Genomic DNA, 57671 nt, shown 5'->3' on the forward strand with positions numbered 1-57671 from the left:
ACCCACAACTAATATAAATTTCTTTGTTATTAACCAAACACAGTTTAAAAAGATCGCGCTGACCATGCGCTTTCACCAACATAAATCGAGCTTGCTTAATAATGGCTTGAATGATTTGCCGATTAATCATATCGCTTTCCATTTTTAGCATAATGATTAGATTTAATTATTAAGTTTAGATTAGACCGGTTGCTTAACAATCAGTAATAACTTCAAAGGCAGTAGAAAATAGCATATTCAAGTTTGCGACATTGCCCATATCAATTTAAGACTTTTCTGAACACCTGTGCAGTTATTGGATATTTGTTGATATTCATCATAAATAAACCCAAGTCAGTTTTTATTTGATAAACGTTATTTGGCTACTTAGAATGCGTTCAACATTAAATAGCTCCAGAAACGGATTTATTATCTAGAGTTGAGGTTAAATAGGATTTGTTTATGTCCGAACTTAAACGCTTAAATAAATATATCAGTGAAACGGGCTTTTGTTCACGTCGCGATGCCGACAGACTAATTGAACAAGGGCAAGTAAAAGTGAATGGCCTACAGCCTGAAATGGGTGTTAAAGTCAGTGACAACGACAAAATAGAAATTAACGGGCAACCATTAAAAACTAAACCCAAACCTGTCTATTTAGCCTATAACAAACCGGTTGGCATAACGAGCACCACAGATTCCAGCGACCCAACCAATATTGTTAAAGCTATTGGTTATCACGAACGTATTTTTCCTATTGGTCGTTTGGATAAACCATCTCAGGGACTGATTTTATTAACCAATCAAGGCGATATCGTTAATAAAATACTGCGTGCTGGCAATAACCACGAAAAAGAATACAAAGTCACCGTTAATAAACCCATTACCGATGAATTTATTTATAAAATGGCGAACGGATTGCCGATTTTAGATACGATAACCAAACGTTGTAAAGTGACTAAGATCAGCGCTCGAACATTTACAATAGTATTAACTCAAGGCTTAAACCGCCAAATTCGCCGCATGTGCGAATACTTAGATTACGACGTGACTCGCTTACAAAGACTTAGAATAATGAACATAGAGACTGGTGATTTAAAACCTGGTGAATGGCGTCATCTAACAGAGCAAGAAATCAAAAAAATAGAATCCGCAATAAAAAGTTCTTCAAACAATCAAATTCACTCACTCGACAGTCACAAAAAAGGCAAACGTCAAACTAAGCATGAATCTGTTAGCCGTGCAGCCAAAAAACGAGCTCAACAAAAAGCTCGTTTTCGTAATAATCAAAACTAAAGCTAACATCACAAAATAAGACTCGCTTAAAAGTGAGTCATATTCCCTTCATAAACTTTCTCAATTTTTCTACTAAACTAAAAGAGTTTAAATACGCATTTTTCGATCTAGATCTCTATCCTGTTTTACCAGTTTAGGCCTAGAGTTGAATCGCGTATTGTAGAAAATTTAGTGTATACGTAGACGCAAACATAAAAACTAAAATCTTAACCAGATAGAGTCAAAACGATCAAACTTTGGGACAGGTTTCTAGTTCCAGACGAAACCTAAGTACTTACATCCATGTAAGCACCAAAATTAGGGGCTTGTAAGCCAAGTCGAGTGAAAGCGCTGACAATAAACCTAAAACCTGAGCGAAAAGACTATAACAGTTTCAATTGATAACAAATATAAGGACTTAACAATGAGCCAAAGCAATTTACAGCAAATCGTTTCTATCATTTCTACATTACGTCAAACCCTAAATATGGAAACTGCGATTGTTTCGAAAATAGAATTAAAAGCTGGACGCTATACAATCCAAGCTGTCGAATCAGTGATGAATGTATTTAAACCTAATGATGAATTTGCCCTACAAGATACTTATTGTGCTGCTGTTATGGATTGTGAAGACACCATTACTTATACCAATGTAGGTAAAATAGAAAAAATGCAGCTTCATCCCGTTTATACATTACTGCAACTAGAAAGTTATATTGGTACACCTATTAAAAAAGATGGTCAGGCATACGGTACATTAAATTTTTCTAGTACAGATATTCGTCAGCAGCCATTCAGCGAAATAGAGCTTAATCAAGTAAAAATAGCGGCTAATCAAATCGCTGAATTACTTGATTAAATGAAATATAGTCAAAGCGATCAGGTTTTAGGGGCAGGTTTCTAGTTCCAGACGAAACCTAAGTACTTACATCCATGTAAGCAAAGCCGTCAAGCTTCGAATCCCCATGAGCATATGCTCTATTATGTGATTGGGGTGAGTAAGCGCTGACAATGAACCATAAGGCCTGAGCGAGAAGACTATAGCATGTCTTTTTTATATTAATACGGGCTGATCTAGCACTAAGCTCGTATTAATTATTAATCCTGACTATTTTAGATTATTCAAACTTATTCATTATAGATCACTAACTGATCTAACCTTGATCGTCCCTTGATCAAAACAAATTCACTACCTGATCACAATTTATCCACAAATATGATGCTTTGATCATAACTGTGTGGATAAGATCGCGAATAACACTTGATCAAACTCTGATCAATTCAAGGATAATTTTACGAGTATTTAAGACCTGTGTATAAATGACGATCTATTCCTCAGCTTGATCAAAGTTTGATCAAAGATTGATCACTAGTTATTAAGTTTGTAGATAATTGATCTGTATAATGTTTTTTAGCTTTTCCACAGGATCAGCCGATCCTAATAAAAATAAAAACAAGATCTTTATATAAAGATCTTTATATATATTTATGCGATCAGAATTGATCAAAAATCTTTATACTGATCACCTCTAAACTAATTAAGATATTATTAAATAAACCTTATTTTTTTAGTTTTCATGATCAATAATTGGACATTGATTCAAGAAAAACGATCAAAGTTTGATCAGGAAAAAACCATAAAAATGATGGTTCACTAAAATTAAATTGCGATCTAAGCCAGATCCTGATTCCATTTCATTAACTTTGTCTATAAAATAGCCGCCCTTTTTTCTTCAGCTAGGTGTGTGGAGATCTATGTCAGTATTTGAACAACATTTTGATGTGATTGTCGTTGGTGGCGGTCATGCTGGAACAGAAGCAGCAATGGCAGCTGCGCGTATGAAACAAAGTACATTGTTGCTTACTCATAATGTTGAAACATTAGGTCAAATGTCATGCAATCCGGCAATAGGTGGCATAGGTAAAGGCCATCTAGTGAAAGAAATTGATGCGCTCGGCGGATTAATGGCTAAAGCCACCGACAAAGGCGGTATTCAATTTAGAACCTTAAATATTAGTAAAGGACCAGCCGTTCGCGCCACGCGTGCGCAAGCTGATAGATTGTTATACAAAGCCGCCGTACGAGAAGCACTAGAAAATCAAGAAAACTTATTGATCTTTCAACAAGCGGTTGACGATTTAATTGTTGAAAACGACACAGTAACCGGTGTTGTAACCCAAATGGGTTTAAAGTTTAAAGCTAAATCTGTTGTGCTAACAGTGGGTACTTTTTTAGGTGGCCAAATCCATATTGGCTTAGAAAACTATCGTGGTGGTCGAGCGGGTGATCCACCATCAATAGCATTAGCCAATCGCTTACGTGAACTACCATTTCGCGTTGGTCGTTTAAAAACGGGTACCCCGCCGCGTATTGATGCTCGCAGTGTTGATTTCTCTGTTATGCAAGAGCAACCCGGTGATAATCCGACTCCTGTGTTTTCGTTTATGGGTAAACGTAGCGATCATCCACAGCAAATACCTTGTTATATTACGCATACCAATGAAACCACCCATGACATTATTCGTGGCGGCTTAGATCGCTCACCTATGTATTCTGGTGTTATCGAGGGTATTGGTCCACGTTATTGCCCGTCGATTGAAGATAAAATTATGCGATTTGCCGATAAAAATTCGCATCAAATTTTTATTGAACCCGAAGGTCTAACCACGCACGAGTTATATCCTAATGGTATTTCTACCAGTTTACCGTTTGATGTTCAGCTAAACCTAGTTCGCTCAATTAGTGGTATGGAAAACGCCCATATTACTCGTCCGGGTTATGCGATTGAATATGATTTCTTTGATCCGCGTGATTTAAAACAAACGCTAGAAACAAAATTTATTAATAACCTGTTTTTTGCTGGCCAAATTAACGGCACCACAGGTTATGAAGAAGCAGGTGCTCAAGGTTTGTTAGCCGGTACCAATGCAGCGCTCAGAGCGCAAGAAAAAGACGATTTTATTATCCGTCGTGATCAAGGTTATTTAGGCGTACTAGTCGATGATTTAATCACTATGGGCACTAAAGAACCTTATCGAATGTTTACTAGCCGAGCTGAATATCGATTACTACTGCGTGAAGATAATGCAGATATTCGATTAACAGAAGCAGGACGTCATTTAGGATTAGTTGGTGATGAACAATGGCAAGTTTTTAACGAAAAATTAGAAGCCATTGAACAAGAACGCCAGCGTTTGAAAACGACATGGGTACACAAAGAACATGAGTGTTTATCACAACTCAACCCTATGTTGAAAAACCCGATTAGTCGTGAAGCCTCATTGGAAGATCTTATTCGTCGTCCAGAAGTGACATACGATAAGTTAATGACAATTGAAGGTTTAGGCCCGAAAATTGATAATGAGCAAGCGGCTGAACAAGTTGAAATTCAAATTAAATACGCTGGTTATATAGCACGCCAACAGGATGAGATTGAAAAACAACTTCGCAATGAAAATACCATTTTACCTAGCGAATTTGATTATGCAGGCGTAAAAGGTTTATCGAATGAAGTGATCGCTAAACTTAATGATCATAAACCGCAAACCATTGGCCAAGCGTCACGTATTTCAGGTGTTACCCCTGCTGCTATTTCATTACTCTTGATTAGTTTGAAAAAACAAGGTTTGTTAAAACGTAGCGCTTAAAAGCTAACAGAGTTGAATTCCCATCTAAATAGAGATTGCGTATAATCAAGGCAATCTCTTCTTAACGATTTAGCAAATAACTGTTTGATCGTTTAAATACATTTCTAATTATTCAGGCAAAAATAGCATGTCATTGCGAGAAAACTTTGAACAACTCGTTGCACAAACATCGATTGATGTTTCAGACAAGCAAACAGAACAATTAATAAGATTAGTAGAGCTATTAGACAAATGGAATAAAGCTTACAATCTAACCTCAGTACGTAATCCGCACGATATGCTTGTAAGGCATATCTTGGATTCAATTATTCTGGTAGAACATTTGCCGCAGCAGGCAAATTTAATCGATGTGGGTACAGGCCCTGGTTTACCTGGCTTACCACTGGCTATTATGTTGCCAAATTGCCAATTTACATTGCTAGATAGTCTTGGTAAACGCATTAGATTTATTCGACAAGTCGCTTATGAGTTAGGCCTTACTAACGTGACAGCTGTTCAATCTCGTGTTGAAGAGCATCAACCCGAACAGCTTTATGATGGTGTATTAAGTCGGGCGTTTGCATCACTTGCAGATATGCTCAGTTGGTGTCAACATCTAGTACCTAAAAGTGGAAATTTCTATGCGATGAAAGGTCTGTATCCTGATACAGAAATCGCTAATATGTCAGCTAATTTTAAATTACAGGATGCCAAGCGTTTAAACGTACCAAAACTAGATGAAGAAAGACATTTATTGCATGTAGTTAAGTTGGTGTAGCAGCAAAACGTTTGCGAAAAGAGGACAGTATTGTGGGTAAAGTCATAGCAATAGCAAATCAGAAAGGTGGTGTTGGTAAAACCACAACAGCAGTCAATTTGGCAGCGTCTATGGCGGCTACCAAACGTAAAGTTTTACTGATAGACCTTGATCCACAAGGTAATGCAACTATGGGCAGTGGCGTTGATAAATATGAAGTTCCCGCCACCGCTTATGAATTACTAGTTGAAGAGCAAACTGTAGACTCTGTGGCCGTTAAAGAAACATCCGGTGGTTATCATATAATTGCCGCCAATTCAGATGTGACGGCAGCCGAGATAAAGTTAATGGAAGTTTTTGCTCGTGAAACGCGGCTACGAAAATCGTTAGAAACAGCCCGTAATCAATATGATTTTATTTTTATCGACTGCCCGCCTTCACTCAATATGCTAACGGTTAATGCGATGGCCGCCGCCGATTCCGTGTTAGTACCAATGCAATGCGAATACTATGCGTTAGAAGGTTTAACAGCTTTGATGGACACGATTCAAAAACTGGCCTCTGTCGTTAATCCAGACCTTGCTATTGAAGGGATATTACGTACGATGTACGACCCGCGTAATCGATTGGCTAACGATGTATCAGAACAATTAAAATCCCATTTTGGTGATAAAGTTTATCGTACAGTTATTCCAAGAAATGTGCGTCTTGCTGAAGCGCCAAGTTTTGGCGCACCTGCTATGTACTATGATAAGTCGTCTACTGGGGCAAAGGCGTATTTGGCTTTAGCGGGTGAAATGATCCGCAAAGGTGAAAAAAGCGACCCATCTAAAAATAAACAAGTAGCTTAAAAATAAGAATAACTGGAAATAACTCATGTCTGCAAAAAAACGAGGATTAGGCCGAGGGCTCGACGCATTATTAACCAATAGTGGTGCTTTTGCTCAGCCTCAAGAAGAACAACAAGCTACAGAGCAATCAGATGATGTTCGTGGTGAGTTGCGTAAATTACCTATTGAACAGTTACAGCCAGGTAAGTATCAACCTCGTAAAGACATGTCACCTGAAGCGCTTGAAGAATTATCCAGTTCTATTCGATCTCAGGGAATTATTCAGCCTATTGTTGTTCGTCAAGTGGCTGACAACACATATGAAATTATAGCGGGTGAACGTCGTTGGCGTGCTGCACAATTAGCCGAATTAAGCGTTGTACCCTGTTTAGTCAAAGATGTACCAGATGAAGCCGCTGTTGCGATAGCTCTTATTGAGAATATTCAGCGTGAAGATCTCAATGCTATGGAAGAAGCTATTGCGTTACATAGGTTGATGACCGAATTTGAATTAACCCATCAGCAAACAGCTGACGCAGTCGGTAAATCTCGAACGACAGTCACTAATTTATTACGGTTAAATAATTTAAATACCGATGTAAAAACTTTACTTGAGCATGGCGATATTGAGATGGGGCATGCCCGAGCACTACTAGGGCTTGAAGGTGACTTGCAGTCAACAACCGCAAGAACGGTTGTTGCTAAAGGGTTGACGGTACGCGATACCGAAAAATTAGTGAATAAAGTTCAACAACCAGAAGAAGCTAAACCAGAAAAAAGTGTTGATCCGGATTTAGTCGCATTACAAAACAAACTATCGGAATCTGTCGGTTCAAAGGTAACTATTAATTACAATGCGAAAGGTAAGGGTAAGCTAGTTATCGATTTTAGTAATCTGGATGTATTAGACGGAATCATCGGTAAAATTAGCAATTAATTATTAAGTTTTATAACTTGAAACTATTTTGTAAACAAAACCCGCGATATTCGCGGGTTTTGTTTATGTTATTAACATTAATGTTGACTATAGATGTTGTGTATAGGCTATATCACTATGAGCTAGCGTAATGCGCTACATATTGTTGCAAAACTACGGGAAATCGGTATCATCTCGCCAGTTTTCTACCCTTAAAGTTTGTAAGTTCAGCGCGGGATAAATGTTCGTGGTCAATCGGTTGAATAAGCCATTATTACTTTCTGCGATGAAATTGATTGGACTTCAAGCAGGGTTTGTCGTTATAGCCTCTTTAATTGTTTTGATTTTGTGGGGAGATCAGGCAGGTAAGTCGGCCCTTTATGGCGGAATAATCGCTACCTTGCCAAATGCTGTATTTGCTCTATATTCTTTTCGTTTTGCGGGAGCTCGTCAAATACAGCAAGTATATGCATCGCTAAAAAGAGGCGTTGCATTTAAGTATTTATTAAGCATTTTGCTATTCGCATTAGTATTTAAAACAACAGCGGTTGTTTTGTTACCATTTTTCATCGTCTATCTAATCGCGATTTCAGCAAACTGGTTTGCACCGATTTTTTTTAATTAACTTTTAGGATGAAACATGGCTGAAGAAGTAACGCTTGGCAGTCATATTCAGCACCACTTAACTAACGCAAAAATGTGTTCGACTGATGCCGGTCTCGCATTTAATAAAGCGTGTGTCGATAGTGGTTTCTGGACATGGCACATAGATACGCTTGCATGGTCAATCGGATTAGGATTGGTGTTTTTACTGATCTTCCGCAGTGCAGCTAACAAAGCATCTACAGGTGTACCCGGTAAATTTCAATGCTTTATTGAGATGATCGTTGAATTTGTAGGTAATAACGTTCGAGATACTTATCAAGGACGTAGTGCATTAATTGCACCGTTAGCATTAACAATTTTCGTTTGGGTTTTCTTAATGAACCTAATGGATTTGATACCTGTCGATTTCCTACCTGCCTTAGCTGGTTTTGTTGGTGAAAGCGCATTTGGTGTTGATTCGCATGATGTTTACATGAAAATTGTACCAACAACAGACATTAATATGACAGCGGCATTAGCTTTAGGCGTGTTCTTGTTAATGATTGGTTATTCGATCAAAATCAAAGGTATTAAAGGCTTTATTGCTGAGTTAACCCTTCACCCGTTCAGTACCAAAAATAAAATTGGTATGTTGTTCTTAATTCCATGTAATTTACTCCTTGAAACAATCGCATTAGTTGCTAAACCTTTCTCACTAGCGCTACGTTTGTTCGGTAACTTATATGCGGGTGAATTGATATTTATATTAATCGGTGCCATTGGCTTAATGCAGTTGCCATTGCACTTTATATGGGCGGTATTCCATATCTTAGTCATCGTATTGCAAGCATTCGTATTTATGATGCTGACAATCGTTTACTTGAGTATGGCTAGCTCTGATAATCACTAATTTTTACACTTTACTATTAACTTTAATTTTTTAACTTTAAACAACTCTTTGGAGAATAAAATGGAACTAATGTTAGGTCTTAAGTTTATTGCTGTGGCTTTATTAATCGGTTTTGGTGCTATCGGTACTGCTATCGGCTTCGGTAACATGGGTGGTAAATTCCTAGAAGCTTGTGCTCGTCAACCAGAACTAGCCCCTTCACTTCAAGTAAAAATGTTCATTCTTGCTGGTCTTATCGATGCTGTAGCAATGATCGGTGTTGGTATTGCAATGGTATTGTTGTTCGTACTTTAATTGCGTCTCTTTTGAACAGCTTACTAGTTAAGGAGGAGCGGTCGTGAATTTAACTGCCACTCTAATAGGCGAATTAATTGCATTTACCGTTTTTGTGTTGTTCTGCATGAAATATGTATGGCCACCACTTAACGGCGCAATTGAAGCTCGTCAAAAGAAAATAGCTGATGGTTTAGAAGCCGCAGAGCATGCTGAAAAAGACTTAGAATTAGCTCAAAAACGAGCTACTGAGCAACTTAAAGATGCAAAAGCTCAAGCTGCACAAATCATCGAACAAGCTAAGAATCGTGAAAATCAAATGATTGACGAAGCTGCTGATAAAGCACGTGCCGAAGCTGAGAAAATCTTGGCTGCCGGTCATGCTGAAATTGAAGCTGAGCGCAATCGTGCGAAAGAAGAATTACGTAAGCAAGTTGCTGTGTTAGCAGTAGCTGGTGCTGAAAAAATTCTTGAGCGCTCTATCGATTCGTCAGCTCACGCAGATATTCTTGATAAGCTTGTTGAAGAATTGTAAGGGGTAAAAAGATGTCTGAACTGACAACTATTGCCCGTCCATATGCCACAGCAGCATTTGAATTTGCTGTTGAAGCTAAAGCGATTGATGCCATGCAAGCACAATTGGTGTTTGCGGCGGAAGTTAGCAAAAACGATACAGTTCAAGCTTTACTAACGGGTTCAACTAATGCTGATACATTAGCTGATATCTTCATCAAAGTATGTGATGAACAGTTAGATAAAAATGGCCAAAACCTGATTAAGGTGATGGCAGAGAACAAGCGTTTATTTGCGCTTCCTGAAGTTGTGAAATTATTTGCTGAATTAAAAGCAGAGTATGAGAAAACTGTCGAAGTTGACGTATTCTCTGCTACTGAATTATCAGCAGAGCAACAGGAAAAATTGGTCGCTTCTTTAGAAAAGCGTTTGGCGAAAAAAGTTAAGCTGAACTGTCAAATTGATACCAACCTTATTGGTGGCTTGCGAGTTAAAGCAGGTGATATTGTTATCGATTCGACGGTTCGCGGAAAATTGGATCGACTTGCAACTAGTTTGCAGTCGTAGGGGATTAAGAGCATGCAATTGAACTCAACCGAAATTGCAGAATTGATCAAGAAAAGAATTGAGCAATTCGACGTTGTTAGTGAAGCTCGTAACGAAGGTACTATCGTTTCAGTAACTGATGGTATCATTCGCATCCACGGTCTTGCAGATGTAATGCAAGGTGAGATGATTGAGCTTCCTGGCAGCCGTTATGCAATCGCATTAAACCTTGAGCGTGACTCAGTAGGTGCGGTTGTTATGGGTCCATACGCGGATCTACAAGAAGGCACAAAAGTTAAAGGTACAGGTCGTATCTTACAGGTACCAGTTGGTCGTGGTTTATTAGGCCGTGTGGTTAACACTTTAGGTGAGCCAATCGATGGTAAAGGTCCTGTAGAAAACGATGGTTTTGAACCTGTAGAAAAAATTGCACCAGGTGTTATCGATCGTCAATCAGTTGATGAGCCAGTGCAAACCGGTTATAAAGCAATTGACTCTATGGTTCCAATCGGACGTGGTCAGCGTGAGCTTATTATCGGTGACCGTCAGGTAGGTAAAACAGCATTAGCTATCGATGCTATCATCGCGCAAAAAGACACTGGCATTAAGAGTGTTTATGTTGCGATTGGTCAAAAAGCATCAACTATATCTAACGTTGTACGTAAATTAGAAGAGCATGGCGCTTTAGCTAATACTATCGTCGTTGTTGCTTCTGCTTCTGAATCTGCGGCACTTCAGTACTTATCAGCTTACTCTGGTTGTACTATGGGTGAATACTTCCGTGACCGCGGTGAAGATGCACTAATCGTATACGATGACCTTTCTAAGCAAGCTGTTGCTTACCGTCAGGTTTCATTATTACTTCGTCGTCCACCTGGACGTGAAGCTTATCCTGGTGATGTTTTCTATCTTCATTCACGTCTACTAGAGCGTGCTGCTCGTGTAAATGCTGACTATGTTGAAAACTACACTAAAGGTGCTGTTAAAGGTCAAACCGGTTCATTAACTGCCTTGCCAATCATCGAGACGCAAGCAGGTGACGTATCAGCGTTTGTTCCTACCAACGTTATTTCAATCACTGATGGTCAGATCTTCTTAGAATCATCAATGTTTAACGCGGGTATCCGCCCTGCAATCAACGCTGGTATCTCGGTATCGCGTGTTGGTGGTGCAGCACAAACTAAAGTAATCAAGAAACTAGGTGGTGGTATCCGTCTAGCACTTGCTCAGTATCGTGAATTAGCGGCTTTCGCTCAGTTCGCTTCTGACCTTGATGATGCTACTCGTGCACAGTTAGAGCACGGTGAGCGTGTAACTGAGTTAATGAAGCAGAAACAATATGCTCCATTATCAGTTGGCGAAATGGCATTTTCTTTATTTGCAGCAGATAAAGGCTATTTAGGCGATATCGAAGTTTCTAAAGTATTAGACTTTGAAGCCGCCCTTCACTCATACGCGCATTCTGAATACGCAGAACTAATTAACAAGCTAGATACTACTGGCGCATTCGATAAAGAAATCGAAGCATCATTAGCGGAAGCGATTGATAAGTTCAAATCTACTCAAACTTGGTAAGAGTAGACGATTAATTAACTAATCGGAGTGATTGATTATGGCTGGCGCTAAAGAGATAAAAGGTAAAATTGCGAGTGTTAAAAACACTCAAAAGATTACTAGCGCTATGGAAATGGTTGCCGCGAGTAAAATGCGTAAAGCGCAAGAACGCATGGCAGGCTCACGTCCATACGCTGAAAATATGCGCAAGGTGATTGGTCATATCGCGCAAGGTACATTGGATTATAAACATCCGTACATGGAAGAGCGCGAAGTTAAGCGAGTTGGTTATATTGTTGTATCAAGTGATCGTGGTTTATGTGGTGGCTTAAACATTAATTTGTTTAAGTCAGTGATTAAATCAGTGAAATCTTGGAAAGAACAAGGCGTAGACGTTGATTTCGGTGCAGTGGGCTCTAAAGCCACTGCATTCTTCAATAGCTACGGCGGCAATATTGTTGCACAAGCTGATGGCTTGGGTGATGCTCCAGCAGTAACTGACTTGCTAGGTTCTGTCAAAGTGATGTTAGATGCATACGATAAAGGCGAAATTGATCGCTTGTATGTGGTTTACAACAAGTTTGTAAATACCATGACTCAAGAACCTGTGACTGATCAACTGCTTCCTTTGCCAAAAGCAGAGGATGAAGAACTGAATCATAAATGGGGCTACATTTACGAACCTGATCCAGAGTCAATTTTGGAACAGTTATTAACACGTTATGTAGAGTCTCAAGTTTATCAGGCAGTAGTAGAAAACGTAGCTTGTGAAATGGCTGCGCGAATGGTTGCGATGAAAGCTGCAACCGACAACGCTGGCAACCTGATTGACGAATTGCAATTAGTCTATAACAAAGCGCGTCAAGCAGCGATTACCCAAGAGTTGGGTGAGATTGTTGCTGGTGCTGCCGCTGTTTAGACAAGACAAGGTTAGAGGATCGATATCATGAGTACAGGTAAAGTTGTACAAGTTATCGGCGCGGTTGTAGACGTAGAGTTCGCACAAGATGCAGTTCCACAAGTTTATGACGCGTTAAAAGTTGAAGAAGGCGATCTTGCTGGTTTGACGATTGAAGTTCAGCAGCAATTAGGCGGCGGCGTTGTTCGCGGTATCGCTATGGGTTCTTCTGATGGTCTACGTCGTGGCCTAGAAGTTAAGAACTCAAATGAGCCAGTAATGGTTCCAGTTGGTACAGCTACTCTTGGCCGTATCATGGACGTACTGGGTAACCCAATTGATGAAGCGGGTCCAATCGGTGAAGAAGAGCGTTGGTCTATCCACCGTGAAGCACCTTCATACGAAGAGCAAGCCGCTTCTAACGATCTATTAGAGACTGGTATTAAGGTTATCGACCTTGTATGTCCATTCGCTAAAGGTGGTAAAGTTGGTCTATTCGGTGGTGCCGGTGTTGGTAAAACCGTAAACATGATGGAATTAATCCGTAACATCGCGATTGAGCACAGTGGTTTCTCTGTATTCGCGGGTGTTGGTGAGCGTACTCGTGAGGGTAACGATTTCTATCACGAAATGAATGAATCTAACGTACTTGATAAAGTATCGTTAGTATACGGTCAGATGAACGAGCCACCAGGTAACCGTTTACGTGTTGCTTTAACGGGCTTAACAATGGCAGAAAAATTCCGTGACGAAGGTCGTGACGTATTATTCTTCGTTGATAACATCTACCGTTATACACTAGCCGGTACAGAGGTATCAGCACTTCTAGGTCGTATGCCATCAGCAGTAGGTTATCAGCCTACACTTGCTGAAGAAATGGGTGTACTTCAAGAGCGTATTACATCAACTAAGACGGGTTCAATCACGTCAATCCAAGCGGTATACGTACCTGCGGATGACTTAACTGACCCATCTCCAGCGACTACGTTCTCTCACTTAGATGCAACTGTTGTATTATCTCGTGATATTGCTGCATTAGGTATTTACCCAGCAATCGACCCATTAGATTCAACATCTCGTCAGCTTGACCCATTAGTTATTGGTCAAGAGCACTATGATGTTGCTCGTGGTGTACAAACTGTATTACAACGTTACAAAGAATTAAAAGATATTATCGCCATCTTAGGTATGGACGAATTATCTGAAGAAGATAAGCAAACTGTTGCACGTGCTCGTAAGATCCAACGTTTCTTATCTCAGCCATTCTTCGTAGCTGAAGTATTTAACAGCGTACCTGGTCGTTATGTATCGTTGAAAGACACAATTTCAGGCTTTAAAGCAATTTTAGCTGGTGACTACGATGACCTTCCAGAACAAGCGTTCTACATGGTTGGTTCAATCGAAGAAGCGGTTGAAAAAGCGAAAGACATGTAATTTGGATAGGAGGTAGCTATGGCAGCTATGACCGTGCACCTTGACGTCGTCAGTGCTGAAAAAAAGATGTTTTCAGGACTGGTCGAATCTATCCAGGTTACGGGTATCGAAGGTGAATTAGGTATTATGCCTGGTCACGCACCTTTAATTACTCCATTAAAACCTGGCCACATCAGACTGGTTAAACAGTTTGGTGAGGAAGAAGTTATTTACTTATCTGGCGGCATTTTAGAAGTTCAACCACATAATGTAACTGTGTTAGCAGATACTGCATTACGTGGTGACGACATTGATGAAGCAGCAGCTGAAGCAGCTAAAAAAGCGGCTGAAGAAGCAATTGCTAATCCAAGTGCTGACTTTGATTATGCTGAAGCGGCTAAAGAATTAGCCCAAGCAATCGCGCAATTAAAAGTCATTACAGATATGCGCAACAAAGTAAAATAACAAAAAAACACGTTAAAACAAAAAGGCCGGTTTACCGGCCTTTTTAATTTCTGCTTTATCGTCATTTCGTCATGTAACACATGTATAAAACCTAACCTAGTTCCTATACAATTTAGTTTATTATTGTCTATCACTTCGCTATTCGAAGTCTGCCTAAAAATTTAAATATTAAGTACACGGATATGAGTCAAAACCTTTCAGCAGTCATTCTTGCCGCCGGTAAAGGCACACGAATGAAATCGAACCTTCCTAAAGTTCTGCATAAAATCGGTCATAAACCTATGGTGAAGCATGTTATTGATGCTGCGCAATCATTGGGGTGTCAAAACCTTCAACTAATATACGGCCATGGTGGCGATAAATTGCAAGCGGCGTTAGCTAATGAAGCTGTTAATTGGGTTGAACAAGCAGAACAGTTGGGTACAGGCCATGCTGTACAACAGGTAACCCCATTTTTAAATGACAACGAAGTCGCTTTAATTTTGTATGGCGATGTACCTTTAATCAAGTCTGAAACACTTAAGCAACTGGTAGAAGTGACACCAAACGATGGTATTGGTTTGCTGACTGTGTGTTTAGATAATCCATTTGGCTATGGTCGTATCGTGCGCGATGCTGACAATAAAGTGACAGCTATTGTTGAACAAAAAGACGCCTCAGCAGAACAGCTTGCTATTCAAGAAGTTAATACAGGCATAATGGCTGTACCGGCTAAGCAACTCAAAGCTTGGTTGGCCAACTTAAATAATGACAATGCTCAAGGTGAGTATTACTTAACTGACATTATTGGTATGGCGGCAAGCGAAGGAAAAACTATTGCAACCGTGATAGCTCAAGACCCTAACGAAGTTGAAGGGGTCAATAATCGCATGCAACAAGCCACTTTAGAGCGAGTTTATCAACTTGAACAGGCAAATGCTTTAATGGTTGAAGGGGTTACATTGCGTGATCCATCGCGCTTAGATGTGCGCGGTACGGTTAACGTAGGTAAAGATGTTGTACTTGATGTTAATGTGATTTTAGAAGGTCATGTTGAACTGGCAGACAACGTTATTATTGAAAGTAACTGTGTTCTTCGTAATGTAAAAGTCGGAGCGGGTACGGTTATACATGCCAATAGTCATTTAGAAGATGTTGAATTGGGTGAGCAAAACGACATTGGGCCTTACGCTCGCCTTAGACCCGGTACTAAATTGGCTGATAAATGTAAGGTTGGCAACTTTGTCGAGATTAAAAAATCTACCTTAGGTGTAGGAAGTAAAGCTAACCATCTTACTTATTTAGGTGATGCCACTGTTGGTGACAATACCAATATTGGCGCAGGCACTATTACCTGTAATTATGATGGCGTTAATAAATCACAAACTATTATTGGTAACAATGCATTTATTGGCTCTAATACTGCACTAGTTGCTCCAGTTGAAGTGGGTGACGACGCGACGGTGGGAGCTGGGGCGGTTATTACTAATCGTGTTGCTGAAAGTGAATTAGCAGTAGCCCGAGCAAAACAACGCAATATTAAAGGTTGGCAGCGCCCTACTAAGAAAAGTTAGTTTTTAGTGTTAAGTTTGTCAGCCTAGTTTTTTAGGGTCTGTTTATCTTTCAGGGATGAGCTCAGGAATGACCAAAAAGTCATCAATCAAGGCGCGAGGATTGTGGTTTAGTCGCTCTAAATAAATGACGAGCTACGCAGAGTGAGGGCTTTTTGGCCTTTCCCCGAAGGGCTGTGGCCATTTGAACCTCTAGCTGCGTTATCAGTCGTTCGAATAGAGCAACTATGAGTCACTTCTTCTGCCTTGCTATAGGCCCAAATGGCCTACAGCTGAGTCATTCTCGAAAGATATACAGACCCTAGGTTGACAAAGATTTCCCCGATTAACTTGCAAAACATTCCTCCGCGTCACTTATCATTTTTTATTTACCTGAGTATTTACCTGATTGCTGCGGAATTGCCGAGCACCGCTAGTTAAATTGTTTTTACAGGTTGAATTTAATAGTCACTATCGTAAAATCGCTATTAACTTACGAACCGTAATTAAATAGATGTTGAAACGAAATACGCAGGAAAGACGCAACACCATTTGCCAAATGGTAGCTGAACAAGGACAAGTCAGTGTTGATCAACTCTCTCATCTTTTTTCAACATCAGAAGTCACCATCCGTAAAGATCTCAAGTTACTTGAAACTGAAGGCTTGCTAATTCGCAATTACGGTGGGGCTAAATGTGTACCATCATTAAAAACCAGTTCTCAGCAGGATGTTTCGAATCGAAAGTTGGAAATTGCAAAAAAAGTTATCGAACTCATTCCTGATCAAAGTCGTTTAATTATTGATAGCGGCCAAACCGCCGCTGCTGTGATCCCTTTACTTGAAAATAAACAAGACTTGGTGGTCATGACCAATTCACTGCATGTCGCATCTCAGCTGTCTGAACTGGACAATCAACCTACGTTATTAATGACGGGGGGAACATGGGACCCGCATTCGCATTCTTTTCAAGGTCAGGTAGCAGAGCAAGTGATGCGTTCATATGACTTCGATTATTTACTTATTGGTGCCGATGGTATTGATCCTGAAAGAGGCACAACAACTTTTAATGAGCTGCTCCATTTAAGTCAGGTTATGGCTGATGTGGCTCATAAAGTGATTGTACTGGCAGAATCTAGCAAAATTGGGCGTCGCATGCCTAATCTTGAGCTGCCTTGGCAAAAAATTCATTGTTTAGTGACAGACAGTGCACTAACAACAGCAGATAAACAAAATATTACTCGTTTAGGCGTGCAAGTGATTTGCGCCTAAGCCAGATGAAATTTAAGACATTAGGACATTAATATGTGTGGAATAGTAGGTGGTGTAGCACAGCGTGATATTGCTGATATATTAGTTGCTGGATTACAAAGGCTTGAATATCGCGGCTATGATTCGGCAGGTGTAGCGGTTATTACAAGCGATGGTCAATTAAATCGGTTACGTAAAACCGGTAAAGTGGCAGAGCTTGCTGCTGCTGTTGCGGCTGATTATCCGTCAGGCGGCACTGGTATTGCTCATACTCGCTGGGCCACGCATGGCGAACCTAACGAAGCTAACGCGCACCCTCACCTTTCCAGTGAACGTATTGCTGTCGTGCACAATGGTATTATTGAAAACCACCATGAATTACGAGATAAGTTGCGTGCATCGGGTTACGAGTTTAGTTCGCAAACCGATACCGAGGTATTAGTTCACCAAGTACATGAATTTATCGAGCAAGGTGCCAGTTTATTAGAAGCCGTACAAAAAACGGCACAGGTGGTAAAAGGCGCTTATGGCACGGTTTTAGTGGATAAGCACAATCCCAATGAAATGGTAGTGGCTCGCTCAGGCAGCCCTTTAGTTATTGGCTTGGGTATTGGTGAAAACTTTATTGCATCTGATCAGTTAGCCTTGTTAGAGGTGACACGCAAATTTATCTATTTAGAAGAAGGTGATGTGGCGCATATCACTCGTCACGCAGTGCAAGTATTTGACGTGAATGGTCAACCTGTTGAGCGCCCTGTTAAGGAAGCAACAGGCTCAGTGGATGCTGCGGATAAAGGTGAATATCGCCATTATATGCTGAAGGAAATTTTCGAGCAGCCTACATCAGTTCGTCAAACGTTAGAAGGCCGTATCTCAACCAATGGTTTAGCACCCAATATTTTTGGCCAAGGTTTTACAGAAACTGTTGCTCAACTGAATCATATTCAGATCGTTGCCTGTGGTACGAGTTACCATGCAGCCATGGTAGCGCGTTATTGGTTGGAACAATATGCAGGTGTATCTTGCAACGTCGAAATTGCCTCAGAATTTAGATATCGCAAGTTTCATACCGTACCGGGTAGCATGATAGTCACTATTTCTCAGTCGGGCGAAACGGCGGATACGCTAGCAGCATTAAGACTGGCGAAAGAACATAACTACCTGTCTTCACTGGCTATTTGTAATGTTGATGGTTCTTCGTTAGTACGAGAGTCTGATTTTGCCTTTATGACACGGGCGGGTGCTGAAATTGGAGTGGCATCGACAAAAGCCTTTACGACACAGCTAGTCAGTTTGTTAATGCTGACATTAGCGATAGCGGATGAAAAAGGAATTAATGCTGCAGACAAGCAGATGATCATAGATGGTTTATTAGGCTTGCCAGCGAAAATAGAACAAGCGTTAACCTTGAGCCAGCCAATTGAAGCCTTAGCTGAAGAATTTGCTGAAAAGCATCATGCTTTATTTTTAGGGCGCGGTGATCAATACCCGATTGCAATGGAAGGTTCATTGAAGCTAAAAGAAATCAGCTATATTCACGCCGAAGCTTATGCAGCAGGCGAATTAAAGCATGGGCCAATCGCTCTGATTGATGCGGATATGCCAGTTATTGTCGTGGCGCCAAATAATGAATTATTGGAAAAGCTTCATTCTAACGTAGAAGAAGTGCGTGCACGTGGTGGTGTACTCTATGTCTTTGCCGATGCCGACGCTAATTTTAAAAGTGATGAAACTCAGCGGGTGATCAATGTGGTTAATACCTGTGATATTACAGCGCCTATGGTATATACCATCCCACTACAATTACTGAGTTATTATGTTGCCCTAATTAAAGGTACTGACGTTGATCAGCCTCGCAATTTAGCCAAATCTGTGACGGTTGAATAAAGCGCAATCTTATTGTTTAAGGTTGTAGATTCTGAATAAAGTTGGAAAATAACCCTAAATGAAAAAGCAGGCCTCATTGTAGGCCTGCTTTTTTATGTGCAAGTTAATTGGTTGGTAACCCTAGTTTGTCAAAGAATGCTCTGTTTCTTTCTTTCGCTGCTTTAACGAGTTGGTCAAAAGTTATAACTTCAATATATGCATGAGATGGTTCGTTGTACCCAAAATAACCCATTCCATCAGATGTAATTCGCAGATTAGCTCGACGGCAGCGGCGATGCATGGACTCAGTCAAGTCGCAAAGCACATAACAATACCCGGGGATATCGTCAAATCAGCAATTTCTGTAGTCAACTAACAGGAATTACTCAGTCAGAGTTAGATAATTCCGACAATTTTAAAATTGTTTTTTCAAATTTTTTGAACTGGTACCCAAAGACCTCAAAAGTGCTATTCGCAACCTGGGGAAGCTACGATTTAATTCAAATAAATATCGATTGTGCATCCAACAATCTGCCGCTTTTTTCGCCCAACGCTGCGTTGAATCTGAAAAAGATATTTAAAAAAGTAAACAAATTAAAAAAGCCTGTTGGCTTAGCGAGAGCTTTGGAATTATGTCAGTGTGAATTTAAAGGTAGTCACCATCGAGCCCTTGATGATGCGAGGAATACCGTTAAGTTACTGCCGTTTATTTTAAGCAACCCAAAGCCTTTATAGATTAAGTTTGATTTACTTGGCTTTCATAAGCGAACGCGAAATTCGTCGTAGGTTTAATATGAAACATCAAAAAACTCAGCGTAAAAACCCATTTAAAGCAGCGCCATTAAAGAACGCTGGTGTTGAGCGTGTAGATAAATCAAAACGGCTAGATGTTGATGCATTAGTGATTAATCCAGCAAATATTGATATGCAAAGGAATCGTGGCTTCGTCTATGTCCCTCAAAACAAGCAAGTACTGCACCCGGCACGATATTTTGAGCGCTTGTATTTGTCTAAGGCAACAGCAAAGGGGATGAATATTCAAGATGTCATAGATAACCTAGATATATCTGTTGAACATTTTGACGATTTTTTGAGTGAGAAAGTGTGTGTTGATACAGGCTTCGCAAAGAAACTTGAGATCGTCACAGGTATGACATTCGAATTCTGGTTACGTACTCAAAACAAATTTGATGATTCGAATAAAGTTCACAGCGAAAAGTGACTCTGCTCATAAGCGTTCAGGCTGCCGAAGTCATCAGTAGTTAAATATTCACAGAACTAATCATTGAATTTATATGACATAATATCCCAGCCTCCATTTTTCGACTGCTCGAATAACCATCATCTGCATGGCTCATAGGTCACCGAGTAAGAACTTGTTCAAATTTCTTACAAAAAACACTCCGTTGGCAATATAATATTCGATTAAAAATCACACGTTTAATGCAAATTTAAAAGGACTGGGTATGAATAATCAGGGCTGGATTCATTATTGGCGTAATTCTCTTGCCGATGCTGATAGCGCGAAAGGTGCATTAAAAAAGCAAGATCTAAAGAATTACGTGCGTGCTACAACCGGCGAGTTCAAAGAAGGTAAACTTAAACCAGATTCTACATTGCTAGAAGATCTGTTTCGCAATGAACCAGAAACCCTTACCGCTGTACAAATTCATCATCGACCGGTTACTTATTATCTTCGGAAAGTTCATGGCAAAGATTACATCAGTAATATGCCTAGTGTACTGACACCAATTGTCTGCACTTTATGGGTCAATCGTGAAGGTTTACTATTTCCCCACACCACGCCATTCATACCTCGTGATTTACTTGATCCTCAAGGAAATGACTCGTTTACTATCGCTAACGTCGATAAGCTCGATGAATTCCTGACATCAAATGAACTTCTAGCACAGCCTACTGAAAGTATTCCAGCCAAATTCGAACAAGAAGAACAGTATCAGATCCATCAAAAAGATTGGCACAACTACTATGAACTTACCCAAAAACTATTTTCCGATTACTGCGATAGAAACCGAATCGAGCAGTTCTATGAAGACATTAAAAGTGGAAGCTTAGTCAACAAAATCAGCGATTTCTTGGGAGCTTCAAGACATATATTAAAATTGTACGATAACCTGAGTACCTCAAACACAACCTTACCTCTGATTGATAGTTACGCAACAAAAACAGTAACCAACCATGATGAATGTATTGATGCCTCTCAGACAGTGAATTCGCGTTTGGGCCACTCAAATAGTCAATTTCCGCTAGCTAAAGCGCAATGTGATGCCTTGGCCCATACCTTAGCCATGCAAGAAGGCGACATTCTTGCAGTAAATGGTCCTCCAGGCACAGGTAAAACAACGTTTGTACTATCTGTAGTCGCATCACTGTGGGTTGAGTCTGCGCTAAAAGAGAGTCAGCCGCCGCTAATCATTGCGGCATCGACTAACAATCAAGCAGTCACCAACATCATTGATGCTTTTGGTAAAGACTTCGATGAAGGCGACGATGAACTATCAGGCCGATGGTTACCCGACATTTTTAGCTATGGTGGCTACCTACCATCGGCGTATGGAGCATTGGAAGCTGCCAAAAATTATCAAACTAATCATTTCTATGAAAAAGTCGAGCAGTTGGATTTTCTCGATCAAGCCCAAGCGCATTATTTGGATAGAGCAAAACAGGCTTTTCCACAACAAAATTTTGCTGATGTAACACAAGTTAAAGCGTATCTCCTCGCCGAATTACGCCAACATAAAAACCAGTTAGATCACATCCAAAACAATTGGCATCATTACAACCGCCAACTGCATGACATCCATTCTCGGCTAGGGGATAATCCCCAACAAACATTGGCAGATCAACAACAAGCCGTATCTAATGCACAAGCATTGAAAGATAACGCCAAAAAACACTTAATTGCTTGGCGAAGCTACCTCAGTAATGAATCTATATGGTTAACTCTGTTTAAGTGGTTGCCGCCAATCAAGAATAAACTTGAACTCCAGCGCAGGAGTTTCATGTTAAACCTTATTGAGCACGATGAGGATCAAATTGAGAATCTATCATCGGATCAGTTTGAGAGCCTACTCAAGCAAGTATTTTCTAGTAAAAAAGAAGATTTTGATTATAAAAAAAACCGTTATCAATCTTGGTTAGAGCGGTATCAAGAGTTTGAGCAATCACAACTGAATTGGCTTGATGCTATTCATGACTTTACTGAAGACTTTCCAGAGCAAACTATTCCACAACTGACCGAGATCGATTCGGTTTTAGATATCACGACCCGTTTTCGAATGTTCCGCTTAGCTTTCCATTACTGGGAAGCTTGCTGGCTGCTCTGTTGCCGAAGTTTGGGCCAAGATCTGAATAAGCAGGCCCAGAAAACAGGTTTGAAAACGGTTCGTCCTCGCTGGCAACGCCGAATGATGCTAACTCCTTGCATTGTATCAACGTTCCATTCTCTGCCTTCTCATATGACTTACCAGTCTCACGTTGGGAATAATGAATTTGAAACTGACTATCTACTCAATGAAATCGACCTGTTGATCGTTGATGAAGCAGGTCAAGTAGCTCCAGAAGTTGCCGCGGCCTCGTTCTCATTAGCCAAAAAAGCATTGGTGATTGGTGATATATACCAAATCCCGCCGATTAGAAATGTATGCTCATCAATTGACCGGGGTAATTTAAAGCAGCATAAAATTATCAGTTCTGATGATGAGTACACAGTCATTCAAGAGGAAGGCCGAAGTGTAGTGACTGGCAGTGTTATGCATGTAGCACAACAAGCAAGCCGCTTTCACTATATGCCGAAAGCTGAGCCTGGAATGTTTTTGCAAGAACATAGACGCTGCTACGATGAATTAATCTCATACTGCAATGATCTTTGCTATCAAGGTATCCTGATCCCCATGCGAGGACAAGCGACCGAAGATAGCCTCTACTCTCCTTTCAGTCATTTGCACGTCGACGGTATCGCAGAGTCATTTAGTGGCAGTCGACGCAATAAGTTAGAAGCAGAAACTATCGCTGCATGGTTAAATGCCAATAAGGTTGAAATAGAAAATTACTACGGCGAGCCACTAGCCAAGTGTGTGGGTATCATTACTCCATTTTCAGCTCAAGTGAATCAGATCAAGGCCGCGTGTGGTGAGTTCGATATCAAAGTAGGCAAAGGGGAGGAGCAATTAACCGTCGGCACAGTTCACTCTCTTCAAGGTGCTGAACGCAAAATAATTATTTTTTCCCAGGTGTACACCAGACACAACGATGGCGGGTTTATCGATATGGATCCGTCAATGCTCAACGTCGCTGTCTCTAGAGCCAAAGACGCATTCTTGGTGTTTGGTGATTTGGATATCATTGAAGCTGCATCATCATCTTCTCCACGGGGATTACTCGCCAAGTATCTTTTCACTGACGAACGAAATGAGCTTGAGTTTAGTATTGGTCAGCGCCCCGATTTATTACAAATATGCGGTCATCCGAAACTGCTAACCAATGCCGAAGAGCACGATGCGTTTTTATCAAAACTGCTGAGTGAAGTACAACGAAAAATAGATATAGTCTCGCCTTGGTTACTGCTAGACAAACTGCAATCAACTGGGCAGTTAGAACTACTAAAAACAGCACTACATAAAGGTGTCCAGATAACCATACACACCGACAGACATTTCAATACCACGGTCGCAAATCACGCAGACACCAATAAAGTAAAAGCGTTTCAACATTGCTGCGCGACCTTGGAACAGCTTGGTATCGTTATTAATGTGATAAATGGTGTTCATAGTAAAAGCGTTTTTGCTGATGATCGGTATATGGCCGTAGGGTCATTCAATTGGTTTAGTGCGAGTAGAAGCGGAAAATACGCCAATATCGAGACATCTTTAATTTATGTCGGTGAGCTAGAGAAGGAGATCAAAACTCAACTAGACTTCTTAAATAGCCGAGGCAGCAGAAACCCGCTGCCCGTAACGTAAACACAAAGTATCACTCTTTTGTCCTGAAGTTACTCAAAATCCTTTTCAGCTTATCCTCAGACAGTTAATTGCTAATTAGTCTCTTCTAATTAGCAATTAATAAGTAAGTGGCTGCCTCTGACATGAATTTTACTGGGAAATTTGGAACTTACCCGATTGAAGTAATCTGATTTTGGATATCTCAACAGAGCTTTTGTTTCCAACTTTGATTAATAGAAATTAGAGCGATTTTTGCTCACTCAAATGCTAGCGCTATTTTTGTTTCCGATTTTCCTCTAGCCGAGCCGTTTGTTACGAACCATAACTCGGGGCTCATAGATGATTTTTGTATCCAACTTTATTCAACATCTACAAAGGTGGCCATTTAAAAATTAATTTAGATGGCCATTTATTCCTATTCATTGAATTTCCCTTTCCAACATTATTCTAAATCCCCCCCTTGCCAATCGCAGTTTTTAGTTAAATTTCCGTCAATATGTTTAGTAAACGTAAACTTTAATGGTAAGTCGGGGCCAACTTTTGTTAACTTGGTTAGTTAATACTGATTAAATTCGTTGTCAGCTTAAGGCGACAAAATAATTTCTGTGTAAACAAAGATTTAACCATAAGTTGTAATGCAGTTATGTAATTATTGTCTTATAGTTATATTGATAATCTAATGAACAATTTTTAACAGCATTAAATAGTGTAAGTATTGTTCAATAATTAGTCAAAGTGTTCGGGTTTTAGGGGAAGCTGTCAAGATTCGAGTCCCCATGAGCATATGCTCTACTATGTGATTGGGGCGAGAAGCGCCGACAATGAACCATAAAACCTGAGCGAGAAGACTATAAAAACGATCAAGCGGACGGTGAACTATGCATTTAATAAGGTGGGCATTACTCCTATGCGGCTTTTGGTTGCTGCTGTCAGGATTTATTCAGCCTTTATTGCTCAGTTTCGGCGTGATTTCAGTAGCGCTAGTTATAATTACTTTAAAAAGAATGGATGCGGCTGATAGTGAACCTAAGCGCATTAGCATAGGTAGTCGGATTATTTTCTATTGTTTTTGGTTACTGGGGCAAATCGTCTTATCAGCTATTCAGGTGACTAAATTGATTTGGGGTGGTTCACACAGACTGTCACCAACCATAGCTAGGATCCCAATTAAACAGGTTACGCATAAAAATCGGGTGCTTTACGCTAATTCTATTACGTTGACACCGGGTACGTTAAGTGTTGACTTACAAGACAACGAAGTTGTAGTGCATGCTTTACAGCAGTCGTCTATTGATGAATTGCAGCAAGGCGATATGGAAAAAATGATCACAGGTCGTAGGAGTTAACTTCAGTGTTTGGGATTTTAGCAGCGGTATGCATTGCGATATTGGTGGTGATGGCATTGGCATTGGCGCGTTCATTTTATGCGCCAACCGTTTACGATCGTATTTTGGGTGTGAATATGTTCGGTACTAAAACCGTATTATTCATCGCGACAGTAGGCTTTTTGATGGGCCGCCCAGATTTTCTCGATATCGCCATCGTTTATGCATTAATCAATTTTATTGGTATGGTTGCGGTATTAAGGTTTTTTGAATATACCGCCCCAACAGAATAATAATTTATAAAAATAGTGATTTAACATGTCAATTTTAGATGTGATCAGCAGCGTTTTGCTTGTTAGCGGTGCCTTTTTTGGACTGAGCGGGGCAATCGGCCTGTTTAAATTTCCAGATTTCTTTACGCGTGTGCATGCGGCCAGTGTGACGGATTCATTAGCAGCTATGTTGATGATTGGTGGTTTATTGCTGCAAACGTCGTTCGACATTAATACGGCAAAGTTACTGTTTATTTTGATTTTTTTAATGATGACCACGCCGACAGCCTCGCATGCCTTAGCCAAATCTGCCCGCCATGGAGGCCTACTGAGCTTAGCTGAAAATAAAGAGCAACAAAGAGGTCAAGATAGTCATGGCTGAGTTTATAGATTTAGTCTTGCTAGCTATGCTGGCTCTGACTGCTTTGCGCGTTATATTTTTAAAAGACTTATTTGCTGTGGTTATGCTGTTTGGTATTTATAGCTTTTTGTCGGCATTAATTTTTGTCAGCCTAGATGCGGTTGATGTGGCATTTACCGAAGCGTCTGTGGGGGCTGGGATTTCAACTGTGTTAATGCTAGGTACCTTAGCGTTAACCGGCCGTACAGAAAAAGAAAATAAGCGCTCGTCTGTACTGCCTTTGCTAGTTGTTTGCGTTACTGGTGCGGCTTTAATTTATGGCACGCTAGACATGCCGCCGTTTGGACATCCAGACAACCCTGTCCATGAACATGTCGCGCCACGTTATATTGAAGAGTCACCGAAAGAAGTTGGCTTACCTAATATGGTGACTTCTGTGTTAGCTAGCTATCGTGGCTTTGATACGTTAGGCGAGACGGTAGTGGTTTTTTCGGCGGCTATTGGTGTATTGGCTTTGTTAGGCGTTAGACGACGTGAAGATAAAAACACGCCTGAATCAGGATTAAAAGCTCATTTAGTTTTGCGCTCGGTTGCCAAGTCAGTTATCCCTTTGGTTATTTTGTTTGCTCTTTATGTGCAGTTTCATGGTGATTTTGGCCCAGGTGGTGGTTTTCAGGCAGGGGTGATCGCCGCCGCGGCTTTTATTCTTTATGCCTTGGTTTTTGGTTTGCCTATGGCTTTCAAAGTGATAAAGCCCAAATTCTTACAAATGATGGCAGCAGCCGGTGTTCTACTATATGCCAGTGTGGGTTTATTCAGTATGGCAAAGGGGGGCTTATTTTTGGATTACAACCAATTGGCAGATGATCCGATAGCAGGTCAGCACTATGGCATTATTATTATTGAATTGGGTGTCGGCATTACCGTATTTGCGGTTATGTTAAGTATATTTTATGCGTTTGGCAGTCAAGCTGAGAGGGTTAATAAACCGTGACTTTTATCCTCGAGTATTACAACTATTGGATCGTTGTATTTTTAATGATGGCTGGTTTTTATATTGTGATATCAGCTAATAATTTAGTTAAGAAAATAGTGGGTTTGAATATATTTCAGACCTCAGTTTTCATGCTTTATATTTCAATGGGCAAAGTGGGTGGTGGTACCGCGCCAATTGTGGTTGAAGGTGCGACTCAATACTCTAACCCCTTACCCCATGTTTTAATTCTTACCGCTATTGTTGTGGGCGTGGCGACCACGGCGGTAGGATTGTCGTTAATCGTGCGTATTAAACGCGCGTACGGCACAGTGGAAGAAAACGAATTTAAAAATGAGGATGACGCCATCTAATGCTTGAACAACACTTGGCTGTACTTCCAATTATATTGCCATTAATTGCAGCCCCAATTACGTTAATTTTAGGCCGTTCATCACTCTCTTGGGGCTTTGCTACCTTTATGAGTGCTTGGGCGTGTTTGGCATCTTGGCAACTATTGATGTCGACTTTATCCAATGGTGTATTGAGTTATGCGGTTGGTGGTTGGCCTCCACCATGGGGCATTGAACTGAGAGTCGATAGTGCCAACGCTTTTGTACTATTGGCTGTTTCTGCAGTATCTACCTTGGTATTAATTTATGCCAAGAAGAGTATTCACAAAGAGATAGAATCATCAAAGCATGTGCTGTATTACACCGCGCATTTACTGTGCTTGGCAGGTTTGTCTGGCATTTTGATGACAGGTGATGCCTTCAATTTGTTTGTATTCTTAGAAATTTCATCCTTAGCGACCTACACCTTGGTCAGCTTAGCTTCTGATCGACGGTGTTTAACAGCGGCTTTTCGTTACTTGGTTATGGGTACTATCGGCGCGACATTTATATTGATTGGCGTTGGTATGCTTTATATGAAAACCGGCACCTTAAATATGTTGGACTTAGCTAATCGGATTGATATTTATGATAGCAGCCGAACAATCAATACCGGCCTAGCCTTTATTATGGTTGGGGTCAGTATTAAGTTGGCGTTATTTCCATTACATATGTGGTTGCCTCCAGCTTATACGCATGCGCCTTCAGCCGTCACGGCATTTCTTGCTAGTACCGCGACTAAAGTTGCTGTGTATGTGATGATCCGTTTTATTTTCACCGTGTTTGGCGCAGAGCATGTTTTCCACGAGATGGGCATGGATCTCATTTTAATGGCGCTGGCGATTGTCGCTATATTTAAGTGCTCATATATGGCAACCGTGCAGAGCAACATAAAAGCACTACTGGCCTATAGTAGCGTTGCGCAGATTGGCTATATGATCTTAGGGGTAAGTTTGGTTAGTGTTGGCGGTTTGATGTCCGGCTTGTTGCACATATTTAACCACGCCTTGATGAAAGGGGCCTTGTTCATGGCGGTGGGTGCCGTTTTTTATCGTTTAGGTTCGGTGGATATCAAAGCCTTCAAAGGACTAGGGCGTAAAATGCCATGGACTATGGCGGCGTTTACTATTGCGGGTTTAAGTATAATTGGTGTGCCGTTAACCGTCGGTTTTGTCAGTAAATGGTATTTGGTTGGCGCTGCATTGCAGCAAAACCATTGGTTGTTAGCTGGCTTGGTTTTAGCCGGTTCACTATTGGCCGTTGTGTACATAGGTCGAGTACTTGAGGCGGCTTATTTTCAATCAGCCCCTAAATCTGATGTTGAAATAAAAGAAGTGCCTTTGATGATGCTAATCCCTATGTGGCTATTGGTTGCGGCTAATGTCTATTTTGGTATTGATACCTCTTTGACCGTTGAAGCCGCAGACAAAGCAGCACAGTTACTGTTTGCTGGTTCAAATGGACTGGAGGGTACAAAATGAACCTTTGGACTTTTGTTGAACCCGCCAGCTTGATTAATTTAGCTATTATTATTCCGTTAGTTGGTGCGTTTATTTTACTGCTAGCAGATAAACAGCCAAATATTCGTGAAGCTATTACGCTGACGACAGCAACTTTATTGTTTACGGTTGTGTTGTCGATTGCTGACAACACATTTAATCGTGTTGATATGCAAACCCAGTGGCTTGAACTGTTTCCTGGTGTAGGTTTGTCTTTTGTAGTTGAACCATTAGGGGTTCTTTTTGCTTTAGTGGCGAGCTTTTTATGGATTATCACCACTATTTACGCCATAGGTTATATGCGCGGTCATCATGAAAAAAATCAAACGCGTTTCTTTTTTTGTTTTGCCTTGGCCATTAGTTCAGTCATGGCAATTTGCTTTTCAGGCAACTTGATAACCCTGTTTGTATTTTACGAAATATTAACCTTGTCTACTTATCCTCTGGTGACACATGCCGGAACAAACGCTGCGAAAAAAGGTGGGCGTACTTATTTAGGTGTTTTATTAAGCACCTCCATCGCATTTTTGTTATTTGCTGTGATAGGGACATGGGCGGTGACAGGCTCGGTTGACTTTCAAGCGGGCGGAATAGTGCAGGATGTTGACAATAAATTTATTTTAGCTTTGTTATTGGTTCTGTTTTGTTACGGTATTGGTAAAGCGGCGATTATGCCGTTTCATCGCTGGTTACCGGCAGCTATGGTGGCACCAACCCCTGTATCAGCTTTGTTACATGCTGTCGCTGTGGTTAAAGCGGGGGTGTTTAGTATTTTGAAGGTTGTCATTTATATCTTTGGCTTTGAATCTCTCAAAGACATCCCGACGACCGATATCATGCTTTATATTGGCGCGGCAACCGTGTTGCTGTCTTCGCTTATTGCCATGACTAAAGATAACTTGAAAGCCCGTTTAGCTTATTCAACAGTAAGCCAGTTAAGTTACATTGTGGTTGGTGCATTACTCGCATCACCGATTGCGGCTACAGGAGCAGCTTTACATATTGCTACTCATGCTGTGGGTAAAATAACCTTATTCTTTTGTGCAGGGGCCATCATGGTGGCTAGTCACAAGAAAAACATTAGTGAAATGGTGGGGCTTGGTCGCACTATGCCGATCACTATGGCGGCCTTTGCGATTGGCGCAATTAGTATTATCGGTTTACCGCCTATGGCAGGTACGTGGAGTAAATGGTTTTTAACTATTGGCGCGCTTGAAGCGGATAAACAGATTATTGCCGCTGTATTGATCGTGAGTTCACTACTAAACATCGCCTATCTACTGCCAATCCCGATAAAAGCGTTTTTTGCTAAATCAGAGGATGGTGTTTCATCTTGGTGTCGCTCGGATGTTAAAGAAGCGCCTCTACCTTCACTAATTGCTTTAGGTATTACCTCTGTTGGTTGTTTTGCTTTGTTTTTCTACCCGCAACCTTTGATTGAATTAATTAACTTGATCCCCAGCATATCAGGCTCATTGGATAGTGGAGGCTAAATGAAATTAAATATCAAGCTAATCGTATGCGGGAGGTTAAGTGATGAGTGATACTGATAAGCACTGGTTAGTCAGAGCAAAAACCATTAAATACCTGTGGATCGGTTTTATAGTGGTGCTTGGCATAACCATTTTGGCTGAATTGTTTATTCATAAGCATGACTATTTTGGCCTTGATGGCAGTTTTGGTTTTTTCGGTTGGTATGGATTTATTACCTGCGTCGCTATGGTTGTGGTTGCGAAATTACTGGGCTATGTCTTAAAACGAAAAGAAGAATATTATGATGAATGAGTTGATGATTGAGATACCTCCTGGTTGGATAATCATCGCTGGCGCTTTTATTCTCGCCATTACGCGAGGCATGCTACAAAAAATCGCTATGCTGGGTTTGCCTTTGTTAGCCTTAGTGATGATTTGGAGCTTGCCGGAAGAAGCAAGTTGGCAAATTCAATTTTTCGATTATCAAATTTCACTGCTCGAGTTTACCGCTACTGGTAAAGTCTTTGCGACCGTATTTGCTTTAATGACGTTTGTCGGCGGTATTTTCGCTATGCGCACCGCGTCGACGTTGGAGTTATGTGCGGCATTTCTTTATGCGGGCAGTGCGATTGGCGTCACTTCGTCAGGTGATTTAATTTCGTTGTTTGTTTATTGGGAAATCATGGCCCTTGGCTCGACCGCGGTGGTTTTAGCCGCAGGGACAGTCAATTCATACAAAGCAGCAATGCGCTATTTGTTAATGCATGCTTTTAGTGGCTCGGTATTAATGGTTGGCATTGCTTGGCATATTTACGGTACTGGCTCCGCTGAATTTAGCCAATTGAGTTTAGATGGCCCAGCGCAATGGATGATATTAATCGGCTTTTTAGTTAATGCGGGAGCACCGCCGTTTTCCGCGTGGATTGCTGACGCCTATCCGGAAGCCAGCCCAAGTGGTTGCGTTTTTCTGTCTGCTTTTACTACTAAAACCTCGGTATTTGCGTTATTGATTGCCTTTCCGGGTACAGAAATTTTAATTCCGATTGGCTGCTTTATGATCTTTTACGGGATTATTTATGCGTTATTAGAAAATGATGCGCGTCGCATTCTGTCTTACAGCATTGTGAATCAAGTCGGCTTTATGGTGGTTGGCATAGGTATAGGTACAGAAATGGCGTTAAATGGCGCGACAGCCCATGCCTTCGCTCATATAGTATACAAAGCCTTATTACTGATGTCGGCTGGCGCCGTGTTATATCAAACAGGCAAACGTCGCTGTAGTGATCTTGGTGGCTTATATCAAAGCATGCCATTAACCACAATTTGTGGGACCATAGGTGCGTTAGCGATTTCTTCCTTTCCATTCACCTCTGGCTTTATCTCTAAATCGATGATCTCATCATCTGCTGCTTATGAGCATTTAACTTGGGTGTGGTTCTTGCTGGCTGCGGCATCGGCTGGGGTATTTTTACACGCGGGCATTAAGTACCCTTGGTTTGTTTTCTTTCAAAAAGATTCAGGTTTACGACCATCTGATCCACCTAAAAACATGCAAATAGCCATGGTTATCTTTGCTGTTGTTTGTATTGCCTTAGGCGTATTTCCACAACCTTTGTATGATATTTTGCCGTTTACGGTTGAATATGTGCCCTATACTGCCGATCATTTAGTGACACAATTTCAGTTGCTGCTATTTGCAGGATTAGCGTTTTTCTTGTTGTTGCCCATGATGAAACGCACTGAAACCATTAGTTTAGACTTTGACTGGGTATATCGTCGGCTATTGCCGCGCGGTTGGAGTTTTGTGACTGCTGTTGTTTGCCGTGTTTATTGTGCTACGCAAAAAACCGTGACGTCATTGTTATCGAATACCTTGCAAAAGCATTATGACCGAGAGCAAGAAAAGCCGCTTGGTTACTTTGCTAAACTTTGGCCAACAGAGACTATGGTGGTGTGGGTAGCGGTATTACTAGCGGTTTATTTAGTGCTTTATTATATTTAAGGCTGTTTTTGCCAAGAGCAAGCGCAATTGTTATTTGCAATGATTGAGCTTGTTAAGCTGCTATAGCTTAGTCAATATGTGATTTTTGGTGAGAACCCAGTGGTACTGTTTCCAGAAAGAAATGATCAGTTGAATCTTTCGTAGGTCGAAGCTGCTGCTTCGTCAAGGGCTTTAATTACGACGCAAGCGTCGAACCTACAAAAATAGCTAGCCTTGTTTCAACTAATCAAAATTAAATTGAAAAGGTAGTAGTACCTTTATCACTTGGACACAAAAGTTGGCAATTAATAGTGCTTGAGATAGCGAAGCTGTTTGAGAGTGTTGTGTAAATGTTTGAGCGAAGGTTGAATTACACCTTCGCTGTTTGGCTAGCCAGTAAAAGTGACTCCTTTTAGCTTTGACTCTCCTTTAGCAAGCAGTAGCCAGTGATAAAACAAAACACGCTGGCGCCTAAACTTCCCCAACTGAGTGATATTGGCATAGCGACTAATTGCATGCCAAATAAGTTTTGCCCTAGCAAGCCGTTAAGTAGAAATACCATAGACAAAATACAACCGATTAAAATACCCAATGTTTCCTTTTTCGTTAAGTATTCAAAGTTCACTAAGTGGCCCTCTTTTGTTTAAATGGATACTGCGTATCTTCCATGTTGTTGAAATAATGTAAAAATGTAAACTTTTATTAACTATAGATGCATATGCCAGATAGTCAAATAGAAATAACTAAAAGAAAATAGAAAGTTTAATGAGTGGAATATGACAAACAGTAAAACTAAAAAAGATAAGCTAATTATCTCGCCTGAAATTCAGCAGCAGGCTATGGCGGTGGCTAAAGCGACGCAAAAGCCTAATCAAACTAAAGAACAAACTAAATTGATAGCTCAAGGAGTTGAAAAAGGAATTGCTGAGTACAAAAAGCGTGAAAAAGCCAAAGCGCGAGAAGCCGATAAGCAGAAGAAAAAAGCGTTAAAAGAAAAGAGTGGCAGCCAACAATCACAGTTAACCAATCAAGAGTCGACCACATCTACTTTAACTTGGCTACCTTGGGGTTTATTGATTGCGTCTTGGTTAGGCTTTGTGGCTTATTTGACTTGGTTTTAGTGTCGTTTGAACTGTTATTGCTTATCTTTAAAAGCGCTGGGAATGATATCGACCCCGAGTTTTTGTCCTAATTTGACAACAATAGGTAAGGTTATAGGTGCAAAAGGTAAGATAGCCAGCACACCTAGGCCTAAGCCTTTCATCAAATCTAAAAATTGTTGATTCGCTAAACGCATTTCTTCTTTACTAGCTTCTCCACGGGTATGACGCTTGTAAATATCGAGCATTTGTTTAGTTTCGACTTTTTCTTGAGCTAAGCCTTTCTTAACCTTAAGTAAGTCGGCGCGCAGTCGCTGTTTAGCGAGTCGGGTCTTTTGGCCAATTTTTTGGTATAAGGTTCGTGAGGCGTTAAACACAAGGCGCACATTTAAGAACAAAGTTAAGGTCAATTTTAGCTGTGATACTAGACAAGACACAACTTTAATTGCCGACTATTGTTGTGAATAGTCGGCTAGTCGCGCTTTATTGCTTTGTTTGCATCTTGTTATCTAGCCAAGTATTTAGGCCTATTTTTTGATTGAGCTGATTGAAAACTAAGTACAGCCCGTAAAATAATAAGGTAAAGCCAAGAATAATTAACACGGGTTTCTCATGTGTTAAGTCGTAATAAAGGTCTTTAAATACCACAAGTGGATTTTGAATAATATCGTAGCTTTCTAAGCGTTGTACACGACCTAAATAAACACCAATCGCACATAACAAATGAATAAACGGGATAAACCATACAGCTAATTTAGCTGATCTGTGTATGCGTAAGCTATTTTGCATCATTCGAATACTTATCACATAAAACTCGAAATTAATGCTAATAAAAATAATGTAAGCCGGGAGCAGCACTAACCAGACTTTAGTAAACGAATAACTGGGATCTTTTGTGGCGGCGATAAAGTGAATGATATCTGTAACGACATACGCGCTGTTAGGTAAAAATGCGATACAAACTATCAATAGCAACCACCATAAAATACTGCGATGACGGCTAAACAAAAATAAGTAGGTGGCTAAAACAAAGGGGATCGCTGCTAACACAAAGTTGGTGACAACGGTAAAATGTGGAGTAACCATGTTAAATCTTTATTGTTATGTGAATTTAAGGAAGGTTGGCTAATAGCAAGGATTTGAAATTAGCCATTTAAATTTGTTTCTGAGCTCTAACAAGTAACTAAAAGACAGTCAGCCAATCATTTTTCATATCGACTACATGCCAACCATAGTCTTGAGCTTGATCTAGGGTACTTTTACCGGTAAATAGCTCAGGATCTGGGCTGTAAGCATATTCTCTTTCGGCGTCAGTATGATGCACTAAGCCGCAAAAGCTGGTAGTGGCTTGACCGGCCCAGCGTAGCATTTCAATATCCCCTCGACTATTACCAAAGGCAAAAATTGGCTGTAAGGCAATATTACGCTCAATAGATTTAACCTTGTTAGCGCCATTTGAAAAATAAAACGGGATGGGTTCTAACACTAATTTTAATTTACCGTCTTTTTCTTCAAGGCTGGTTTTTAAACTGCTGCCTAATATACGCTGCTCGCCAATATTGTATGTTTCATCACTCCATTGACGAATAAAATCAGTGCTACTGCCAGTGACAATATAAATAATAAATTGTTGGTCTTGCAGTAGGGCTAACAGCTCTAGCATGGGCTTATAGGTTAAGCTTTGATAGATTTGCTGAAATCTTGGGTGGACAGCTGAGCGGATCCAAGCGCCAGCGGCTGCTCGAAATTGAGCGGGAGTAATATCTTTGAAAATCGCATTAGAGATATTTTCTAAATCCGATTCAATGTCTTGCATCCAGTTAGCGAGCTTATTTTCTAATCTATCAAAGAAGCTGGCGTTGGGCGGTGCCATAACCGGGTTATCACCTTCATCAAATAGCTTTTGTTTGACAAAGGTAATTTGCGCATTTAAGGGTTTTTCGACAAATAAGGTGCCATCATGATCAAAGGTGGCAACCCGTAAATTAGGTACCACATATTTGCTTGAATTGGGATCAGTGACCTGATCAACAAAGGCCAAGATGGCGCTTTTTAAAGCGCCATCTTGCCAAGAAGGAAGTGGATCTTGGGCCATGTTTACTGTCCTTGCTCGGCTGTGGGTTGAGTGTCAACGTTAGTCTGCTCAGCTTGACGTGACGACGTTGGATCAAGTGATATGTCGGTGCTGAAACCAAACATTTTGCCAGACCAAATAAATACCTGCCAAACTAAGATCCCAAACGGTAAATAGCCAAAATAGCCGAGCAATGGCATTTCTGAAAATATATGGATGACATCAACATAAGGAATATTGTAAACCCAGTAGTTAGGGTTAGTTTGTGTTTCAGTCACGATGGCATGGCTACCATAATTCCAAAATTCCCAAACAAAACCGTTAAACATCGAAGCTAACGCCATTAATACGAAAGGCGCCCAATTGCCCGTGGCTAAACCGGTAAATGGATTCCAGATTTTATTTTTGATCAAAACCCCACTCATAACAGCAAAAGGCCCAATCCAAACAACCCAAAATAGTGGGTATGGGAAGACGACCATTAAGCCAATTAATGCAATTCCAAGCCATATGAGTAGATCACCACTGGGTGCCCATTTAGGCCCATTCATATAACGCGCTGGAAATTTCGGGAAGGTATTAAACAGGGTGTACCATTCAAAAAATACCACTGTGATAGTGCTATAAGTCACGAGGAATTCAAGCGTTAATACTAATTGCGACCAGCCTGGATTATGCGCATCTGGGTAATACCAGTTTGATAAGACAAAGTAATCATAAAACTCAAAGTAAACCCAACCGGCTGTAGAAACGATAGCGGCTAAGGTAAAAGTGACAGGCTTCTTAGATAGCAGTGAACTGCCATTATTTCTGTGATAAACCAAGCCGTCCATTGCCACAATAAAGCCATACCACATAGGGGTAAATGACCAGTAAACTAAGTTACCAAAAGCAAATGAGTGGGACCACATTAGATACCAAAAGAATAGCATGACCACGGTACCGGCATAAAACCACCAAGGTAAAGGTACCTTAGGTGCGGCAGGTTGCGGGGTTGCGCCTTTAAAGCCAAATTTTTTCGGAAACAGTAAAAGACCGCCAATATATAAGCAAGATAGGCCGACTAATATAAAGACAAAAAGATTAAAGCCTGGGGCATCGCCATGAAATTGTGGCGGAAACTCGCCAAATCCGGGCGGTAAATGTGTTTCAGGGTAGACAAACCAAGAAACAGCTAGAGGGACAATCAGTGTTAAGAGGATGGGCCAGAGTAATTTCCACTTCATTTTGTTAGCTCCTGTTATTGTTATTTTTCAATTAGTGCAGTTGTCTTAAAGCCTAAGTCAAATAAATTGTTCGCTTTGACTGTATCTGGGCTTAATTGACACTTATGTAGAAATGTAAACCAATTTGAGGGGAAATCCAATTTAATGTTCAGAAAAGAACAGGGAACGCATTAAGAAGGTAAAGACTAATAAGAGAGTGAGATTAAGAGAGTTAGACAGGAAGAACAGAGTTGTTTCACCAAGATAAGATTATCTATTATAGTCTTCTCGCTCAGGTCTTATGGTTCATTGTCAGCGCTTACTCACCCCAATCACATAATAGAGCATATGCTCATGGGGATTCGAAGCTTGACGGCTTCCCCTAAAACCTGATCGCTTTGACTATAGTTAGCTAGTGAATTGAGCGATCCTGCAAGCTACAGGATCGCCTAAGTCGCTATATTGCTAAAAGCTAAACTGCGCTTCAATCCCGAGTTGACGCTTTTCACCGCGTAGCTCGGTAATCGCACCCATTAAAGCGCGCGAGTCAAACCTTAAATCGGCATATTCTTCATTGGTCAAATTTTTACCCCAAATGGCCAATTGCCACTGTTGGTTTAATTCGTAGGCCACTCTGCCATGCCACAAGGTGTAGCTTTTTTGTTCTGTATAGGGATTTTCGTTTTGGTCAAAGTAATAACTAGATTGATAATCAAAGCCCAATGTCGCGATAACATTGCCTTGCCCCACGCGACCTTGGTAATCAACGCCGCCACTAATATTCCATTTAGAGGTAAAAGGTAAGCGTGATTCGGCTACCACAGATGTCCCATCATTGAAGCCACCCACATCCGCATCAGGAATATAACCAAGGTTAAGCCTTAAACGCACGGCTTGTGAAAAGTCATAAGTGGATTCAAGCTCAAGCCCGCGAATTATGGAGTCGCCGGCATTGCGCAATACATGAAACGGCAAACCTTCAGTGGGTATGTTGATAAAGACTTGTTGGTCTTTGTAGTCATAAATATAAAAAGCACCGTTAATATTGAGATCATCAATGGCATAACGTGCACCTATTTCGTAGGCATCTAAGGTTTCTGGCTTGTAGGCAGATCCCTTCGCTTGTGTTGGGCTGGTATGATAGCCGCCGTTATAACCGCCACTTTTATAGCCGTGTGAATAACTGTAATACAGGCTTAAATCAGAGTTCAGCTTTTGAGTTAAGCCTAGCTTACTAGAGAATTCTCCATCATCGACTTCGCCTTGAAAGTGCCAAAAGTCGTTTATTTTGCCAAATGCAGGGTTAGCAAAATCGGCGTGGCCAATTACGTGATAATCCGTGGTATCTAATGTATATCTAAGTCCTGCAGTGACAGAGTAGGTCTCATCAATACGGTAATCAATTTGGTTATACAAGGCGGTTGATTTGGTGGCGATTTTATTGTTGTAAACCAAATTGACTGCGCCTGCACTAAAGGGTTCTATATCACGAAAACCGTTGAATACTTGCATATCATTTAATTGGATCAGTTCTTCTTCTAAGAAGTATAGGCCGGTTATCCAAAACCAATTATTCCCTTCTAGGGTCAAACTGACTTCATGGCTGGCAAACTGATTATCTGATCCTAGGCTACCTTCAATAATGTCGCGATTGCCATCAACACGAAAGGCGTAACCATCAGAGTCCCACATGTGCATACGATCGAGATCTTTATACGCGGCAACGTATTTAAGGTTAGCTTGATCGTTAATTTGGTAAGTTGCGTTTAGGCTAACTCCCCAAGTATCGTGTTTGCTGTGTTTATCGACGGTGTCAGCAGAGGTTTGCCAATAATGGCTAGTGGTTTGGCTGGTGCCAAAGCTGTCAACGCATTGTGCACTACCAAGTTGAGAAGGCTGGCAATAAATAGGGTCTTCCGGATCAGGATTGATAAATACCCCAGCACTATAGACAGGTTTGGGTTTACCCTGCCAGCTTTCATTATCAAACTTAGTAACGACTTGCCAGTTGTCGCCGCTTGTTTTGACGATTAAGCGTAAATTTTGTTTAATAAAACCGCCTTTTGCTCCTTCTCCATCAGGGGCTGTGTTTTCCATTGAGTAGTCGTAATTCAAATAGTTAAAGGCCAGTCGGGCTGCGGTGTTATTAGCTAAAGGCACATTAACCGCGCCGTTTAGTTTGCTGGTGTCTTGCTGGGCCACACCGGCTTTAACATAGCCTTCAAACGTATCTACCGGCATTTTTGAGCGAACTAATATTGCACCGCCGGTTGTATTACGTCCAAATAAGGTACCTTGCGGACCGCGCAATACTTCGACACTCTCTATATCGTATAAATTACTCGATAAAAAATTAGCGCCACCGCTGACCACATCATCTGAATAAATGGCGATAGGTGATACCGTTGTGGTGTTGTAATCAAAAACACCAATACCACGAATATTGAATGCTGGGGTGGTTCCTTCACCGGATACTGTCGATATCTTTAAGTTGGGTACATAAGTAGCGAGTTGAGTTGTATCGAATGTTTGCAATTTTTCTAACTGTTCACCGTCTAGGCGAGTTACAGCGATTGATACATCTCGTATGTCTTGCGCGCGTTTTTGCGCATAGACAGTAACCACTTCTACTTCATCTTCGCTTTGCTGTTGAGCAAACGCTAAGTTACCCATAAGTCCAGAAGTCAATGCAAGAGTAACTGCTGACAGCTTGAATTTAACTGGCATAGGGAACAACCTTATTACTTATTTTTTCATTGTTATGACTGCGTTATTTTCTTGATGGGGGGCAGCCGTGTTTATCATGAATTTAGATTAATACTAAATTGTGAAATCTGCACGAAATTTGCCTGTAAAATCGTGATATTGAGAGCTTTTATAGGGATTTTTAGGCATACATGGAATATCCCCTTGTATATTGAGTTTTTAATTGGCAGTAGTCGCTATTTTTATAGTTAATGCGCAATAGCTAGCGCTTAAGTTAAGTTTTTAATGAATTTGTTTGAATAATCAATCAGAAGTGGCGAAGATAGAGTTATTCAAGGGTAGTATTAAAACTTCAAACATGAGTCGGCTGCAGCAATTTCAAACCATTACGCAACGAGGAGCCATTTCAGCTAATGCTTGGCTGTTAGAGGGCGTTTCAGCTCAGCAAGAGCAGTTAATTGTTAGAATAGAAGAACCTGAACTGCAACAGTTGCAGTTTAGACACCGACCTAAGCTACCCGTAATGCCGGTCAAAGAAGCCTACCGAGATGGTCAATTTAGTTACCAGCATTTAGATAATAGGCAATATTTCCAGCCGTTTGAGAGCGCCCATCAAACACTAAAAGATCAAGGCGTCGGGGCACAACTATCGGCGGCTATCGCTTTGACCAATGCGATAGCTAAAGTGCATAGCAGCAACTTAATCTTAGGAACATTATCACCCTGTAATTTATTTTGGGATGCTAAGTACCAACAAGTGAATTTTGCTGACTTACATTTTGCTTGCTCAATTAAAGGGGTTAATCGCCAGCTGTTTTTTACTAGCGAGCAAAATCTGTTAGTGACTTTATCGCCCGAAGGCTCAGGGCGAGTGAATTGCCCTGTTGATCACAAATCCGATTTATATAGTTTAGGTTGCTTGCTGTACCATCTATTCAGCGGTCATTATCCATTCGAATCAGATGACGCTTTGGCGCTAGTGCATGCCCATATTGCTAGGCCTGCACTAAGGCTGCGGACTCGCTTGCCGGCAATTCCCCGTCAAATTGATAATATTTTGATGTGTTTACTGCAAAAAAATGCCTCGCAGCGTTATCACTCAGTAAAAGGGGTGTTGAGTGATTTACAACAATGCTTAACTCAGTGGCAAACGGACCAAACCATAAGTCATTTTGATTTATCTATAGGCTTGGAGCCAGGTAAACTCACCTTGCCAAATAAGGCCTATGGACGTGAATTAGAAGTCAGCAAGTTGCTGGATGCATTTAATGCGCATATGCGCCGCGGCGAAAAAACGGTCTTTGTTATTGATGGCTATTCAGGTAGTGGCAAAACAAGGGTGGTGGAAGAAATTCAGCTGCCTGTTTTGGAACACTGGGCTTACTTTATTCGCGGTAAATTTGAGCAGTATCGGCAAAACACGGCTTATTTTGCTTTATTAAGTGCGTTACGTGAATTAGCAGAGCAATTGTTAACCGAGCCAGATGAGCAACTGGCCAATCTACGTTCTTTGTTGACCTCAACATTAGGGGCAGATAGCTATTTATTAACGGATTTAGTGCCCGAGTTAAGTCCGATTTTTGGCCCTGCAGCACAAGGCTATAAAGTGGACCCTACAGAGGTTCAAGCGCGGTTTACTAATTTATTGGTCAATTTTTTCAGGTGCTTAAGTCAAGAAAACCGCTCACTAACTCTGTTTCTCGATGATTTACAGTGGGCGGACGTTGCGACATTAGAGGTTTTGCAACGCATTTTGCAAGATGGCAATGTCAGTAATTTGTTTGTTGTTTTGTCCTATCGCTCAAATGAAGTTGATGATGCTCATCCATTAAGTTTAACCCTTGCTGAATTACAACAGCTTAATATTCATTATCATGCCTTGACTGTGCCTCCGTTGCCCAGTGGAGCGGTATCTGAGTTGTTGGTCGATACACTCAATATTAGTCGCAAACGGGCCGGCTTTTTGGCCAAGTTGTTAATCGATAAAACCCAAGGCAATCCCTTTTTTGTTAGGCAGTTTTTACAGGTTTTGGTACAGCAAGGGCTATTGAACTTATCGGATGACGGTCAATGGCGGTGGGATATTAGCCAAATTGAACAGCAGGCTATTACGGATAATTTAGTCGAGCTGGTTGCCCAGCGCTTTAGTCGTTTATCTGATGATGCCAAAGGATTGCTAAAAGTCGCTGCGTTAGCTGGTAGTCAGGTGCCAATTAATTTGCTGTCTGCGGTATTAGGCTCGTCACTTGATGTTGTTCATCAAGTGATTTCACCTTTGGTAGAGCAGGGTATTTTGGTTGCCACGGCCAATCATGCTGACAACAGTGTCGAATATATCAAATTTAGTCATGACAGAATTCAACAAGCCGCGTATCAATTAGATAATTACCAGCCTGATGAAGCCATCCATTTTGCCATTTGTCGTTATTATTTAGAGCAAACTGAGCAAAATCAATTAGCTGATTCTTTGTTCACCTTGGTGAGCCATGCTAATTGTTGCCAAGCGCAATTTATTGAACATTGGTCTTTGCTTAAGTATGTAGAATTAAATACGTTAGCTGGCGAAAAGGCGTTAAATACCAATGCCTATAGTAGTGCTTGTGAATATTTAGCTGCCGCGCTTAAGTTAATGCCAAGCTTGCAACAAATGGCAACGCAACCTGTTTATTTTCGAGCTAAGTTTGCCTTGGCGTCCAGTTTGTATTTGAGCCAATCGCAAAGCCAAGCGCTAGATATTTGTAGTGAAATGCTCGAATTTACAACGGATCCTATTCAGCGTTTACAGGTGTTTAAATTAAAAGTCCTTATTTATTTTGCCGGTAGCCAGATTGCTCAAGCGTATCAAGCTGGGGTATCGGCTTTAGCTGAAGTGAATATCGACGTTTCAAAAACAGCAGGCATAGCTGAGCAATATTTAACTCTGCAATCACTATATAACAAAGCGCAAGTGGCAGATTTATTGTACAAGCCAAACATGGATGACGAGGTTAAATTAGCGGCACTTGAATTGTTAAACGTGACCATGGCGGTGACTTACGTGATGGGGCCCGAAAAGTATCTGGCCGCTGTGTACCAAGCTATGCGCCTTTGTTTGCAACATGGTAACAGCGCCCATGCCAGTCGTGTTTATTCAGTGCACTCTATTATTTTGGCTGGCGCTTTTCAGTTGTATGACGAGGCTAAAGCCTTTGCCGATTTAGCCTTGCAAGTTAACCAAGTTTATTACGGGCAATATACGGTTGAAGTTGAGTTTCAAAAAGCGATTACGGTTGACCATTGGCATACGGAACTGGCTGGTTCTTTAAAGCGTTTAGAGAAAGTGATTTATAAAGGCTTGGAGCGCGGTAATCTTGAATATGCTATGCATTCGGCCATGTTTTATACCTATTACAATTCATTAAGCGGGTGTGAGCTGAGTAAAGTTAATCAAGAGTTTGCCAAGTACACTCAATTAATGGCAGACAAAAAGTCATTATTCAATTTGCAGCTGACCAACGTTTGGTATCAAACCAGCTTAAATTTGGCATGTACTCAGTCGATTCAACCTTGCGTGTTAGTGGGTGATGCTTTTGATGAATTAAAAGAAGTACCTGTTCTGCGCGAACATAATTTAGCGCCAATTTTGTTTGGTTATCACACTTGTAAGTTAATATTAGGTTACTTGTTTAATGACAATTCACTGGCTATTGAACATGAATCTGTCGGCGCGCCCATGGCGCCGGTTGCCATGGCTTTGTACCACCAAACCGAGTTTTTCTTATTTTCTGGTTTGCTTGCCGCCCGTCGTTGCAAACAATTAGACAAACAGTCCAGTGAGTATCAGCAGTTAAAACAAAAGTTAGCAGCACAAGTCAGTCAATTTGAAACTTGGGCAACAACAGGTGAGGCCAATTATGCCCACAAAGCCAAGTTGCTTAAAGCCGAGTTAGCGGCAATAAATCAGCAGGCTGATGCATGGCAAAGTTATCAGCAAGCGATTGAGCTGGCGCAGCAACATGGTTATCAGCAGCATTTAGCTATTGCCAATGAATGTGCAGCAGTCTATTGGCAAAGCCAAAATAAACCTGAATTTGCTAGCCCACATATTAAAGCGGCTCATCAAGCGTATTTATCTTGGGGGGCGGCAGCTAAAGCACGACAATTAGCCCAAGCCTACCCGAATATTATCGAGAAAAATTTATCTAAACCGCGAAAAACTGAACGTAACCAGGGTATCAGTTTGGATTTGGCTTCAGTTTTTAAAGCGTCTGAAATGCTAACCGGTGAAGTGGATATTGACGCGTTTCTTGCGCGCATGCTGCATATTATTATTGAAAATGCCGGTGCTCAGCGAGGTTGTTTAATACTCGATCAAAATGATGAACTTGTTTTGCAAGCGTCTACGGATGAAGATGCTAAACACGCAAGCGGCTATCCGCAATCTCTTGCTCAGTTAGTTTTTCGCTCAAAAATGACTAAGTTGTATTCTAAGTCAGCAGAGTTAAGTGGCGTATTAAGTGACGACTACTTCCAGCAAAGCCAACCTAAGTCGGTTCTATGTATACCGATTGTCGTGTCTGCTTTGGCTCGCGGCGTGCTTTACTTAGAGCACTTTGATATTGAAGGCGCGTTTACAGAAGAGCGAGTCAATATTTTACAGCTATTAGCCAACCAAACGACGATTTTTTATGATAATGCCGCCCTATATAAAAACTTAACGCGCTACAACCAAACGTTACAACAACGAGTTGACGAGCGTACGCTAGAGTTGCAGCGTGAAAAGCAAAGAGCAGAAGACGCCACCCAAGCTAAATCACAATTTTTGGCTCGTATGAGTCATGAAATTCGCACACCAATGAATGCGGTTATTGGTTTAAGCCGCTTAACGTTGCGTACCAGCATGACCTTTGAGCAACGCGATAGCTTGAATAAAATCCTTGAATCGTCTGAAGCCCTGTTGTTACTGATCAATGACATTTTAGATATTTCTAAAATTGAAGCTGGCAAAATGACGGTTGAAAGCGCGCAATTTGATTTATACAAAACCGTACAACGAGCGGCTAATGTGGTTAATTTACGCGCGCATGAAAAACACTTGGAGTTAATTACTTATATCGATCCACTTGTTCCACAATTTCTGATTGGCGACTCCTACCGTTTACAGCAAATTATGAATAATTTGCTAAGCAATGCTGTGAAGTTTACCGAAAAAGGCCATGTGTCGATTCGAGTGCGTCATCAGCGAATTGCCGATGATATTCAATTGATTATATCAGTTGAAGATACGGGTATTGGTATGGATCAAGAGCAGCAGAGTCGGCTGTTTGATTCGTTCTCGCAAGTGGATGATAGCATTACACGCAAGTATGGCGGCACAGGTTTAGGTTTATCAATTTGTAAGCAGCTGTCTGAGTTAATGGGTGGTGATATTGATTTAGTCAGTGACAAAGGCCAAGGTTCTAACTTTACCTTTACGGTGATGGTTAAACCGGCAGATCTGCAATCATTAGCTTATGCCAGTATTACCAAACAGGATATTGCGAAATTAAAGGTATTAGTTGTTGATGATATTGATTTATCGCGCAAAGTTATCGTTGATTCATTATTACATTGCGATATCACACCGGATGTCGCAATCAATGGTCAAGAGGCCGTCAATGCTGTGCAACAAGCGCTACAAACGAATAATCCTTATGATTTAGTGATAATGGATTGGCGCATGCCTGTCATGGACGGTATCGAGGCGGCGCGCATTATTCGTCAAGAACTTGAGCATATGACACCGAAAATTTTAATGGTGTCAGCTTATGATAAAGATGAAGCGAAAACGATTGCTGAAGACGTTGGCTTGCAGCACTTTCTTGAAAAACCGATTGATCAAAGTTTATTAGTCGATTTTCTGATTGGGGTTTTATTTGAACGTGCGTCAAGTTTAGAAAGTCAAATTAGCGATGGGCAAATTCCAGATTTGTCGTCGTATAAAATACTGTTAGTGGAAGATAACACTATTAATCAACAAGTTGCATTGGGTTTCTTGGGCGATACTCAAGCTAAAGTTGAAGTAGCGGACAATGGTCAACAAGCACTGGATATGTTGCAAAATGCGGAATACGATTTGGTGCTAATGGATATTCAAATGCCAGTGATGGATGGTTTAACCGCAACGCAAAAAATTCGCGAGTCGTTAAAATTATCCGTGCCTATCGTAGCCATGACAGCCCATGCTTTAGAAGAAGACAAATTAAAGAGTTTATCGGTTGGTATGGATGCGCACATTACCAAGCCAATTGAACCTGAAGTCTTGTACAATACATTATCCAGCTATTTAACCAGTGAAAGTTATATTGAGTTACCCGAACCGCTTGATAACGTAAGTCATCAAGCGGCCGAGTTGACCGAAGACGATGTTATTTTGCGATTGCAAAAAGTGGGTCAACTTGATGCTGACTTTGCCATTCAACGGGTCCAAGGCAAACAAAAACTTTATTTAGATTTAGTTAAAGATTTTTGGAGTAAGCATAAAAATACAGCCGCTGATCTACTCGCTTTAACTTCACCTGAGCGCTTAGAGGAGCTAGTGCGTATGGCTCATACGTTAAAGTCGAGTGCGAGTTATATAGGTGCGTTAGAATTGGCAGAGCAAGCCAAGTTACTTGAAACCTTAGCGAAACAGCAAGACCCGAAAACGGCGGCTGTGCTTAATCAAGTGGTTGAGTCTATTCAGCAAATTGTTAAACAGCTAACCCCTATATTTGATGTTGCTCAGCCTATCACTCAGGTCGAATCTTCATCGTCCGATCAAGCCTTCAGTGAATCTGCTTTACTCAGCTTGTTGGAAAAATTACAGGCTCTAGTCAGTCATTCTGATGCTGATTCAGAGGAATTAGTCACAGAATTGTTTAATATGTGTCGTGGCACTTCATGGGCTGGTAAGGTGGCTAATGTCAACGAGCTGGTTCATGACTTTGAGTTTGAGCTAGCTAATGAGGCGATAAGTAAATTAATTAATAGCTTACGTGACTAACTGAGAATTTCGTTTTTTGTTAAGTCACTTTAGTATTGAGATGATAATTTTTTGAACGTAATGCTTTGTATATTGAGTGCGTTGCGGTAAAGGAAGTATAAACCACACTATGTTTTCGATTCTGCTAATTGACGATGAAGCTGATAACTTAGCTATTTTAACCAGCCTTTTGAAAGATGAATATCGGGTATTCGCATCCAAATCAGGTGAAGAAGGGTTAGAGTTAATCCATACGGTCAACCCTGACTTAATATTGCTCGATATACTAATGCCCAACATGGACGGTTTTGATGTTTTAAAGCGCATTAAAAGTGACGAGTTGACTCAAGCTATTCCTGTTATCTTTATTACCGGCTTACAAAGCCCTGAAGATGAAGAAAAAGGGCTGAGACTCGGAGCCACGGATTATATTCAAAAGCCGTTTCACCACGGCATTGTTAAAGCGCGGGTCGACAATACGATTGCGCTGGTTCGTCAAACGCAATTATTAGAAGAACTGGCGTTGCTTGATTCTTTGACTGAATTACCCAATCGCCGTAAATGGCGTATGGAAAGTGAGTTTGCTTGGCATAAAGCCATTAACCGCAGTCAAAACCTAGCCATTGGTGTTATTGATATTGATTGCTTTAAGCGATTTAATGATAGCTATGGTCATGCAGAAGGCGACAGAGCTTTAAAGCAAATAGCCCGCTTTTTGAAAAATAAATTAGGTGCTATCGATGCGGACGTCTATCGTTATGGTGGAGAGGAATTTGTTTTTATTATCGAATCTGACATGTTAGTGGCATTAAAAGCCGAGCTCGCGACTATTAGTCAAGCATTGGAGCAAGAGGCTTATCCGCATGATAACTCTACTGTTGCGAAAGTACTAACTGTGAGTGTTGGGGTTTATATTATTAAACCTCAACCGTTTGAGGAGTTTAGTGATGCATTTGATTACGCTGATAAGCTTATGTATCGAGCGAAATACGATGGAGGCAATCAAGTCGTGATTGAGCATAAGGAATGATGTCTTCACCCATGTACTCGATTTTAATTATTGATGATGAAACATCGAATTTAAAAGTATTGTCGTCGTTATTAAAAGGCGACTATCGTGTCATCGCCGTTAAGTCTGGTATACAAGGTTTAGTTAAAGCGAAAGAATTACTGCCGGATCTCATCTTGCTTGATGTCATGATGCCCGAGATGGACGGCTTTGAAGTCATACAGCAGTTAAAAAGCGACCCGCTAACCGAAGCTATCCCCGTTATATTCATCACTGGGCTAAATTCATCTAAAGATGAAGAAACCGGCTTAAACTTAGGGGCGATTGACTATATTTATAAGCCATTTTTTCCGGCTGTTGTGCAAGCACGTGTATCAAGCCAAATTAAAATATTAAGGCAAAAGCGTGAATTAGAAGCGCTCTCTGAGGCATTACAGGCTGAGGTCGATGCGAAAGCCAATTTTCTAGCCAATATGAGTCATGAAATTCGCACGCCGCTAACGACTATTATCGGCTATACCGAAAGCTATTTGCGCGGTGATTTTGCTGATGACGAGCGACATGGCGCAGTAGAAGCCGTGGCGCGCAGTGGTAAGCACTTACTCAGTTTAATTAACGATATTTTGGATTTTTCTAAGCTTGAAGCTGGCCAATTGGATATAGACATAGTGTCAGTTAATTTACCTGAATTATTGCATCAGGTTTATCAAATGAGTGCGGAGCTGGCAAAAAGTAAGCCGATAACCTTAAGCTTTAGTTTAGCGCAACCCATCCCTCGGTATATTAAAACTGATCCCACTCGATTAAATCAGATTTTGTTAAACCTGCTATCCAATGCCATTAAGTTTACGGCTGAAGGTCAAGTCAGTTTAACTGTTCAGCCTTGTGAAATAGAAGGGCGCTCATTATTAAGGTTTGATGTAAAAGATAGCGGTATCGGTATTGCACAAGATAAGCTTAATAAATTATTTGGTGCCTTTAGTCAGCTCGATCCTTCCACGACTAGGAAGTATGGTGGAACAGGACTCGGGTTAAATATAACCAGAAGCTTGTGTCACAAGTTATCAGGTACAATTTCGGTTGAAAGTGAACTGAATGAAGGCAGTGTATTTAGTGCTTTTATTGAATTACAGTCAGAAACGGACAGTGATTGGGTAGCGCAATACGACTTTACTCGCTATCAGTCCATGCCCTCAGCACTGTCCCAAATTACACAGGATGAAATAACCGGACATATTTTGCTGGCCGAAGATCATGATGAAAATCGCAAGCTATTCGCCATGATTCTGCGCTCTTTGGGATTGGATGTAGATACGGTCGCCAATGGTATTGAAGCGGTAGAGCAAGCATTAATAGCAGATTATGATTTGATATTAATGGATATTCAGATGCCGATGATGGATGGTATTACCGCGTTTGAAACCTTACAGCAAGCCGGTTGTGATACGCCAGTTATTGCTTTAACAGCTAATGTAATGGTGCATGACGTTGAAAAGTATTTAAACATTGGTTTTATTGATCATTGTGCTAAACCCTTGGATAGACAAGATTTAATTAATAAAGTGAAACGCTATGTTGTCTTGTCAGATACCCAGCCTGAAATAAATCAGGCAGCGATGGCGCAGTTACAGCAAGATTTCAAAGCTAAATGCCATGAGTACGCAGCTGATTTGCAACAAGCTTATAGCAAACAAAATACCGAGCGATTGAAAAAATTTGTTCATTTAATTAAAGGTTCAGCAGCTTCGTTGGGATACCCTGAATTAACCGAGGAAGCGACTAAATTAGAAACCCCATTGTTAGCCAGTAGTTCAATTAATTTGGCTGATTTAGATGTGCAACCTTTATTAAATTTGTTGAGAGAACTCGCGGCCAACACCTAACAGGTATGAAATATTTTTTAAGCTTGGTATTTTCTTTTCTTTTATTTAGCCCTGCCGTCGCTAAAGAACAATACTTTATTCAAATTGGCAAATGCCATTTGCAAAAGTGTGTGGCAGATCGCGTCGCCAAAGCTTTAGCGCTTAATTATAAAATATCGGTTCATCGTTCCACATCAACCCAATTACTTTATCAAGTGATCTCAGCATTTGCCTTATCAGAAGCCGATGCTGATATTTATCAGTCTGAATTAAAGAAAGATCGCCAACTGGCACAACATTTATCGTTAGAGGGTGACGATTTAGGTTACTACTTAAATTTGGGTTATTTTGAATCTATCGCACTAGCCTATCAAATTAAAGACCAAGCTCAGACTATCTTAAAGGGAGAGATGATTAGTTTTCGCATTCGTCAGCGTGAGCATAAAGACGAAGCGAGTAAAATTTTAATCGGCCCTTTTGCTAATTTTCAACAGGCTTTAGTTGAATCTAAAAAAGTCAGGAAAACACCTGATTTTCCCTCTGCCTTTGTTACACAGATCGAATAAATAGTTCGGTCGTCAAATTAATGGCAATAATATTGCTTATCTAACTTTGAGTCGTTACACAATTTTAACGAAAACTTTAAATGCAATTGGCTAAATCTTCACCGGCCTTGCATTGAGCCATAGTCAAAGCGATCGGGTTTTAGGGCAGGTTTCTAGTTCCAGACGAAACCTAAGTACCTACATCCATGTAGGCAAAGCCGTCAAGCTTCGAGACCCTATGAGCATATGCTTTATTATGTGATTGGGGCGAGTAAGTGCTGACAATGAACCATAAAACTTGAGCGAGAAGACTATTCCCCCCCTTGTTAAAGTTTTGGTTGGTCGTTAAAACATATCGGAGGACGATAGATGGACTTAGATCTTCTTTGGTTAATGATAAGCACTATTTTGGTGCTTATGATGCAAGCTGGTTTTTTGTGCTTAGAATCAGGCTTAACCCGAGCTAAAAACTCGATAAATGTTGCCATCAAAAATTTAGCCGATCTGATCTTAGTTTTTTTATTGTGGTGGTTGTTTGGTTTTGGTTTGGCTTTTGGAGAAAGCGAAATCGGATTATGGGGCTCGGACCACTTTTTACTCGAAATTGGTAACAATGATGCCAAGTTGGGCGTATTCTTTTTATTTCAAGCCATGTTTTGTGCGACGGCCGTTACTATTATTTCTGGCGCCATTGCCGAGCGCACCAAATTTAATGCCTATCTGGCTATTGCCATCATCGTCACTTTGTTTACCTATCCTATTTTTGCGCATTGGGTATGGGGCGGCGCTTTAAGCCAATCAGCTGTTTTATTAGCAAGTTGGGGATTTGTCGATTTTGCCGGTGCAACTGTTGTACATAGTTTAGGTGGTTGGGTCGCGTTAGCCGCGGTCATTGTTATTGGGCCGCGCTCCGGAGTATTCAGTAAAAAAAATGGCGTTGTTCCGCCCAGTAATTTAACTTTGGCGACTCTAGCGAGTGTGTTTTTTCTATTGGGTTGGATTGGTTTTAATGGCGGAAGCACGCTGGCGTTTAACAATGAGCTGCCTAAGATCTTGATCAATACGATTTTGGCTGCCATGGCGGGTGGTGTGGCCGCTTATTTAGTCAGTCAGTGGTTACGTCATCCTAATTTGCAACTTAGCGTTGTTCCAGTCAATGGCCTGATTGCGGGGTTGGTCGCGATCACGGCAACCTGTCATGCGGTGGATCAAACGCAAGCCTTTGTTATTGGGGCAATAGGTGGCTTGATCTATGTATACGGCAGTATTTTGCTATTGAAGCTTAAAATAGATGATGCAATAGGTGCCATTCCAGTTCACTTATTTGCGGGAATTTGGGGCACGTTAGCGGTCGGATTATTTGCTGATCTTTCTACACTTAACACGGATATGACGCGCATTGAGCAAATTGGCGTGCAATGCTTGGGTATCGCCATTTGCGGTTTATGGGCTTTTGGCACCACTTTTTGTTTACTGAAAGGTTTGAATTATTTTTATCGCTTGAGAGTGACAGCTCGACAAGAACATATAGGCTTAAATGTGGCCGAGCATGGCGCTAAAACTGATCTGGTTGATTTTTTAGTTGCGGTGAATGAGGCCGATTTGGATGAAGATTTATCAAAACGTTTGCCAGTAGAGCCGTTTACGGAAGTCGGACAAATTGCCCAGCAATATAACAAAATGATTTCGCGTGCAGAGCAAGCGGTACATAAAACCACCACGATAGTTAAAGATGTACAAGCGGGCATAGTTACCTTAAATGCGTCAGCTTGGGTGCTTAGTGTTAATCCCGCGGCGGATAAAATATTTGCTGGGCAAGGGCGGTATCAAGGCAAAACATTTGAGCAATTAATTCAAGTGAAAAGTATTTATGAGGTCGCAGTGCAGCGTGAAATAACGCATAAGCCTTGGCCGGAAATTTTAAAAGAAAATGGTCATATTTATTTAGAAGGCCAACCGAAAAACACATTAAATTTAGTTTATTTAGATATTGTCATCACTAACAGTAGCTACAATGATAAAGAGTATATTTGCCTAGTTCATGATATTACTCAGCAAAAAAGTGCAGAAGAAGCGCTGTTTCAAGAAAAGGAAAAAGCGAAAACCACCTTAGACTCTATTGGTGATGGGGTTATTTCGACCTCTCCTTCCGGTGAAATTCAATACATTAATCAAACTGCCGAAAAACTCACAGGTTGGCGTCAAGCGGATGCGCTGGGTAAAAAGTTGCATAGCGTATTTTGCGCAGTTAATAACCTCACGGAACACCCGAGTGATAGTTTGATCCGGCAAATTAAACAATCACGAGATACCTTAATTACCGAACAGAGTAAGCTGTTATTTTGTCGAGATGGCCAAGTTTATGCTATTCGCTATACCGCTGCGCCCATATTTAATCGCGCGCAACAGTTAACTGGTATTGTGATCGTATTTCAAGATGTAACTCACACGCAACGCATTCAGCGCAAGCTGAACTATCAAGCGACCCATGATGCGTTAACCGATTTATATAATCGCCGAGAATTTGATAATCGGCTGCGTCATTTGATAGACAATATTGTTGCGGGGGAAGGTCAGGCGCGTGTTCAGCATGTCCTGATTTATATCGATTTAGACCAATTTAAAATTGTCAATGATGTGTGTGGTCACGCAGCTGGTGACCAATTACTCAAGCAAGTCAGTCAACATATGCAACGCTTTGTTAGGGCACAAGATATGCTGGCTCGATTGGGTGGGGATGAGTTCGCTATTTTGTTATACAACTGTCCGTTAGCAAAGGGGCAAGCCATTGCTGAAAAAATTAGGCAAGTGGTGCGTGATTATCGTTTTGCGTGGCAAGGTAAAGAGTATGCGGTGACGACTAGTATTGGCATTGTGGCTATCAATGAAAATAGCCGCAATTTAGCGGAAGTGGTGAATCAAGCTGATTCAGCTTGTTATACCTCGAAAAAACGCGGCAAAAATCAAGTTAATGTTTACCAGCCAGCCGATAATGAGATCCAGCGTCATAAGCAACAAGTGCAATGGGTTAGCCGGTTGCAACAAGCGATTGATCAGGATAATGGCTTTGAGTTGTATTTTCAGAAAATTGTTGCGGCTAATCCGGATGATCCTAGTTTGCAGTTTGAAATACTGCTGCGCCTACGTGATGAAAACCATGAGTTGATCCCACCAAATGCCTTTTTGCCTTCTGCTGAACGCTACAATTTGATCCAAGCGATTGATAAATGGGTAATACAGCGAACGTTTGCATGGTTAGCTACGCATCGTAGTCGACTGCCGCACAACAACATGAAATGTGCGATCAACTTATCGGGTAAATCATTAAATGATGCGGAAGTGATCCAGGTGATTGATCAGTGCCAAGCGAAATATCAAATCGCGCCACACATTATTTGTTTTGAAATTACTGAAACGGCTGCGATTGATAACTTGTCCTTGGCGTCCCAGTTTATTATTCAGTTAAAGAACAAAGGTTTTCGTTTTGCGCTTGATGACTTTGGCGCTGGCTTGTCTTCATTTAATTATTTGAAGAATTTACCGGTCGACTTTTTAAAAATAGATGGCTCGTTTGTGCGTCAAGTCGATCAAGATCCACTTGATCAAGCTATGGTGCAATCTGTTGCCAATATAGGCAAAACTTTGGGCATTAAAACCATAGCTGAGTATGTTGCGTCACCTAATATCGTCAGTTATCTACAAGCGGCGGGTGTTGATTATTTACAGGGCTATCACATTCATAAACCCGAGCCATTAGATAATTTAGCTAAGCAATTTATGGCTAAATCCGCAAATCAACAAGAAGCATTGCCAAGCTAGTTTTGTGCTTAGGGGCGCAATCAGGCTTGGTTTGTCATAATTAATTCCCAAAAACTCACGCTTTTCGTGCACTAACCTCGGATAAAGCCTACTCTCTGGCGGTATAGTGCGCTAAAATTCTCGCCATTTCGTGGCCGCTGGTGCTGCAGTTTCAAATAATACGCAGAAGAATATCCGATTTATGGAAAAGTACGACATTAAAACCTTTCAAGGTATGATTTTGGCCTTGCAAGATTATTGGGCCGAAAAAGGCTGTACCATAGTTCAACCGTTAGATATGGAAGTGGGCGCTGGTACCTTCCACCCTATGACATTCTTACGTTCAATTGGTCCTGAACCGCAAAACTGTGCATATGTGCAGCCGTGTCGTCGTCCTACCGATGGCCGTTATGGTGAAAACCCTAACCGTTTACAGCATTACTACCAATTCCAAGTTTTGTTAAAGCCATCACCTAAGAATATTCAAGAGTTATATTTAGGTTCGTTAGAACTACTCGGTTTTGACACCCAAACCCATGATGTACGCTTTGTTGAAGATAACTGGGAATCACCGACTTTAGGTGCATGGGGCTTAGGCTGGGAAGTTTGGCTTAACGGTATGGAAGTCACTCAGTTTACCTATTTCCAACAAGTGGGTGGCTTAGAGTGTAAGCCGGTATCAGGTGAGATCACTTATGGTATTGAACGCTTAGCTATGTATGTGCAAGGCGTCGATAGCATTTACGATTTAGTTTGGACTGACGGGCCTATGGGGAAAGTTACCTATGGCGATATTTTCCATCAAAATGAAGTGGAGCAATCGGCCTACAACTTTGAACATGCGGATGTTGATGCGTTATTTAAGCAATTTGACCAATGTGAAAAAGACAGCCAAGCCTTAATTGAAAAAGGCTTACCTTTACCGGCTTACGAGCAAGTGATGAAGGCATCTCACGCGTTTAACTTGCTAGATGCGCGTCATGCTATCTCGGTGACCGAGCGTCAGCGTTATATTCTTCGTGTGCGTACGTTAGCAAAAGCCTGTGCCGAATCTTACTATGCAGCCCGTGAAGCATTGGGTTTCCCTATGCTTAAAACAACAAAAACAGTGCAAAGTGAGGGAGCAGAGTAATGGCTGATAATTTATTAATTGAAATTGGTACTGAAGAGTTACCACCAAAAGCGTTGCGTAAACTAGCTGAAGCGTTTGCAGAAAATATTCAAGCAGGCTTAGAAGCCGCAGAGCTTGGTTTTACAGCGGTAAACTGGTTAGCTTCTCCGCGTCGCTTAGCGGTTAAAGTTTCAGAGCTAGCAGCACAACAAGCTGATAAAGTCGTTGAAAAACGTGGCCCAGCAGTACAAGCCGCATTTGATGCTGATGGCAATCCAACTAAAGCGGCCTTAGGTTGGGCTCGTGGTAATGGTATTAGTATTGAACAAGCCGAGCGTTTAGAAACACCTAAAGGCGCATGGTTACTGCATAAAGCCGAAGTTAAAGGTAAAGGTGTAGCCGAACTTATTCCAGACATTGCTGAAAAAGCCTTAGCTAAATTACCTATCCCTAAGCCGATGCGCTGGGGCGCGACGGATACGCAGTTTATTCGCCCTGTGCATACAGCCACCATCTTATATGGCGCGACTTCAATTGATGCTGAATTACTCGGTGTTAAAACAGGCTTAGAACTGCAAGGCCATCGTTTCCATCATCAAGGTGCTGTGGCGATTAGCCATGCTGATGAATACGAAAACGTATTACGTGACGCTTTTGTGGTTGCAGATTTTAATGAGCGTAAATCTGCCATTAAAGCGCAAGCTGAAGCCAAAGCGACTGAGCTTGGCGGTGTCGCTGATATTGATGATGATTTACTTGATGAAGTCACCGGCTTAGTTGAATGGCCTGTGGTGTTAGTTGCCTCTTTTGAAGAAGAGTTTTTGGCTGTACCGGATGAAGCGTTAATTTACACCATGAAAGGCGATCAAAAGTACTTCCCTGTGCTTGATCAAAATGGTGCGCTAATTAATAAGTTTATCTTTGTTTCTAATATCGAAAGTAAAGACCCAAGTCAGGTTATTGCCGGTAATGAGAAAGTTGTGCGTCCACGTTTAAAAGATGCCGAATTCTTCTTTGAAACCGATAAAAAGAAAACGTTAGAAAGCCGCCTAGAAAGCCTAAAAAGTGTTTTGTTCCAGAAGCAACTGGGAACCTTATTTGAAAAGTCAGAGCGTATTGCTGAATTAGCCGCTTATATCGCCGAGCAAATTTGTGCTGACGCAACTAATGCTAAGCGCGCCGGTTTATTAAGTAAAACGGACTTAATGACTGAAATGGTCATGGAGTTTACCGGTACGCAAGGTGCTATGGGTATGCATTATGCGCGTTTAGACGGTGAGCACGAAGAAGTTGCCTTAGCGCAAAATGAGCAATACATGCCGCGTTTTGCCGGTGATGAGCTGCCTAAAGGCTTGGTTTCTTGTGCTGTTGCACTAGCTGACAAGTTTGATACTTTAGCTGGTATTTTCGGTATTGGCATGTTGCCTAAAGGTGATAAAGACCCATTTGCATTACGTCGTGCTGCTATCGGTGCATTACGCATTATTGTTGAACGTGAATTAAACTTAGATATTGCTGATGTTACTGCCAAAGCAGTCAGCTTATTTGCAGACAAGCTAACTAATGACAAAGTTGAAGCCGATGTTATCGACTTTATTTTTGGTCGTTTCCGTACTTGGTATCAAGATCAAGGCTTTGAAGTTGAGCTTATCCAAGCGGTATTAGCGCAGCGCCCAACCGAGCCACTCGATTTCGATCAACGCGTAAAAGCTGTTGCTGCGTTTAAGCAGTTAGACGCAGCTGAAGCGTTAGCGGCCGCGAATAAGCGGGTTGGCAACATCTTAGCCAAGTATGATGGCGAACTAAGTGACACGGTTGATAGTCAACTATTACAAGAAGATGCTGAAAAAGTATTAGCCCAAGCGGTAGCTGAGCAAACTTCTGTATTAGAGCCAGTATTTGCTGAGCGTCAATACGCTAAAGCTTTAAGTGAATTGGCTGGTTTACGCGAGGCGGTAGATAGCTTCTTTGATAATGTCATGGTGATGGCTGATGATGAAGCGGTTAAACAAAATCGCTTGGTTTTACTCAGTCAATTACGTGGTTTGTTCCTGCGTATTGCTGATATTTCTGTGTTGCAGAAATAGTTAGCGCGTAGAGGCTATAGTCAGTTTAAAGAGTAATATTATGAAATTACGAGCTTTTCTCGCAACCTGTTTAACAACGACTTTGCTGTTAGCGGGTTGTGCGAGCCAGCCTACTCAAGTACCTGAAGAAGACCGCTCTGAGTATTTATACTTACGAGGTAGTTTTACTTGGTTTGATGCGGAAGACGACTACAAAGTCGAAAAAGTCGCTGGCCAGCTTTATAAAACAACGGTTGAGTTAGTGGCTGATGGTCAAGCTTATGAGTTTAAGTTTGCCGATGAAAGTTGGTCTCGTGGTCGTAACTGTGGTTATGCTAACAAAAACCAAGATGAAGTGGTTGAGATCGGTAATAAAGTAAAAGCAAACTGTGGTGCCAAATTTGAATTCTTTCGTTTTACCCCGAAAGAATCAGGCAAGTATGACTTTTTTATTGATTATGGCCAAAGTGAGCAATCACCTAGTATTTGGATCAGCGCTTACCAACCGGATTTGATTGATAAGGTGGTTGATCCCATTAAAAATAATATGCCGGATCTATAGTCCGGCATATTTTAGGGCTATTTATTATATTAAAAGGATTTATAAATGTATCAACCGAAAGACAATCTTCAATCTTTCATGAAGCAAGCGAAAGCGAATAACCTCTATTCAGATAGGATTGTTGAAAATGTTTTATTGTTTTCAAATATTTGGACTACGTTACTTGCTCCGATTCTTATGGGATTTGGAATTTCTTATATTTGGGGTCTTGAAAACGTACAGAATGCAG

At 41.1% G+C, this 57671-nt stretch carries 47 protein-coding genes (2 of these 47 only partly in view); 40 read left to right on the plus strand and 7 right to left on the minus strand.

All coding sequences use genetic code 11. The features are described from left to right. Window positions 1-130, minus strand: the beginning of a protein-coding gene (locus C2869_RS08190; protein WP_159084098.1) for a hypothetical protein. 194 nt of this gene lie to the left of the window's left edge; only the first 130 of its 324 coding nucleotides appear in the window; the start codon lies at window positions 128-130; its stop codon lies beyond the left edge, outside the window. Window positions 131-441: 311 nt separating this feature from the next. Here C2869_RS08190 and rluF point away from each other — a divergent pair, with 311 nt between their 5' ends. The 30 genes from rluF to C2869_RS08345 all read left to right on the plus strand — a co-directional run bounded on the left by rluF (window position 442) and on the right by C2869_RS08345 (window position 32443). Beyond that, window positions 442-1275, plus strand: coding sequence for a 23S rRNA pseudouridine(2604) synthase RluF (gene rluF / locus C2869_RS08195; protein ID WP_108602472.1), 834 nt, complete (start codon window positions 442-444; stop codon window positions 1273-1275). Window positions 1276-1678: 403 nt separating this feature from the next. Beyond that, a complete protein-coding gene (locus C2869_RS08200; RefSeq protein ID WP_108602473.1) occupies window positions 1679-2113 on the plus strand; it encodes a GAF domain-containing protein in 435 nt (144 codons plus the stop codon). 896 nt (window positions 2114-3009) lie between these two features. Next, window positions 3010-4902, plus strand: coding sequence for a tRNA uridine-5-carboxymethylaminomethyl(34) synthesis enzyme MnmG (gene mnmG, locus C2869_RS08205; protein ID WP_108602474.1), 1893 nt, complete (start codon window positions 3010-3012; stop codon window positions 4900-4902). Window positions 4903-5035: 133 nt separating this feature from the next. Then, complete coding sequence (gene rsmG / locus C2869_RS08210) at window positions 5036-5659, plus strand: 16S rRNA (guanine(527)-N(7))-methyltransferase RsmG (protein WP_199915671.1); 624 nt, start codon at window positions 5036-5038, stop codon at window positions 5657-5659. A 32-nt stretch (window positions 5660-5691) separates the two neighbouring features. Further along, on the plus strand, window positions 5692-6489 hold the full coding sequence (locus tag C2869_RS08215) for a ParA family protein (RefSeq protein ID WP_108602476.1): 798 nt from the start codon (window positions 5692-5694) through the stop codon (window positions 6487-6489). A gap of 25 nt (window positions 6490-6514) precedes the next feature. Continuing rightward, window positions 6515-7405 carry a ParB/RepB/Spo0J family partition protein gene (locus C2869_RS08220; RefSeq protein WP_108602477.1) on the plus strand — a complete coding sequence of 297 codons (891 nt, stop codon included), beginning with the start codon at window positions 6515-6517 and terminating at the stop codon, window positions 7403-7405. A gap of 238 nt (window positions 7406-7643) precedes the next feature. Beyond that, the gene (locus tag C2869_RS08225; RefSeq protein WP_329604297.1) at window positions 7644-8009 is read left to right on the plus strand and encodes an ATP synthase subunit I; all 366 of its coding nucleotides are present in this window, start codon (window positions 7644-7646) and stop codon (window positions 8007-8009) included. Between the two features lie 15 nt (window positions 8010-8024). Next, a complete protein-coding gene (gene atpB / locus C2869_RS08230) occupies window positions 8025-8879 on the plus strand; it encodes a F0F1 ATP synthase subunit A (RefSeq protein ID WP_108602478.1) in 855 nt (284 codons plus the stop codon). Window positions 8880-8939: 60 nt separating this feature from the next. Next, on the plus strand, window positions 8940-9173 hold the full coding sequence (gene atpE, locus C2869_RS08235) for a F0F1 ATP synthase subunit C (protein WP_108602479.1): 234 nt from the start codon (window positions 8940-8942) through the stop codon (window positions 9171-9173). Window positions 9174-9216: 43 nt separating this feature from the next. Beyond that, the gene (gene atpF / locus C2869_RS08240; RefSeq protein WP_108602480.1) at window positions 9217-9687 is read left to right on the plus strand and encodes a F0F1 ATP synthase subunit B; all 471 of its coding nucleotides are present in this window, start codon (window positions 9217-9219) and stop codon (window positions 9685-9687) included. 11 nt (window positions 9688-9698) lie between these two features. Continuing rightward, window positions 9699-10232 carry a F0F1 ATP synthase subunit delta gene (gene atpH / locus C2869_RS08245; protein ID WP_108602481.1) on the plus strand — a complete coding sequence of 178 codons (534 nt, stop codon included), beginning with the start codon at window positions 9699-9701 and terminating at the stop codon, window positions 10230-10232. Window positions 10233-10244: 12 nt separating this feature from the next. Further along, on the plus strand, window positions 10245-11786 hold the full coding sequence (gene atpA / locus C2869_RS08250) for a F0F1 ATP synthase subunit alpha (protein WP_108602482.1): 1542 nt from the start codon (window positions 10245-10247) through the stop codon (window positions 11784-11786). A 37-nt stretch (window positions 11787-11823) separates the two neighbouring features. After that, the gene (atpG, locus tag C2869_RS08255; protein ID WP_108602483.1) at window positions 11824-12684 is read left to right on the plus strand and encodes a F0F1 ATP synthase subunit gamma; all 861 of its coding nucleotides are present in this window, start codon (window positions 11824-11826) and stop codon (window positions 12682-12684) included. Window positions 12685-12711: 27 nt separating this feature from the next. Then, on the plus strand, window positions 12712-14097 hold the full coding sequence (atpD, locus tag C2869_RS08260) for a F0F1 ATP synthase subunit beta (protein ID WP_108602484.1): 1386 nt from the start codon (window positions 12712-12714) through the stop codon (window positions 14095-14097). Between the two features lie 18 nt (window positions 14098-14115). After that, window positions 14116-14541 carry a F0F1 ATP synthase subunit epsilon gene (locus C2869_RS08265; protein WP_108602485.1) on the plus strand — a complete coding sequence of 142 codons (426 nt, stop codon included), beginning with the start codon at window positions 14116-14118 and terminating at the stop codon, window positions 14539-14541. A 182-nt stretch (window positions 14542-14723) separates the two neighbouring features. Next, window positions 14724-16094: a bifunctional UDP-N-acetylglucosamine diphosphorylase/glucosamine-1-phosphate N-acetyltransferase GlmU gene (glmU, locus tag C2869_RS08270; protein ID WP_108602486.1), complete on the plus strand. Its 1371-nt coding sequence runs from the start codon at window positions 14724-14726 to the stop codon at window positions 16092-16094. A gap of 490 nt (window positions 16095-16584) precedes the next feature. Then, window positions 16585-17340 carry a DeoR/GlpR family DNA-binding transcription regulator gene (locus C2869_RS08275; protein ID WP_108602487.1) on the plus strand — a complete coding sequence of 252 codons (756 nt, stop codon included), beginning with the start codon at window positions 16585-16587 and terminating at the stop codon, window positions 17338-17340. A gap of 33 nt (window positions 17341-17373) precedes the next feature. Next, on the plus strand, window positions 17374-19206 hold the full coding sequence (gene glmS / locus C2869_RS08280) for a glutamine--fructose-6-phosphate transaminase (isomerizing) (protein ID WP_108602488.1): 1833 nt from the start codon (window positions 17374-17376) through the stop codon (window positions 19204-19206). Window positions 19207-19536: 330 nt separating this feature from the next. Next, the gene (locus C2869_RS23135) at window positions 19537-19920 is read left to right on the plus strand and encodes a 3'-5' exonuclease (protein WP_108602489.1); all 384 of its coding nucleotides are present in this window, start codon (window positions 19537-19539) and stop codon (window positions 19918-19920) included. A gap of 58 nt (window positions 19921-19978) precedes the next feature. Next, window positions 19979-20407 carry a helix-turn-helix transcriptional regulator gene (locus C2869_RS08295; protein WP_108602490.1) on the plus strand — a complete coding sequence of 143 codons (429 nt, stop codon included), beginning with the start codon at window positions 19979-19981 and terminating at the stop codon, window positions 20405-20407. A gap of 244 nt (window positions 20408-20651) precedes the next feature. After that, entirely contained in the window at window positions 20652-24167 is a 3516-nt protein-coding gene (locus tag C2869_RS08300) for an AAA domain-containing protein (protein WP_108602491.1), read from the plus strand. A gap of 857 nt (window positions 24168-25024) precedes the next feature. Further along, a complete protein-coding gene (locus tag C2869_RS08305; RefSeq protein ID WP_108602492.1) occupies window positions 25025-25492 on the plus strand; it encodes a Na+/H+ antiporter subunit E in 468 nt (155 codons plus the stop codon). Between the two features lie 5 nt (window positions 25493-25497). Then, on the plus strand, window positions 25498-25764 hold the full coding sequence (locus tag C2869_RS08310; RefSeq protein ID WP_408011893.1) for a monovalent cation/H+ antiporter complex subunit F: 267 nt from the start codon (window positions 25498-25500) through the stop codon (window positions 25762-25764). A 25-nt stretch (window positions 25765-25789) separates the two neighbouring features. Beyond that, complete coding sequence (mnhG, locus tag C2869_RS08315; RefSeq protein ID WP_108602493.1) at window positions 25790-26125, plus strand: monovalent cation/H(+) antiporter subunit G; 336 nt, start codon at window positions 25790-25792, stop codon at window positions 26123-26125. Then, complete coding sequence (locus C2869_RS08320; protein ID WP_108602494.1) at window positions 26118-27098, plus strand: DUF4040 domain-containing protein; 981 nt, start codon at window positions 26118-26120, stop codon at window positions 27096-27098. The genes mnhG and C2869_RS08320 overlap by 8 nt, the downstream gene beginning before the upstream one ends. Next, window positions 27095-27451, plus strand: coding sequence for a cation:proton antiporter subunit C (locus tag C2869_RS08325; protein WP_108602495.1), 357 nt, complete (start codon window positions 27095-27097; stop codon window positions 27449-27451). The genes C2869_RS08320 and C2869_RS08325 overlap by 4 nt, the downstream gene beginning before the upstream one ends. Next, window positions 27451-28950, plus strand: a complete 1500-nt coding sequence (locus C2869_RS08330; RefSeq protein WP_108602496.1) for a monovalent cation/H+ antiporter subunit D family protein — start codon at window positions 27451-27453, stop codon at window positions 28948-28950. Before C2869_RS08325 ends, C2869_RS08330 begins: the two co-directional genes overlap by 1 nt. Next, window positions 28947-30461, plus strand: coding sequence for a monovalent cation/H+ antiporter subunit D family protein (locus C2869_RS08335; protein WP_108602497.1), 1515 nt, complete (start codon window positions 28947-28949; stop codon window positions 30459-30461). The genes C2869_RS08330 and C2869_RS08335 overlap by 4 nt, the downstream gene beginning before the upstream one ends. A 43-nt stretch (window positions 30462-30504) precedes the next feature. Beyond that, window positions 30505-30753: a hypothetical protein gene (locus C2869_RS08340; protein ID WP_108602498.1), complete on the plus strand. Its 249-nt coding sequence runs from the start codon at window positions 30505-30507 to the stop codon at window positions 30751-30753. Then, window positions 30743-32443, plus strand: coding sequence for a Na(+)/H(+) antiporter subunit D (locus C2869_RS08345; RefSeq protein WP_228710800.1), 1701 nt, complete (start codon window positions 30743-30745; stop codon window positions 32441-32443). Before C2869_RS08340 ends, C2869_RS08345 begins: the two co-directional genes overlap by 11 nt. 391 nt (window positions 32444-32834) lie before the next feature. Here the strand turns inward: C2869_RS08345 and C2869_RS22470 are convergent, their stop codons facing one another. After that, window positions 32835-33047 (minus strand): hypothetical protein, encoded by a 213-nt coding sequence (locus tag C2869_RS22470; RefSeq protein WP_159084099.1) that lies wholly within the window; start codon window positions 33045-33047, stop codon window positions 32835-32837. Window positions 33048-33198: 151 nt separating this feature from the next. Between C2869_RS22470 and C2869_RS08350 the strand changes: the two genes are divergently transcribed. Continuing rightward, complete coding sequence (locus C2869_RS08350; RefSeq protein WP_108602499.1) at window positions 33199-33543, plus strand: DUF2956 domain-containing protein; 345 nt, start codon at window positions 33199-33201, stop codon at window positions 33541-33543. A 14-nt stretch (window positions 33544-33557) separates the two neighbouring features. Here the strand turns inward: C2869_RS08350 and C2869_RS08355 are convergent, their stop codons facing one another. From C2869_RS08355 to C2869_RS08375, 5 genes are all read right to left on the minus strand, one after another. Further along, window positions 33558-33866, minus strand: coding sequence for a hypothetical protein (locus C2869_RS08355; protein WP_108605012.1), 309 nt, complete (start codon window positions 33864-33866; stop codon window positions 33558-33560). Between the two features lie 139 nt (window positions 33867-34005). Continuing rightward, window positions 34006-34608, minus strand: a complete 603-nt coding sequence (locus C2869_RS08360; protein WP_108602500.1) for a DUF1361 domain-containing protein — start codon at window positions 34606-34608, stop codon at window positions 34006-34008. Between the two features lie 97 nt (window positions 34609-34705). After that, complete coding sequence (locus tag C2869_RS08365; protein WP_108602501.1) at window positions 34706-35617, minus strand: HAD family hydrolase; 912 nt, start codon at window positions 35615-35617, stop codon at window positions 34706-34708. A gap of 2 nt (window positions 35618-35619) precedes the next feature. Then, a complete protein-coding gene (locus C2869_RS08370; protein WP_199915641.1) occupies window positions 35620-36822 on the minus strand; it encodes a hypothetical protein in 1203 nt (400 codons plus the stop codon). A gap of 444 nt (window positions 36823-37266) precedes the next feature. Then, window positions 37267-39528: a TonB-dependent receptor gene (locus C2869_RS08375; protein WP_108602502.1), complete on the minus strand. Its 2262-nt coding sequence runs from the start codon at window positions 39526-39528 to the stop codon at window positions 37267-37269. A 274-nt stretch (window positions 39529-39802) separates the two neighbouring features. On the opposite strand from C2869_RS08375, the gene C2869_RS08380 reads away from it, so the two are divergent. The 9 genes from C2869_RS08380 to C2869_RS08420 form a co-directional block, all read left to right on the plus strand. Then, entirely contained in the window at window positions 39803-46510 is a 6708-nt protein-coding gene (locus C2869_RS08380) for a response regulator (RefSeq protein WP_108602503.1), read from the plus strand. 109 nt (window positions 46511-46619) lie between these two features. After that, entirely contained in the window at window positions 46620-47519 is a 900-nt protein-coding gene (locus C2869_RS08385; RefSeq protein ID WP_108602504.1) for a GGDEF domain-containing response regulator, read from the plus strand. 11 nt (window positions 47520-47530) lie between these two features. Continuing rightward, window positions 47531-49381, plus strand: a complete 1851-nt coding sequence (locus tag C2869_RS08390) for a response regulator (RefSeq protein WP_159084100.1) — start codon at window positions 47531-47533, stop codon at window positions 49379-49381. 5 nt (window positions 49382-49386) lie between these two features. Next, window positions 49387-49926, plus strand: a complete 540-nt coding sequence (locus tag C2869_RS08395; RefSeq protein WP_108602506.1) for a hypothetical protein — start codon at window positions 49387-49389, stop codon at window positions 49924-49926. Between the two features lie 348 nt (window positions 49927-50274). Beyond that, complete coding sequence (gene amt, locus C2869_RS08400) at window positions 50275-53724, plus strand: ammonium transporter (protein ID WP_108602507.1); 3450 nt, start codon at window positions 50275-50277, stop codon at window positions 53722-53724. 181 nt (window positions 53725-53905) lie between these two features. Next, the gene (gene glyQ / locus C2869_RS08405) at window positions 53906-54835 is read left to right on the plus strand and encodes a glycine--tRNA ligase subunit alpha (RefSeq protein WP_108602508.1); all 930 of its coding nucleotides are present in this window, start codon (window positions 53906-53908) and stop codon (window positions 54833-54835) included. Then, the gene (gene glyS / locus C2869_RS08410; RefSeq protein WP_108602509.1) at window positions 54835-56901 is read left to right on the plus strand and encodes a glycine--tRNA ligase subunit beta; all 2067 of its coding nucleotides are present in this window, start codon (window positions 54835-54837) and stop codon (window positions 56899-56901) included. The genes glyQ and glyS overlap by 1 nt, the downstream gene beginning before the upstream one ends. 40 nt (window positions 56902-56941) lie before the next feature. Next, window positions 56942-57442, plus strand: a complete 501-nt coding sequence (locus tag C2869_RS08415) for a hypothetical protein (RefSeq protein ID WP_108602510.1) — start codon at window positions 56942-56944, stop codon at window positions 57440-57442. Window positions 57443-57487: 45 nt separating this feature from the next. Continuing rightward, window positions 57488-57671, plus strand: the 5' end (the start) of a protein-coding gene (locus C2869_RS08420; protein WP_108602511.1) for a GAF domain-containing protein. Its footprint extends 902 nt past the window's final position; 184 of the gene's 1086 nt are visible here — the first part of the coding sequence; its start codon is at window positions 57488-57490; the stop codon falls past the right edge of the window.

Origin of the sequence: Saccharobesus litoralis (genome assembly GCF_003063625.1) — a bacterium.
Lineage (GTDB): Bacteria > Pseudomonadota > Gammaproteobacteria > Enterobacterales > Alteromonadaceae > Saccharobesus > Saccharobesus litoralis.

Coding starts and splice junctions, on each gene's coding strand:
- rluF (WP_108602472.1), top strand. CDS start 442: ATGTCCGAACTTAAACGCTTAAATAAATATATCAGTGAAACGGGCTTT.
- C2869_RS08200 (WP_108602473.1), top strand. CDS start 1,679: ATGAGCCAAAGCAATTTACAGCAAATCGTTTCTATCATTTCTACATTA.
- mnmG (WP_108602474.1), top strand. CDS start 3,010: ATGTCAGTATTTGAACAACATTTTGATGTGATTGTCGTTGGTGGCGGT.
- C2869_RS08220 (WP_108602477.1), top strand. CDS start 6,515: ATGTCTGCAAAAAAACGAGGATTAGGCCGAGGGCTCGACGCATTATTA.
- atpB (WP_108602478.1), top strand. CDS start 8,025: ATGGCTGAAGAAGTAACGCTTGGCAGTCATATTCAGCACCACTTAACT.
- atpE (WP_108602479.1), top strand. CDS start 8,940: ATGGAACTAATGTTAGGTCTTAAGTTTATTGCTGTGGCTTTATTAATC.
- atpH (WP_108602481.1), top strand. CDS start 9,699: ATGTCTGAACTGACAACTATTGCCCGTCCATATGCCACAGCAGCATTT.
- atpA (WP_108602482.1), top strand. CDS start 10,245: ATGCAATTGAACTCAACCGAAATTGCAGAATTGATCAAGAAAAGAATT.
- atpG (WP_108602483.1), top strand. CDS start 11,824: ATGGCTGGCGCTAAAGAGATAAAAGGTAAAATTGCGAGTGTTAAAAAC.
- atpD (WP_108602484.1), top strand. CDS start 12,712: ATGAGTACAGGTAAAGTTGTACAAGTTATCGGCGCGGTTGTAGACGTA.
- C2869_RS08265 (WP_108602485.1), top strand. CDS start 14,116: ATGGCAGCTATGACCGTGCACCTTGACGTCGTCAGTGCTGAAAAAAAG.
- glmU (WP_108602486.1), top strand. CDS start 14,724: ATGAGTCAAAACCTTTCAGCAGTCATTCTTGCCGCCGGTAAAGGCACA.
- C2869_RS08275 (WP_108602487.1), top strand. CDS start 16,585: ATGTTGAAACGAAATACGCAGGAAAGACGCAACACCATTTGCCAAATG.
- glmS (WP_108602488.1), top strand. CDS start 17,374: ATGTGTGGAATAGTAGGTGGTGTAGCACAGCGTGATATTGCTGATATA.
- C2869_RS08295 (WP_108602490.1), top strand. CDS start 19,979: ATGAAACATCAAAAAACTCAGCGTAAAAACCCATTTAAAGCAGCGCCA.
- C2869_RS08300 (WP_108602491.1), top strand. CDS start 20,652: ATGAATAATCAGGGCTGGATTCATTATTGGCGTAATTCTCTTGCCGAT.
- C2869_RS08305 (WP_108602492.1), top strand. CDS start 25,025: ATGCATTTAATAAGGTGGGCATTACTCCTATGCGGCTTTTGGTTGCTG.
- mnhG (WP_108602493.1), top strand. CDS start 25,790: ATGTCAATTTTAGATGTGATCAGCAGCGTTTTGCTTGTTAGCGGTGCC.
- C2869_RS08320 (WP_108602494.1), top strand. CDS start 26,118: ATGGCTGAGTTTATAGATTTAGTCTTGCTAGCTATGCTGGCTCTGACT.
- C2869_RS08330 (WP_108602496.1), top strand. CDS start 27,451: ATGCTTGAACAACACTTGGCTGTACTTCCAATTATATTGCCATTAATT.
- C2869_RS08335 (WP_108602497.1), top strand. CDS start 28,947: ATGAACCTTTGGACTTTTGTTGAACCCGCCAGCTTGATTAATTTAGCT.
- C2869_RS08340 (WP_108602498.1), top strand. CDS start 30,505: ATGAGTGATACTGATAAGCACTGGTTAGTCAGAGCAAAAACCATTAAA.
- C2869_RS08345 (WP_228710800.1), top strand. CDS start 30,743: ATGATGAATGAGTTGATGATTGAGATACCTCCTGGTTGGATAATCATC.
- C2869_RS08350 (WP_108602499.1), top strand. CDS start 33,199: ATGACAAACAGTAAAACTAAAAAAGATAAGCTAATTATCTCGCCTGAA.
- C2869_RS08360 (WP_108602500.1), bottom strand. CDS start 34,608: ATGGTTACTCCACATTTTACCGTTGTCACCAACTTTGTGTTAGCAGCG.
- C2869_RS08365 (WP_108602501.1), bottom strand. CDS start 35,617: ATGGCCCAAGATCCACTTCCTTCTTGGCAAGATGGCGCTTTAAAAAGC.
- C2869_RS08370 (WP_199915641.1), bottom strand. CDS start 36,822: ATGAAGTGGAAATTACTCTGGCCCATCCTCTTAACACTGATTGTCCCT.
- C2869_RS08375 (WP_108602502.1), bottom strand. CDS start 39,528: ATGCCAGTTAAATTCAAGCTGTCAGCAGTTACTCTTGCATTGACTTCT.
- C2869_RS08385 (WP_108602504.1), top strand. CDS start 46,620: ATGTTTTCGATTCTGCTAATTGACGATGAAGCTGATAACTTAGCTATT.
- C2869_RS08390 (WP_159084100.1), top strand. CDS start 47,531: ATGTACTCGATTTTAATTATTGATGATGAAACATCGAATTTAAAAGTA.
- C2869_RS08395 (WP_108602506.1), top strand. CDS start 49,387: ATGAAATATTTTTTAAGCTTGGTATTTTCTTTTCTTTTATTTAGCCCT.
- amt (WP_108602507.1), top strand. CDS start 50,275: ATGGACTTAGATCTTCTTTGGTTAATGATAAGCACTATTTTGGTGCTT.
- glyQ (WP_108602508.1), top strand. CDS start 53,906: ATGGAAAAGTACGACATTAAAACCTTTCAAGGTATGATTTTGGCCTTG.
- glyS (WP_108602509.1), top strand. CDS start 54,835: ATGGCTGATAATTTATTAATTGAAATTGGTACTGAAGAGTTACCACCA.
- C2869_RS08415 (WP_108602510.1), top strand. CDS start 56,942: ATGAAATTACGAGCTTTTCTCGCAACCTGTTTAACAACGACTTTGCTG.